Here is a 57,306-nt window from a genome sequence, read left to right on the forward strand (position 1 = left end):
TATAAATCAGTATACTTTTCGAATGACTTCCCTAAAGTAACTTGTAGCTCGTCGCCTGTGTCGCCTTGTCTAATTTTCAAAGGTAACTCATAAATAGGCACTGTTTTGTCTGTATCTAGAATAATTTTTGGTAAACTCATTTAATCACCATCCAATATATTTTCAATTATTCTTCTATCAAAATTGTAAGGTCTATGTAATTGACCATCAAAATATGTGTAGTAACTATGAAGCTGTTCAAATAGGGGATATTCAGTTTCAATCAAATGAACATAAATATAGCCTTGGTCAATCAATAATTGGTCGGGCTTAAAATCGTCGAATTGCTTAACCACTCCATCATCTGTTTTTAAGTAATCTGTGACTGCTCCCAAATCATTTGTTTTTATGTAAATCATCGCCATTCAACTTCGCCTCTAATTCTTCATTTTCAATAGTCAGTATTGAATTTTTAACTTCTAAATCTGCAATTTTTGAAGATAAATCTTTAATTACTTTTCCAGCTTCTGCCATTTGGTCCTCCTAAATTGCTTTGGTTACTACCCTTACCGAATTACTAAAATTGTTATATGGTCCAATATAAAGCTTTCCTGAACCATCACCCCATAAATTAGCACCACCAATGTCTGCGTATTGTGAGACATCCATACGCTTTAAACCGTCAATTTGATTTACAGTCATATTTGGAGTTGAAATACCATATCTAGTAACTGATGTTCTGGTTGATCCAGAACCAAGTGATATATCTGTATCACCACTGATAGTTACACCGCTAATTTCTCCACCACGGATGTGAACCCCTGTAATTGATTGACCAACAAATTTATCGGCATATACGTTTCCACGATTGTCAATTGCTACCGTACCTTTTCCATCATAATAGATACCTTTAGAGTTCCAACGCATTCCATAGTTACCACCGTTTTTACTAGCAACAATATCTGTTGGGTTTTCTCTATCGGGAAGGAATCTTATTACATCACGACCACTTCCATTGATATAACTTAACATGTCATCTCTAGTATTACTGACCTTTTTCTTTAACTCATCCATTAACTGCTGTTTATCTTTATCGCTGGCTTTCAAATCAGAAACATCTTTAGATACTTCAGTGACATTCTTATCAACAGTATCAATATGTTCATTTTGATTGCTTTGATAATCAGATGTCGTTGTTGGCTTATCTCCAATCGATACGGTCTTGTATCTGTGAAGTAATCCATCCCATACCGTTTTGATTACCCTAGCAGTGGTATCAATGTTTAAATTAGCGAAGTAAACAGTGACTTCATCACCCATTTTTAGTTCATCAACGAAACCTAAATCATCTTTGATATCAGCAATTTCAAACGTCAAATAAACTTTAGGAATGCCAACCCTATTATCAGATATATATCGATTAGTTCTGGAACGTAACTGATCAATAGTTTCAATCTTGTCCTGGGAAAAATCCTTGGTTAAAACTCTTAATTTCTCAAAAGTGCTGTTAGCTTTGATAATTCGTTCAGGTAGATAGACTATTTTTTCATCACTATCAGAACCCGTTTTAGAAAATGGTTTAATTGCTGAATAGGTTTCTGAAATGTTTTCTTCCTGACGAGCCTGAATTAAATCTTTACCATATTGAATAACTTTCCCGGTTTTAGTCCCAATAGTTCGCTCGTAGTGAATCGTATAGTTATCAAATAAATACTCACCTTTAAATATCTGTAATAATGAGCCTTTGGCACCACCAAGGGCTTTTTTTGCGTTAGTGATAGCTGTCATCGACCAATCAATATTAGTGGATGTCGTAATATTAGATTTCATTACTAATGATGGCTCGGGCTGTTCCAAGTTTCTTTTGAGCAAATTAAAAGCAGTAACCGGAGTTACTGCCGAGGCATTAATATTCTGCTTTAATGTATTGTAGCTTAAATCATTCAAGATATGCGTAGCTGTCACTTCAATCTTGTTATCAAGTGACTTTTTCACATCATCAATTCTAAAACGTTGCTTTAAATAATTTTCACCAACATCTGCAACAATAATCCGACCCTTTTTTAACTCATTAGCTATATCACCAGTTGCCAAATAATCTAACTTTAGTTCTGGCAACTCGTTAAATTCATTAGTAACTTCCACATTCAAACAATCGGTTAAAACGCCAATTCCTTGCGTTGTAAAGTCTGATTCAGAACTTTCAAATAATACTGGATATTTAAGATAACTCATATTAGTGCCCTCCAATTCATCAGTATCGAAACTTCAGCTGATTCATTATCCCAACTAATCGTATTCTTCCCATAATTCAAAACCGGATAAGAATAGTTAGGAAAAACAGCTACATTGTTTTTTAGTTTTGAATCGTCATAAACTCGGTGCTTTGTTGAATCAATATACGTCAACCCACCAAGTTCGGTAATCTTATAAGTTACACCGTTCAAAGTTAAATCAAACGATCCAGTTCCTTCTACTTTGATTATTGGATAGCTAGAAAGTGGTTCAGGATTCAAAATCATATCTCCAGATACAATTGTTTGATAATTTTGGGAATCAACTCTAAATTTTGTCGGTCCAATATCAAATTCAATTGTTAATGTGGCACGTTCCGGGCTTTGATAAGAAAGCATAGGTGTTTTGGATAAACGCGCAAGATAGTAATAATTTTCATCTAAATTATCAATTAATTTTGAATAACCACTATAATTCTCACTGACTTCAAGCCAGTAAACTAAATCACGCTTTAATTCGGATAAATCCTTATAAAACGACTGATTAAACCATCTAATATCAACGAAACATTCATATTTTAAAGTTCCATTTTTATACCTATTATTAGGATTAACAATATCCAAATTTCTTCCGGGGATTGAAGTATAACTAACATCTGTTCCACCTGGTTCAACTTCAAAATTATTCTGGATCAATAAATTAAAATCTTTTGAAGTTCTACCGTTAAAAGTAAAATATCTATCAATCAAATTATCACCTACCAATCTTTCCATCATTTTTACGCCAAGTATCACTTAAATTTCTATCAATATTAGGTGTTAACTCACCAGCCAAAACATTGTTGTCCAAAACAACTTGATAATTTTGATTTTTATCATTCAAACCATTTAAAAGTGACATCATGTCATTCAATTGACTAACAATAGTAGATTCATTCTTAGCGTTAATATCATCAAACTTAACATTTGAAACCTTGCTGATTTGACCAGGATTAACACCAATATCATTAATGGAACTGTTCACTTCATCATTGATAAAGCCGGACATTGAATTAACGTTTGATTTAACATCTTTGAATGCTTCAGACAGTCCGTTATTCAAACCACCCATGATAGCCTGACCAGCTGGAATTAGTAACTTTTTATCATAACTAATTGGACCCTTATGTTTCTTAATCCACGTACCAATGCCAGAGACGAAATTTTTAACATTTCCCCAAACTGAACGTAGTCCACCAAGAAAGCTTTTCATTATTGCATGACCGTTAGAATGTAAATCTACTTTAGCTCCATCTTTAACAGCGTTAGCATTTTTCTTACCTGCTCCTTGCGATTTTCCTAATCCTTTAAGTAAACCATCAACGAACCAACCTATCAATTTATTACCTGAACGAAGAATTGTTCCCATCGCAGTACCAATCGAAGTAACAAATGCATGAATTATTTTAGTAGCGGCAGTTGCCATTTCTTTTTGATTATCAATTATTGCTTGTGCAAATTTTGTTATTAAATTCAATGCTGCTTTAACAATTTTCCCCAAATTATCAGCAATACCACCAATAAAAGCCACAATGACATTCACTGCTGCAGTTATAATTTTTCCTAAATTCTGGGCAATACCGTTAAATAAGTTAACGATAAATTCGACACCTTTAGCTAGAATCTTTGGTAAACCTTTGTTAAGCCCACCAATGAATTTAACCATAATATCAATCGACACAGCTATGATCTTAGAAATATTATCATTAATACCATTTAATAACGACATGATCATATTCATACCAGTGTCAATTAATTGTGGCATTAAAGTATTAATAGCGGTTAAAATTCCACTACCCAACGTTACAAACGCTTGAACAATTAAAGGGGCGTTAGTAATGACTGAAGTTAGAAAACTTGTCATCATAGCACTTAATCCCAAGCCCAAATTAGTAAACATCGGAAGTAACTGACTTGATACAGTCGTTAATTGAACAAACGATAAATTCAACAATGCAAAGCTCGATACCAATGCTGCAATTCCAGCAGAGGCTATACCGATACCAATACCAGCCGAAAGAACCGCATTACCGAACGCAGTCATCCCTGAAGCACCAGCAGTTAAAGCGGGTGCCGCTAAAGCAAACACTGCAACCAATCCGCCAAGAACAATTCCAAATGTAGCCATTGCAGTTATTCCTGCTGTACCAGTACTAGCTAAAGCAGTGATACCAAAAGCAAGTGCAGACATACCTAATGTAGCGGCACCAATACCAACACCAATTTTTAAAATAGCTGTGGCAAATGACGAAAAACTACTTGCAACAGTTTTAACGATTCCACCTAATCCACTGAAGATTCCAGTGATTGGTTTTAGTACTGAACCAAACCCTGAAAAAATCCCACCTAGTGGTTTAACCACAAAACTTAATTTACTAAAGACACCACCAAGTAATTTCAAGCCTGCAGGTACTGTAAAAGCTCCCAATACCGCTAAAGCAGGTTTTAAATAACTAGCAAAATCAATTGAGCCACTGAATGCACTTTTAAACATGTTACTGACTCCAGATTTGACTAATGGAATCGCAGCATCAATAAAAGTAACCAATGCTCCAGGCAATGCTTTAAGAATATTACCAACCATTGGAATAAAGTTATTGAATAAGAAGTTAGATGTAGTTTGAGCCAATGCTTTTAAGGATGGTTCAATATCACGTCCTAACGCAATATTCCCAAGAACATTTTGGGCTGCAGCTTTCATTGAATCAAATGATCCACTAAAAGTAGAAGCAGCTTCTTTAGCAGTTGTTCCAGTAATATCAAGATTTTCTTGGATAGCGTGAATAGCATTGTAAACATCAGACAAATTATTAATATCGTATTTAACACCGGTTAGCTTTGTGGCATCTTTTAACAGTCTTTGCATTTCTGATTTAGTACCACCGTAACCTAGCTTTAAATTATCTAACCATTTATACCCCCGTTTTCACGGTATTTAAAAAGGCTTACGATTTTTTTCGTAAACCTGAAGGGATTAGACTATATCTTCAACTTTTTCAAAAAGCCAACCTTTTTTATCATGTGCATTTGGATTCGTACTCTGTTTAGAGGAATGTCTTTGATAACGTTTGTTATAAACAACTTCACTATCAGAAGTTCCAAAATATTTAGCACAAGCTTGCCTTGATTCAAAAATGATTCTTCGACCATCGAGATGTGTAGCCTTGACTTTTCGTCGTTTATGAATGCTTCTTTGTTTGTGTCCAAACGCCAATCTGTTTTCAGAAGGTGTAACCCATCTCAAATTAGAAACATCATTATTAGAGCGATTGCCATCAATATGATCTACCCATGATTGTTCTTCATTTTTAGGCTTATCAAGAAAGGCTTTAGCCACAAGTCTATGAACATGCTTGGCAACAACAATCCGTACATATCCATTGTTTTTCCCTAATACCATAATCTGACCTGTATCGTCTTTCATGACTCTACCTTTATCACTTATAGAATATCCTGGTAAATCATCTATTTCTTTCCACATCTCCATAGCTTTTATCATTCCTCTCAAAAGTTGGTGTGCGCTTCCCATATCGTACTAATAGATATGGTACTGAGTAACAAACTCATAGTCGTTTGACTTTCTTTATATTATCAGTATAACAAATTATTATCTATCAGTCTATTAAATTTGGATAATATAAAACTTAGCACAGGATTATCATGACGAAAAGCTATAATCGTTTTAGACTTCCCCTGTTAGCAGAATTATTTCAATAGCCATTTACTACTATATTTTAATTCCACACCCATAGTTAGGTTCACACACGTTCATCTACATAGTCACCTATGCAGCGGACACTTTTTCTATCGTGTAATTTTGCTTGGCAAAACCTTGATAAGCATTTTGGATATCTCCCATATTGCTACCAAACTTATTAGCATTATCAGACATGTCAATCATTGCCATGTTGGCAACCTTAGCTGCTTTACCAGTATTACCACCTAGTGACTGCAACAAACTAGCTGAGAAACTAGTTACGTTTTCCATATAGTCATTAGCAGACATACCGGCCGTTCTATACGCCTGACTAGCATACTGCTTAACCTTGCCGGCAGACTTTTTAAAAATTGTCTCAACACCACCTAAGGACTGTTGAAGCTTAGCTCCTTCAGTGATTGATGCCCCAATGGCTTTACCGATTCCAGCAGTTACAATTGCCGCTTTAACGACTGAAATTAATTTACTACTCAATGATTCACCAGCACTTGAACCCGCCGAAGCAGCTTCAGGATCTAATTGGCCTTTGATTGAGCCTCCAATCCCTTTAGCAGATGGAATAATTTGAACATACGCTTTACCTAATTCTGTTGCCATTAATTATGTCCTCCTTTCTTCAAAAGCCGGTTTCTTTCCTTTTCAAAATCCTCACCTGAATTAAATACGATTTCTTTCTTTTCTTTAGGTTCTTCAAATAGTGATGACCAAAGAACTGGCTTATTTCGACCTTTTTGGGCATCCTTGGTTTTAGACCAAAGAAGTAACTTCAAATTGTCTGCAACAGACATCAAAAGTATCTGATTTAAATCAAATTTCTGATTTCTCATCTTCATTTTGATTCTCGAATCATCTTTCAAACCTAAAGAAAAAGCAGCTACCTTGGTTAAAGGTAACTGTTTTAAGTCGTATATTTGATATGTTTCTGCTAAGTCACACATAAGTGCATCCTTATCAATTTTTATCATGTAGGCAAGGATTAAGATTTTTTTGCTTGGCTTTGAGATTCAAAAATTTCTTGAATTTCAGCAGTCATTTTTTCCATTGAAATCAAGCCTTCTTTATCGGCAAGATGTTTCTTTAATTTTTCAGTTTGTTCTTTACCAAACAATAATTTCAAAACTTTTGGCATTACCAAAGGGTTATCTTCCACATCACTAATTGCTTCCAATAACTCATAATTATCCAAACGCTTTTCAGGAATAATATAGTTAAATCCTGATTTAGTTTTACCCTTGATCATATTGATTATTCTCCTTTGGCTTCACCTGATGCAGTAGGTTTATTAATATATTCGTAATGATTTGCACCTGTTTTATCTGGTGAAGCAGTAAAAGTTGTTTCAAATCCAACAGCATCCTCATCTGTATAACTGATATCACCAATCTCTGAAATAGTACCGTTAGGAATAACAATACGCTTGAAAATTCCACCTTTAAGAACCATATCAAATACTAAGATATGTGGTTCATATTCATCGGAATTGGCTACAATTTTAATTCCTGATTCCATATCTCCAGTGACATTCTTTTCACCATAAACTTCTTTAAGAACATCAATATTCATAGACTCGATTAACGTGTATTGGAATGTATCTTCCTTACCTTTTTGAACAACGGATACTGTATCACCGCCCCAAGCCTTGATTGAATCTGAATCAGGGCTATTTGTATTAGTTAAACCATCTTCTGAAATATATCCAAGTGCTTTATAAGAAGCATCCAACTTAGTAATTGAATCGGTAGGCAAAACAGTTCCAAGTGGTGCTGAATAAGCGGCACCACCGATTTTTGGTTTAGCAACTGAAACATTTTGAGTATCTGACATTTTTTATCCTCCTAATATTTAAAATCGTAAACTGCTTGATAGCGATATTCTTTCGTTTCTGGATCAGTAAAGTTATAGTCTGAATTCAATTTAGCTTTACTGATATCTGTAAAATAAATCATTTCATTTAAACAGGCTTTTACTTTTACATTTAGTTTTGCAGCTTCGAATAATGAAGGTGCATAACTTTGAAACGCAAACGTCCCACTATTAATATGATTACTTTCAGCCCCACCAGTTTTTTCAAATAGAACATATGTCTCTGGTGGATTTTCTGGACGCTCTAAAAAAGACGGCACATTTAAGTGACTGTCTAAGTAATCTTTAATCGTTTTCTCAATCATTAATGCACCGCCTTTAATAATGTATTGTTTTTTAAGTTGTCACGTCTAGCTTTATAACTATCCGCGTAAACACTAGCATTTACACGACTTTTACCAACATAAGTATCTTGAGCATACCCATCACCTGCTGATTTTCTAATCTCACTAGCATGCTCTTCTACAATACTTTGCATTGATGCAGATTTAAGTAATTCACCAACACCACCATGATTAAGTACAAATTTATTTTTAGCCATAATATTCCACTGTCACTTTCTTGTTCCAGTCAAGCGGAATCATATCTTCAATTCCTTCAAGTGGAACTCCAACTGTCCGCCATTTCTTTCCAAAGAATTGAACTTCTTTATTGGTCCAATCATGATCATCGCCTTTAGGAATTGCCAAATCATAAACAATCTTTTTACCAGTCAAGTTTAATTGATTAGCAACATCATCAGTTGACGTTGGCGCAACTAAAACATTTTCAACCTCAATTGATTCAGTTTTATAAATTGGTTCACCAAATGGATCAGCGCCACTCTTTACTTTATCAATCAAAGTTACCGTTATTCCGTGGATTCGTGTCATAAGGTTCCATCACCCGTATCTTTGCCGTCTCAAACCTAATTTAGTTAGTTCTGAATTTTTAATGAATAAACCACCTCCAGGAACTAAGTACGATCCAGACCATGAATAGCCCATAGCTGCTTCACTCGCTTGTGTCATTGGTTCCTGATCAGTTGATGTCATTAGAGTTCTTGCAACAACATCCACGGTTACAGATTGAACTACTGTGGCATAAGATAACCGCTCTACAACCATCTTATCAAGGTCCTTACCAACTTTGAGAGCTTGCTCTCTTAATGAGTCAGAGACTACTTTAAGTAGTTTGGTGGCACGTGGAATTTCATCAGGTTTAAGCTTTCGCCACATTACTTGTAAATCATCAATCGTAGCAAAATCATCCATGACTATTTCTTACCTTTCATCATCAAATCATAAAGAATTTCTTTCTTAGCATTGGAATCGTATTTGATTCCAAATGCATCCAATTCTTGCATAATTTGTGCTTTAGTAATTCCTTCGCTGTCATCATCGTTTGATGTTGTGTCAGGAACTGGCTTAGGCTTAACCGTCGTTTTTTTAACTTTATCTTGAACATTGTTTTCATCAGCAGGAACCCAGTCCCCGCCTCTGATTCGTGAAGCTACATCAATGATCACTTTCGTTTTAGAATTTTGATATTTCATTTATTTATGCCTCCTCTGGTTTAATTACACGTGCAAAACTATTAGTATCCATAATTCCCCAGCCTAGATATGTTTCAGAACGCAAGTAAACTTGGTTATAACCCTTTAAATCTTGGCCTGAATTGTCTGGATCACCATATTGAATTACTTCCATCGGAATTTGTTTAGCAAATCCCCATTGGAACATATTAGTAAAGTCACCCAAAATTGCGTAATCTTTTGAACCACTTGCAACGGTATTATTTACATCTGTTTGCAATCCATTGATTGAACCAGGATTGGCACCCCAAGCTAATGTTGGGAATAAACGATTATTACTGTTATCACGCATTTTTGCTAAAGCAGATGAAAACTGTGTATCAATTGCCATACCAGAAACCACACCATCTGAACCTTGAATAGCTGAAACTGCATCTTCAATATTTGAATCTGGATCAGCTTGCTTAAAATCAACAGTTTGAGTGATGGAAGTATCAAAACTATTTTTACCAATGATTGCGGATACTTCTTTAGTTCTTGGATTTACACCATGGAAGGCCATCAAGTCTAAACCACGTGCTAATTTCTTAGCATATCCATCATTAAATGCTTTCAAAATATCGATTTTTTCTTCATCCGTGGCATAAATGAATTCATCAGAAACACGGGCGCCATATTCCACCTTAATGGGAACAATCGTTACTGGCGCAATAGTAACTCCACCTTCAGTTTTCTTTCCATTCTCAGCAACAATATCGATATCCTTGTCCATTGAAAATGTAAATTCTTTTTGTCCATTAAATGCTACTGGCTTTTGACCAGATAGGATTGCCAAAGAACTATTACCTTTAACTTTACTAATTAAATCTGTAATTAATGTTGGATCAAATAAATTTCCCTTTGATGTTGTCATAATTTTTTTATTCTCCTTCTAAGTTATCAATTAAATTTTTGTATGCACTATTCTCATCTGAACCAGTATTTGGTTCAGGGTCTTTTAGTGGTGGTACTGGGTCATCCTTCTTTACAAAACCAGCTAATCTTTCAGCATCAGCTTTCAAACTTTCTTCATCATCACCAACCAAACGATCTGCTAAGTCATAAGGAAGTCCATTTTCTAAGGCAATTTTGGTTTTTAGATTAGCTGTTTCATATCCTGAAATTTTGGAATTTAAATTTTCAATATTTTGGTCATAATCAGCATACTTTTCTTTGCTCTTACTGATTGTTGATTGAAGTGAAGTATTTTCATTAGTCAATGTTGATACTTGTTTCTTTAAATCGTCATAATCTGAATACTGTTTTACCAATGATTCCTTCTGTCGGTCCAAACGTCCTTGAATAATTTGGTCAAGTTCCTCTTGTGTTTCAATTGTTTTAAAAGTCATAATTTAAAATCCTTTCTCCCACTTACCCGGTGGTATCGGTAATTTTTGGCATAAAAAAAGACGTTCTAAACGTCTAATATCGTACCTGCTGTTTCTTCTTAGGCTTATCAATTGAGCAAGCCCAATGTGCTAATAAAGCACTATCCATTAAACTAATATCCGTATCATCAAACTGTGATTTGTAACCAAACCCACCACTGGAACCGATATTCCTTTTTTCAGAATTTGTCGCTACCACTTTCAGTGATGGTTGATCACTATGACAAATTGACTGCTGGTAAATTCCTTGCTCCCACAACGAATTAGCATTGATTACTTCTTTAACTGTCGGTAAAATTGGCGTCTTCAATCTGAAGTCTTTCATGTCAGCAGCTAAAATTGATTGACCACTTTGACCATCAATTACTACTTGCTGAATGTCAGCAGTTCGCAAAAATTTCAAAATCCATTGATTGCCGTTTCTTACTGATTGACAATCAATAGACTCTACAAATACTTTTCCTGATAAGGTATGAACCGCAATACTCATCGCAACATTGGCGCCATCATTTCCGTATTTAATTCCAACATACAATGGACCTTGTAAAATCGGTAAAGAATGAACTTTCAATTCATCCCATTCATTTTCTGAAATAACCGATTTTTGATTATATTTAATCCAAAGCCCTAAACGTTGAATATTAAAATCAACTTCATCCTGTCCAACTTCATCTTGAATTGAGCGTTCAGTGAAGATAGTTCCCAAAGATGGATTGGTTTTATACCACAAGTCTCGGTCTCTAATATTTGATTGCTCTTCAACAGACCATTCAGCCCATCCAGCGTTTTCAAGTTTGCCTTCCAAAACACCATTGCGGTAACTGACAAATACTGTACCTGAAGATAAAGGTGTTGGTGGTGTTCCACAGAAAATAGTTTGTGGATTATCTGAATCGGTAACAACATATTTCAATGCTGATTCTTGATCAGTCGTATATTCTTGAGCCTCATCAATCACAAGTAAATCAAAACCTTCACCAAGCCCACCGGTAGAAGTTCTAGTTCTAAATTCCACACGTCCACCAGTTTCAGGAATATCAATTCGTTCCCGTCCGACTGCTTTCAAAGACTTGTATTTAATACCAGCTTTGTCAAGTATCTTCAAAACTCGTTCCCAAGATGAATGTGAAGTAGTAGTTCGATGAGCAGTATGTAAAATCTGTTCGCCATCTAACAATCCTTGAATTTCACGAATAACAATTAATTCAGTCTTACCATTCCGTCGTGGTATAGAATACCCAAATTTAGTGTGAACCCAAAGACCATCATCATTAACGGCAAATAAATCTTTTGCAAGGTCAACTTGCCATTCTTGTGCAGTTCTGCCAGATCTCTCATAGTTTTTTATCGCAGGTTTGTATAAGGATTTAGTAAATGGAATAATCACCGATTGAGTAGGATGCTGATTACCAAGTTTTACATTAGTAGTCATAGAAATCCTCCTTCAATCATGTTATCCACCGCAGTTTAGTGACTTGCTTGGGTCAAATTTTATTTCCAGTTTTTAGTCCAAACATTCTGTTTTCTACCATCTCCCGGATTGTAATCAACGATGCAGTGACATCTTTCATGTCGTCGGTAAATATCATCAGGTGCATCATTATAGCTATATGATCCTGCTAAATTTTTGCACCAATCACATGGCTTACCGACCACGGTTCTAGTAATTCTTGGCTTTAATCCAACATTAGATTGAAACTCAACATTTTTTTGAATGGTGTCATCAACAATCGATTGAGTGAAAGTTACTAATGGCTCATCAAGAATCCATTTAATATCATCAAAACTTTCAGCAGCAGTCAATCGTTCAACTAACCCTTTAACCTTTTCTTGATTAAAGTCAGGTACTTGAGCCTTTAAATGTAAGTTGGCAGCCTGATTAAGTTGATTCTGAACGTCGCTCGCATAGCCAGTTACAATATCGTAGTTATTTTTTAATGTATGATTCATCAATCTATTCGAAATATTGAAATACATTTTTTCATTTGGTAAAGATTCAGCAGTTACAAATTCATTAATCGACTGTGATAAATTTTGGCCAACTTCAATGGCCAAATCATTAACTTCTTTATAAGTAGCTTTTTCATTCTTCAATAACTCAATGTCTTTTTTTAAAACCTTACTTTTACTGTTTTTATCTTTAAACGAGCCATCAATTGATTTTAAAAGGTCAATAACAATATCTTTATCCATTATCATCACCTGTTTCTATTGGTGGTTCTTGATCAGAACCCTTTACCCCAGTAATTTCACGAATAGTCTCTTTATCCATAAATCCTGGAATAGCTTGATTAAGCTTTATGGCACCATCACCAATAATTGATAACATATTGGCATCAGCTTCAAACAATGGTTCCCACTTTGGGATTGTATTCATAAATTGTGAACGTTCATATGCATAATTATCTCTTAAACAAGATGCCAAGTATGCAACGTTTAAGAATCCAGAACCAAACGATCGTTGTGCCTTTCTTCCAGATAATCTTAAATTCTCATGACTTGCCTTGATTGCTTCTACTGAAGATGGATTTTCAGATACAAATCCTAAATCATCCAACGTTAATCCCATCTCGCCAGCAAAACCAGCCGCAGCAGTTTTAAGCTGTTCAGTAAATGGTGTCATTGATGAAGTGGTAAATTGTCCTAACTTAGGACTGTCACCTTCGTCATCTTTAGTAAATTGCAACATGGATGAAATGGCTGCTTTCCAACTATCCATTGGTTCAGCATCGTTACTTAGACCAACCACATATTTTTGAGGGAATGAATAGAATTCTGCAGTGATATCCGCTCTTTCCAACGTACGCTTTGCATATTTCTGATAATACATTCCTGCTCTAGTAATTCTTGAACGTCCAAAGGGTCGAACTGCATCCGGTCGGTAAATGATTGGTACTAACAATGGATGATTAGTATGGTTAGGAATATTAGTTACATCTTTTCCAGTAATAAACGTTGTCAATTGAGCTGTGAAATAAGCTTCACTAATCGGATTTCCAAAGTCATCACGTTTTAAAACGGCATAGCCTTAAGTTAACAATCCAGTAATTGGATCAATGATTCCCGTTGCATTACTTGCTTCAATAACTTGCAAACGAATCTGGTCATCTGCCTTTGAAATATAAACAAATGAACATGATCCAATCAATGCAGACAAAACGGCTGAATCAAAAAATACATCAGGGTTATTATCATGGAAGATTTCGTTTACTTTAAAATCATCATTATCAAAATCACGAAATACTAATCTATCGGCCAAACTGTCCACACCTTTTGCACACCAGCCAAGAACGGCATGATATTGGTTCCTAATTTCGAGTGGAATAGTGATACCAGGGTCGTTTTCGTGGTATTTCATTGCGTATTGTTTATATCTCATATTTACCCGGAAACGGCGATGTGACAGCTTATTTCTAAGGTAATCAATTCCTTTATATTCCAATATATCAACTCCTTAATAAATTCATGAGAAAAAATGTACAGTGACGGCGTGAAGCTCGGCTGACGAGCCATAGGGGGTCTCATGCCCCCTTTAAAATATTGACTCAATCAAACTCATTAAATTGTTTAAAACGTCGCTATGAGCGGTATTTAGACCAATCTAACGATTGTGGAAGATTACGATTACCAATAGTCTTCACATCAACACTTTTATTTTCTTTATTTTTAAATAACTTGTCAGACTTCTGTCTATTGCAACTCCAATGAGCGAGCTGCAGGTTGTCCATGTCACTTGGATGACCTCCCTTGTTAATAGGGATGATGTGATCAATAACTGGTGACATTGGATCAGGATATTTTAATCGCTTGTCAACCGGTCGTCCACATATACCACAAACAGATTGAGTCTTGAGGATTATACGTTTGTTCTTATCAAATGCTACTCGATGTTGTCCGGTTCTGTCTGCTCGCAATACCATAAGATGGTGGTCCTTTCTATGTGGGGATAGTAATAAATGATGGTGGGTATCAATTAGTATGGGGGTATCTAAACAATGTGAGGGGTATAAAAATAAGACCACCGGAACCTTGAGTTTAAAGGCACGGGGGTCTTATTTAAATAGAGCCATCTTAATTAGTGCAGGGGGGGTAGCATAGGTTGGAATCGAACCAACACTAACCTGTCTATGCTATAAATGATAGGCTTTATCATCACCTATCAAAGTGTTATTCAAACGTGTTCTGGTTTGTATAGTATTCCTTCTATGTTTGTTATCGATAAGCTTTCGATAATACTAATATACATCTAATTTAGGGGGAATCTAATGACATGGGTATGCCATATGTATGACACAACTATGACATAGGTATGACATTTAGGATGCCTTCCTTATACAATCTGTTGGCTTGTCTAAATGAGTAATCAAGATTCTCACTGATTGTATAAAGGTCCATATCATTAATGAAGAATAACTCTAATACATTAGCCTGGTTAGGATTATCTAAGTGGTCAAGCGTACTTAATATCTCATGTTTAATAGTTCTACTTTCCATTAACAAGTTATTGATTCTTTGTTCTAATTCTTCACGTTGACCTAACTCATCATTCAAACCTCTGGGAATTCCACCGCCTGGCATGCCAGTTATCCTAGCACTGTGTGTAGATTCGATACGATCATCTAATTGATAAAGCCTTTCTTCAAGCCGTTTAAGTTGTCGTAAGAATGGCTTATATCTTTTTAGAAACTTTTTATTTTCTTGGAATTTATCTTCACTCACAAAATAGCTCCTTTCTGTCAAAGATAAAAAATCATCTTTGACACCTTCTAATGCTTGGTATCATTGGGTTTGTAGGACTTTCACAAGTGAAGTGTCAAAGATGAAACCCCTATATTTCTTTATATATTAATACTATTCAATAAACTTACTATTATATATAAAAGAAAGTGAAAACATCTTTGACATCTTTGACACCCTATTAAATCCATTGAGCCACAACGGTTACAGCTGTCAAAGATATCATTGACATGTCAAAGATGCATCATTGACAGACACCATTTTGACCCTAAAATACCCATTTTTGTTTACGAATAGTGGGGTTAAAAATACCCAAATACGTCCATTTAGGGTATTGATACGAAAATTTGATTTCTCTTTCCATCCATTCGTTGCGTTTTAGTTTTAAATTGTTTCATCCTACAAATTTCACGGCTAAAAGCTATTTGTGATACTGCTTTGTAACCATTGTCAGTACACCAAACTGAATACATGATATAAGCATCCTTAACAACTTCATTGATCAACTTAGGTTGTTCATCACGCAAATATAAAATAATCGGATTGTTAAGTTCTTCGTATTTCTTAGCTTCAGAATTAATTCTTTTGGAAGTGGCAAATTTATGATTTTTAAGAAGTCGTTTAAGTCCGTTCAAACCTAAAAGTAAAACATATTGCATTGATTCCGTTGATAGTAACTTATCGGTAATGAATGGATCATAGTCAGCATCTTTGGAAGTGAAATGTGCATTAAAAGGAATGAACATTAAACGCCTTGTTAATCCATTAGAAGTATCATTGATTCTTGGCATTTTATTGGCACTGAAGATTAACTTTGAATAGTTATTAAAATCAAAAGGATCTCTACCCTTTCTTTCAGCATTAATAGTTTCACCAGTGGTTAACTTCTTGAATTCACTATTATCTTTGATGTATTCATTAGAAATATCATCACCAATATTGGCTAACTTGCCAAATAGTTCAGCAGTTTTGAATCGTTGCCCTAACTCCTTTAAATCCAGTGAAGATGTATTATCACTGCCAACTAATTTACGAACAATCTTTAAATAAGAACTTTTACCGTTTGATCCATCACCGGTTAGAATGAATGCTTTACCTAACTCATTACGTCTGAATAGAACATAACCAAAGATTTCTTCAAGGATTAATCTTAATTCTTTATCATTCACCGATATCTTATTTAAAGTTTTATCAGTTATCTCATAATAAGCATCTTCAACAAACTTGATTGGAACCTTATTTTTAATTACGATTTCAGGACTGAAATCTTGAAGTTTCCAAGTATCAAGATTGAATAATCCATTTTCTAAAGCAATATATCGAACATCAGCTAGTGGTTTTTCTTCAGCTTGCAATTGAAGATAACTAAGAACTTCAATTCGTCTGGATTTCGTTAGCCCTGGTAAATGTCTAATCATTGCTCTTTCAATATCTGCTTGATCATCGGAATACACACCATCTTTGTAAATATGTAAAACACCGGCTACTAGAATAATATGATGTTCAGCAATCAAGAATTTAGCAAACTTATCATGCAAAAATGAATTTTTACTAAAGAATGTTTCCTTTAAAAAAGCATCATTACGAAGGATAATATCAACTTCACGTTTTGGTAATGGATCATCAAGGATGTAATCATTAATTAGCCTAATCGTTTGCCGAATATCATCACGACTCATTCCAGCCTTTTGTAGAACTAAGATGTAATTGAACAATTTTTGATTTCGTTCACCAGATTTTAATTCTTCAATATGGTTTCTATGATTGCTTAATGGTAAAAGCCATTTTGGCATTGCATCAAAATGAGATGTTTTACGAACCCATTTTCTGGTTTTGCCTTCAATACGTAACGGATCAGCAGTATTCTTAATTCCAAGTTTAAAATCTGCTTTGATTCCTAATGCTGTATACCAACCAATTTTGTTAGTTGTTAAATCATAACCTTGAAAGTAAAAATGCATTCCGTGATTAGTTTCAATGCTGAGAAATTAATATTCAAGTTATCCAATATCTTTAACAATTTGTGTGATTCTGGCCAATTATCAACGTCAACACATATGTAATCATCAGACAAGATACCAACATATGAATCTTCTTTACGAACGGTATCGAATTTTAATAATTTTTGACCACTTTTAAATTTACTAGAAGCGTGCTTTCCATCGCCTCTTAAATATCCACGATATAAAATAATTCTCACCTCCAATCTGAACTAACAATGATTACTTACCGAATAAAATATGTTTTGTATCATCGTCAACCATATATCCCTTACCCCACGGCATTACCAAGAAATATAAGCCTTCATAATCATCAACAGCTTCAACAGAACAAACAAACTTTGGATTGATGAGAGCTTGAGTAACTTGTAAATTTTCAAATTCATTCTCATAATAAATATCTATTTCGACCATCTTAAAACCTCTTGTAGCATCTGGTTGTTATCTATAGAAATATCAAAAAGATTGTTGTTCTGTTCTCTAAGAATTTCATTTTGATATTTCAATAACCTATTTTGTTCCAAAAGTCTTTTTGTATATTTGTAATCTTCAAAAAATAAAGCGAATAGTATAATACTAAAAATTATTCTTGTAATTATTTCAATCATCAGAATTGCCCTCAGCCTTACTTAAAAATGTAATTCCAATTCTAATGTTGCCATCTGATTGATCATTAATAGAAATATCTGAAATATTATTAATTTCAATATCATTGATATAAATCTTGCCAGCCTTAATTTTTATTTCATTCCTTTTTCAATTTCTCCATATTCAACGATTTTAAATTGTGCTTTCTCTGGAAAACGATAACTCATATTAAATATTGCTTTTTCAGCACCTTCATGTGTGTCATAAGTGCATAATCTTTGGTGAAAACTTGATCTTGCTCTAGTCATAATCTTCCAATGTTTATTATCTTCATTAACTAAAACTACAAATATATTCATTGCTCATGACCTTCAAAGTCTTTCACTCTTGATTGGGCTAATCTGATGTACCACTCTCTATCTAATGAGGGGGGGACTTTTTTATTTTTGACATTTCCGTTATCAATAAAACCGTGTTTTGGAACAAACCCAATCTTTTCTAATGAACCATTTTTTAATTTGAATAGTTGTAAATCATCCTGGTCAGTGCTTGCGAAAACACGCTGAACTTTACCAGGTATTTTTTTGACTAGTTTGTGTTGACCAGTAGATGTGTCATATCCAAGTGCCGCTCCATCATATTTGTAACTTAACTTCACAACCTTCTGAAATTGATGTAAATCATCACAATCTTCAATGGTTTGTTTAACTGGTATTCCATCAGTAAAATACTTGACTATTGCCTTATTGATTATTGGAAGGTCATAATCTAAGTTATTCAATCCTTTAACATAAGAACCTTTGGTTTTAACATAACCTGATTCATGATCAATCATGATGTAATTGTTGACGTCCTTTTGAATGACCTCATCAAAATATTTAAACTCTAATCCCATGCCAGTACGCTGTTCCCACTCGTAACAAATATCATCAACCTTATCGAAGTAACTATTATCCAATAATCGAACGTACAAACCATCAGTGTTTGATTGGATAAGTTCAACGTATGGTTCTAATTTTTCAATCAAATTAAGTAGCAACATCATTCCACAAACACATACATTGTTAGCTTGACGTGGATCAAATAGACCATTGTATTTATCTTTGGTCGCTCCATAAGTAGAATTAAGAACAATTTTATAAGGACCTTGCCGGGGGTCCTTTTTTGCCTTGTATTCCAATCTGGTTTTAAGAATTTCGGCGAACTTCTTTGGATTAGAAATATTTCTACTGACATAACCGTAATTAACCATGATTGTGGGGTAGTAACTACCAACATCAACATTGATAATTGTTCCTTTAGCGTGATAATTTTCTTTGGCTCCGTGTAACCCACCCCAGGCAAAAATATGTTTAACACCTGCAACCTCACGGATATAACTTTGTTCATAATCATCAGCAGTTTCATAGAATTCAACGACATCATTGTATTTATCAATCTGCATAGTTTCGGGAAAACTGAAATCCATTTCATCATCACGTTCTATTTTTGGTTGTTGTGCATCAAGAATAATTGCTGACAACTGAGCTTTAGTTTTTCCAATATATTTAATAGGAAGATTAAATGTTTTGATTAAACCTAAGGTGGTTTCAAACTCTTCAATTCTTTCAGTAAAAACATTGATAGTTTCTTCAACGTCATGAGTACAATATTTAATTACTTCATCAAGTTCGTCATTGGTTAATTTACGTTTAATAGTAAAATCAATCTTTGATTCCTCAACATCATCACCCATAAAACCTTCAAGCTGCTTTAATGATTGACCACGAATTGTATTGATATCAAAGGTTAAAAACTGAATTTTATATAGTTGTTTGCTAAATTGCCAACCCATTCTATCTTGGTTAATAATCCAATCATTCATTTCTTGCGGTGTAAAACCGGCAATGATGGCTTTAGCAATATATTGATCGTAGTGGCGACTATTAAAACCTACCCAAATATCATTTTTATGTTTGTGATAGTAATTAATGAATCGATCCGTATCATTAACGATTACCGTCTTTGAACGGTTATCAGAATCAAGGATGACTACCAACCAATCCTTTACAAAACATTCAAAATCATAAAATAAGATTTCGATCACCTCACTTTATTACTTGGGCATTGCACCCATTCGGCATTGTTTTAAGTGATACTGCACTGAATGATTAATCCAATAATTTAAGAATCTTCAAATCCTTGAAATCTTTGTTTTTCTTATTAGTTGTTTGTTCTAACTCATAATGATACTCATCGTTATCAGAAACTTCTTCGGCAATATCCATAATCAAATCTGCATAATCTTTGAATCCGTTAAATTCAACTTCATCATCTTCAAACACTCCCAAACTACGAAGCATTTCGTCATTATTATGAATTTGTAAACCAACATATTGACTGTTTGGTTGCATTACTCCGTTATAGAAAATCAGGCTTCCTTTATATTCTCCCGACTCAATCTTGTATCGAATTGAAAGCATTGGATCACCTTTCTTTGATTCTTTCAATTCCATTTGAGCGACACTTACCTCATAAGTATCATCAGGAATTTCAGGATAATCTCCAGAATTATCTTCGGCATCCTTGATGTCCTTTTTAATTTCGTCCACATCTACCGCTTTATCAAATTTATTCCAGTTATAATTTTCTTCAGACATTATTTAGCATCCTCGCTTTCAGTGTTTTCAATTGAATCTAAGTATTCATCTATTTCCATAATTAATCTTCCTTCTTTGCTGTTCTTCTACGTCTACGACGTGGTTTAGGTGCTTCTTCAGGTTCTGGTTCGGATTCTGATTCAGTTATTTCTTCATCGTCTTCACCAGGAGGTGTTTGGCTATCTTCGTCATCAGTTGATGGCTTTCGTGTACGGCGCTTACGTTTAGGTGCATCCTCTTCAGCAGGTTCTTCAGCCTTTTTAGTTCTACGCTTGCGCTTAGGTTTTTCGGGTTCTTCTTCGTTCGTGTTTTCGGTTGATTCAGGTTGTTCCTGGACTGGTTTTTGTTCGGATTTAGTCTTAGGACGTTCAGCATCCTTTGGTTGTGCATCTTTAAGTGCTTCAATGAATGCATCTTTTTCAAGTGGAACTTCTTTAACCTTGAAATTAAAGCGACCACCACCAAAAACATTTGGTTGTTTCTGGAGCATCAATAGATGTTCATCACTGTCGTTAACATAAGCTCTCATAGTGATATCAACGGTACCGGTTAGGAAGTTAGCAGTTTTGGCATCAATATTTGGTTGGAATGTAGTTCTAACTGATCCATTTTTTAAAGTAATATCGTTTCTTAATTCACGACTGATATAAACAATCTGAAGTCCAACCGCTTTTAAACGCTTGATAGCATTGTCAAATTCCTTAGTTACCATGCTCCAACCTTTACCATAAGTTCCATCACTTTCATGCTCCCAATTGAATTTATCCATAATGTAAGTACGACATGCTTCACGAAGGTCTTCCATCAAATCGATAACGATTGTTTGATAATGCTCCGTATTGCTAACTTCTAAGGTTTGAACAACTTCCAGGAATGTTTCCCAAGCTAACTTACGTTTAGTCATTCGTCCTTCCTTTTTAACCTCATCTTGGATTGGTAAAACGGGACTTGTAATATTGTCGGTATTACCATCAGTGTTCAGCATTAAGACATCATCAAACTGATCCATAAAAGTTGTTTTTCCAACATAAGAATCCGCATAAAGCCAGATGTCTGGTTTCAAATCCATTTGTTTCTTGCGACGTTCATTCTTTGGTAATTGCATTAAAATTTCTCCTTTTTCATTTTGAATAGCATTTAAATAATTTGGTGCAAATCTCGGCATACAACTAAAACAGTGATCAACATTCTTTGGATATTCAGTAGCTGCTTCAATTTCTTTGATTGTGTTTTGAAAATATAAAACGTTCATTTGGTCGTATTTAATAGGTACTAGTTCCGGTTCTGATTTAGACACTTCTTCAGTAAGTCGCTTTCTAAACTGATATAAACTTTCCGTTTGTTTCTGTTTAATACCAGTTTTGGGAATGAAGATATATCCAAGATGTTTGATATTGAATCCTAACTTTTCCAGGTAATACTTATACAAGTGAAGTTGTCCGGATTCCAAATAGTTTTCAACGTGATTGGAATATTTAAAATCAATAACAGTTGATGTTCCATCAGGTACAGTAATTATTAAATCAGCAAATCCAATGAAGTCTTTAGTGATGATTGGGTATTCATGTTGAAACTTACAATCTTTGAAGTTATCCAAAATATCATTCACTTTTGGCAACAAGATTTGTAATTTCATCATTTCATTTACCTGGTCATTAGTGATTAATGGGAATGAATCAAAATAATCTTTCTCCATTGCTTTCTCGCCCGATTCCAATCCTTTATGAAGTGCATGACCTAAAATTAAAGGGCTATTAGCATCTAATTTGGGTATCTCAATCAACTTATCTATGTACCGTGCTTTGTAGTGATATGGGCATTTGTGCCACAAGTCCACACGTGAATAACTGTATCTTGTCAATCATCATCACCCCATTTAAACGCTTCAGATAACTTACTAATGAAGTCATTCATGTCTTTAGAAAGTGCGTCAGCTTTCTTTTGAAGTTCCAAGATGGCCTTTTTACGTTGTTTCTTTTTTTGACGTTTATTCATTCAAACCACCGTTCCTTCCATTGCTTAAAATTTAAACAATAGTAATCAAATTCTGGATGCTTGGGATTAGGTGTTTTGGTAGGTCTTAGAACGTAACCTGAACCACCGTTAGCATTGATACCCGCTAAACTTCTAGCTTGAAGCACTGTTTCGTTGTAGCTAGTTCCATCCGATTTAAGTTCTATTCCATGAAATTCGCCATTAATGCACGCTAGGATATCCGGAACACCTTCTTTAGTAAATTTGGACCCACCCCAGTACTTAACAAACCAAACATCATTATCTTTAAGATATTTAATAACCTTCTTTTGAAACTCACCTTCAGATAATTTCATTTCTTCACCGTGATTCTTAATGATGGTTTACGTACCGTTTTCTTTGGATAATCAACCATTAATGCTAAATACTCATCTGGTTCATTCTTTTTAAATTTCTTTAGATCAACGCTTTTTGATTCTGAACCAGCTACTAATGTGGCTTTCAAAACACTGTTATCAATTGACTTAACATCATATTTTTCCATCTGTTCTTTAAGCTCATTTTCGAGCTTCTTTTTTTGTGCTGAATACTCATCAATAGTTTTCTTTAAAGCCACATAGCCAGTAATTAAAGGTAGGTTGGCTTGTTCAAACTCGGTTAATTCGTTCATAAGTTGTTCTCCTTTTCAAATAATTTATCCGTGTAATCTTTACGCATTTTAAGAACTTCAAGCATTCGCCATTCAACACTCCCATCAGTCAGTAAATAATAGTAAAAACATGGTTTGTCTTGACCGATTCTATGAATACGTTTCTTGGATTGCTCAAATAGTTCTGATTTGTCTGTAAGTGTGAAATAAATAATCTTGTTAGCTTTTTGAAGATTTAGACCCATGGCACCCGCCTGGTATTGAATCAATGAAACACTGTTGCTTTTGTTCTCATAGTTATCCATATCCTTTAAAGAACCGTTCATGGTTGATACTGGCTTATTTAATTTCTGACATATCTTTAACAGTTCTTCATATTCGGCTTTGAAGTTGTAGAAAATTATCAAACGATCGTTGGTACTAGAAATTAAATCTTCAACCTGGTCCAATTTATGTTTATTCCATACACCTGCAAACTGGCGTAAATATAATTTGGCGGTAGCTGCTGTATCACCAACAATTTCTTTATCGTTTTTAATTGCGTAGTGATCTCTCGCAAAAGTCTTGTAATCCGTGGTAGTTTTACACTTAATATAAATCTCGTTTTGTTTTGGTAAATCGAATACTTCGTTGGATTTCATGAAAACTGCACCATGTTGATGTAGTTTCTTAATAAGTCGGTCGGTATGCTGATATCCAACTATCTTGAAATGACCCATAATCTCATCCCACTCTTGGATAGTGTATTGATTTAGAAATACTTTCTTCTTGATGTTCCATCCTAACAAGTGAAGTTGGCTCCAAAGCTCCTCGTACTTTCCACCCGTTGGTGTACCGGAAAGTAAAATCACGTTATCAGGTTTTAATTTAAGAATGAATTTAGATTGATTAGAGCGTTCATTTTTAATCTTGGAAGATTCATCAAGCATTAAAGTAAAGTTTCTTAGCTTCAATAATTCTGGTCTTCTCCAAGCTGTTTCATAGTTCACAACCAAAATCGAATCTTCAGGAATCGTTTGAATTGGTTGTTTTGAATACCTAATAACTTGATAATCATCTGAATAATATTCATTGAAGTGATCTATCCAATCTTGAATCTTGGACTTTTGGCAAATTACTAAATTAAAAGGTGTATTTAATTCCCAAAGTTTTTCAGAACCAACAAATGTTTTCCCTAAACCCATTCACATATCCAAGTAATAAGCTACCCTGTTATATGGTTCGGTCTGATTTAATACATCTTCTTGATGTTTGAATAACTTAATCTTGGACAATTGCATCACCACACTTTATTGAATGTTTTCCTAAGTAAAATTCATTCCCTCGTTTTCTTCGTTCATATGCAATACGAAATGACTTAAAACCTATTGTTAAACTAGCTATTTTCATATTTGGATAGATAGTATTATCAATTTGAGTAGCTACAGATCTATGTTCTAAACCATGAATAAATGAGTGATTAATATTTTTCTTTTGAGTAGTCCATTCAAGATTTTCAATGGAATTGTTTTCTTTGTCACCGTCTAAATGGTTAACAATTTGTAATCGACTTGGATTATTCAAATATGTTTGTGCTACTAATCTATGAACAAACTTTTTAGAACATTTACCGTTTTTATCGTAAAGGTTGACTTTTAAATAACCGCCGTCTTTATACGTTTTTAATAAACCCTTTCTTCTACTTGATGTAGTTATCAGTGAGTAAACTCGTCCATCTTTAGTAACCGCATATAATTTTTCAAATCCTTTAATTTCTTTCATGAATACTGTTCACCAAAGGCTTTGAATAATCTGGCTTCGGCTTGAGCTTTTTGACTTTCCAAAACTGCACGATAGCTTTTCAATTCATACACTTGGTCTTCCAATTGTTTATTAGCAGAGTTCCAATAAAGTTCAGCTAAACCACTTTCAATCTGATAATCGTAACGACCAATTTTCTTACAAATTTTTGTGTAACGATCTAATGCTTTATCAAGCTTGGGACTGTCAGTATTTTGATATATCATCTGGATCAACTCCTTCACATATTTCACGAATTTCATAAAATATTCTTCTTGCTTTAGGAACTTGCCATGTTTCAATGTCATTAATGGTTTTAAGTCCTAAAGCCAATTTAATTGGTATATAAATTGCATTTTTTAAAGATTGATAATTAGAAGTCATACAAGGAATTTCATTGAATGGTGATTCATAATTTCTTGACCATTCTTCGATTTCTCGTCTTAACTGAACCCACTCCGGGGGATATTTAACATCTGAAGTCATTTTGTATAAGTCATATATTGCCAAATTCATTACCTCCGATTACTGTTAATAAATTTAATTGTTAACGCTGAAACAACCACAGCAATCAAAAGTAAAAATATTCCTTTTAGAATTTCCATCTGATCAAACCTTTCAACTTTTGGATATCTTCTTGAGTAAAGTCAGTTAGATTCAAAATGATATTTTCCAACGTTTTATATTTCATAAATAAGTAAGTTGTAACTGAACTTACAATTGAAACTAAAATTGTCCATCCTATCATCTTCATCACCCATTAATTTCAGCAAAATTATCTTCCATAAATTTTTTGAATCGTTTTGGTTCAAAGCTCCAATATCTTCCATCATCAGTATCGGAATAGTGAACAGACCCACCATTCTTGGAATCTAAAATCTTTTTAAACTTGGGAACATACAAGATTTTTTGTTTGAACCAATCCATTTTGTGGTTGTATCGTTGTTCAACATCTTTGGAAGTCCACCATTTACCATCATCTTTTAATTCTTGATACTCATTAAATTCTGTTTTAGTAATTATTACTTGATCAGATGGGACTTCCATAATTACTTCAGCCTTAATTGTCTGTGGCATAATTTAAACTCCTTTCTCAAATGTTATAATTTAGTTAAATCAGATATATTGGAGGTGATTTTTTTGGATAGAACAAATCCTAATGCTCCACATCCATCAAACGAACAAATCGCTCATGATTTGACAATTGCATGGCTCGAAAGAGATTGGAGTGTTAACCGCAAAGCGTATGAAGATGATGGTCCAAAACAAAGTGTTAAAAATTATATGGATATGTACAAAAATTTTTATCATGAAGTTAATAACTATCATTTTTAGGAATTCAACATCCTACTTTTAAGGTAGGGTGTTTTTTTTTAATCACCCACCTTAATTTGATTCATATCAATACCAACTAATAGAAGTGTGTATGGATCAACCTTCAAATAATTGGCAACTGCTTTCACTCTCTTAATAGAAATAGTTTGTGACGTGTCCCATTTTCTAATGGTTCCATTGCTAAATCCCAAATCAGTTTCGATTTTTCTAATTGGAATATTCTTCTTCTTAGCAATGTTTTGAATTGTTTCATAAATCAATACATTCACCACCTTATATAATTTAGTAAGTTGGTCGACATATCTCTTGCAAAAATAGACTGATAGTCTATAATGAAAGCATATTAAAGAACACCGTTATTCCTTTATTTGCCCGCCAAAGCTAATACATTAGGAATTACGATAGGTTTTTAATACTCTCAATCAACTTACAAGTGCAATTATATAGACCTGTAGTCTATAAGTCAATACTTTAATTTAGATTTATAGTCTATATTTAGATTGTGCTTAGAAATGGATGCAAGAAAATGACGGTATATCAACATATTCAGCGTGTAGCTAAACTGAAAAAAATTTCTATTCGTCAAATTGAAATGGATTTAGGATTTAGTAATGGTAGTTTACGTAAATGGAAAGATAGCGCACCTACAGATAAATTAGTTCGTGTGGCTAAATATCTCGGTACGACACCTGATTATTTAATTTTGGGACATGTAAACGATCATGATGAATCTAAAGTAAAAAAAGATAATAATGTAAAAACTATAGCAGCTCACTTAGATGACAATGTGACACCAGAACAATTAGAACAAATTACAAAATATATTGACTTTATTACTAAAGATAATAAGAAAGACTGATTGGATGAATAGACTTGAACGTACAATTAATAAATATGAATCAAATATTAATTTTGTTTATAAAACCGACATGCCACCAGGGTTAGATGCTTTAACCGTTGGTAACAATGTCTTTCTAACCACCAGGTGTGGATTCACTGACACACTACAGCATGTTGGTGAAGAAATAGGACATGTTCAAACTACAGTTGGTAATATTAGCAAATACAAAACTGCTGATGACCTAAATCAAGAACGTAAAGCACGTCAACGTGGTTACTGTTTGATTGTTGATTTGGATAGCATCATAGCTTGCTATCAAGCCGGAATTAGAACGCCTTGGGAAATGTCAGACTTCTTTGAAGTGTCTGAATCTTACATGTGGAAAGCCATTGACACTTATCGTATAAAACGTGGAATTGACTTCACATATAAAGGCTATAAATTCAATCTTAATAATGGTTTAACTATGTCCAAAATCTGACTGACTTAAAAAGCTGAATTTCTTGGAGGAATAGGTATGGTTAAGGGAAAGAAAGAAGATAGCAATAAGAAGAAACCCTTTTATAAAAGGATTTGGTTTTGGGGTGTTGTAGTTTTTGTATTATGGGCTTATGGAAGTTTAAATCCGTCAAAAGATAATAATTCAAGTAGTGATAAATCTACTACTAAGCAAGAAACTGTAAAACCTAAGGCTAAAGAAAAATCAAAGAAGAAAAAAGAAACACTACCATTAGAATTAACAAGTAATACTTATAAAAAAGCCATTACCAATAATTCGCAAAATATTAAATACGAAAGTATCTCAATATCACCCGATGATAGCGGGAAAAGTGTTGCAACTGTTAACTTCAAACTCAAATCTGCAATCACTGAGAAAATGGCTGTTCGTGGAATTCTTATGGAAATGACTGACATTTTAAAAACGACAAAACAAAAATTTGATTACAATCAATTATCAAATATTGAAATGTTTGCAAAGTTACCAATGACAGATTCGGGTGGCAATACAAAAGATGAAATTGTAGCTACTGCTAAAATTAATGGTTCAAAATTGAATGATCTAAACGTTAAAAACTTTGATTCTACTAAAATACCAGTATTTGTTGACGAATATTGGCAAAATGATTCATTACCTAAATTAAAATAAGACAAAATAAAAAAGCCACATCCCCCAACCGACCAAAGTTCAGGATGTGACTTAAACGAAATCTATACTAAACGGGCTAAAAATCCCACCATTTAGCTCCTTTAGTATACCATACTGGAGGAATACTCATGGAAGTATATAAACGTGGCAAAACTTGGACGTATAGAGTCAAATACTATGATTCTGAAGGTAAACGTAAATCAATATCTAAATCTGGATTTTCCACTTCAAAAGAAGCTAAAATAGCAGGTATTGATGTAGAGACGAAACACCTTCAGTCAGGCATTTCAAAAAAAGAAAATGTTTCATTTGTAGATTATTCAAAAGAATGGATAGAAACTTATAAAAAAGGAAATATTACTGAGCATAGCTATTATATATATTCTTTAATACCCGTTGAAATTGAAAATCATTTTAAAGATACAAAATTAAAAGATGTTACCAAAATGGAATATCAAAAGATGCTTAACACGTATGGTAAAACTCACGTCAAAGAGAGCATATCTAAATTAAATAGTCGAATTCGGGCAATTGTTCAAGATGCTATTCAAGAACGTATTATTTATACTGACTTTACTCACGGCGTTACTATAGCAAGTCAAAAAGCAAGTAAATCTGAGGAAGCCAAATACATCAATGAAAATGATGCTAAAGCCTTAAAATCAGATTGTTTAAAACATGCTTCAATGAATAAGATGGTTAATTATGAGATAATATTTTCATTAATGACTGGATGTCGTATTGGTGAAGTTTCTGGATTGACATGGGATAATGTTCATTTTAAAAAGAAAACTGTTTATATTAAACATGGATTTGATTATTCAAAAGTTCAGGATTTCAAAAAGGTAAAAACTGAAACTTCTGATCGTGAAATTGCTATTTCAAATTCACTCATAACAATACTTAAACAACTAAAAAAAGAACAACAAGAGCTATTTTTAAAAAAGGGATACAGAGACGAACAGAATCTAGTATTCAAAAATTCTAATTTTAATATCATTTCTGATAGTGCTGCCAATCAGGCTTTATCGGATAAATTAAAAAAACTGGAGATATTCCCTATTATCACTTTCCATGGATTACGACATACACACGCATCAATTCTAATTTCTCACGGCGTAGATATAGCTTATGTCTCTCAAAGATTAGGTCACAAGAATATAGCTATAACTTTAAGCACTTATGCTCACCTTCTTCAAAATGGTAAGAAAGAACAAGAAGAAAAAACTAACCAAATATTAGATAAAAACTTAGGATAATATTTTGGGGCACAAATAGGGCACAAACAAGTTAGAAAGTCAGTGATACCAGTCGTTTAGGTCGGCTATATATTCCCATACGGGTGATAGTTTGTGAATTATTGTAATACTAGTAAAGTCGTAGACCGTGTGTCTGCGGCTTTTTTAGTGTCTAATTTTATTGTGAAATCAAGAAATGCTATTAGCAAAATTGCTAATAGCATTTCTTTATAGACTCTTATTACTAATATCCTTAACAACGACAACTGTCTTACCATCTTTATAACCAGTAAAACTAACTTCGTCCCCACTTTGAACAAACATATTTCGAGGATAATCCTTGATTGAAGCATAGAAGACATTCTCATTATCATTCATCAAGAAAGCAACTTCACTATTATTAACCTTAACTACACGCTTAATAGTGCCGCTAAACTTCTGCTTCTTACCTGAATATGAAGAACTTGCTGTACCCAAGTCAGAATTAAACAAATTACGATACTTCTGCAAGGTAGACTTAGCATCCGTTCCCACAGCAACAGTATCTTGAGTACCATTCCCATTTGCTAGCAGATAGACATACGACATGAAGGCACCATTATCATCGATCATCGAAACAACCCAAGTTGGCTTACCGTCGATACGGTATAGCAATGGCATATTAGCTTTCCATTGTGTTTGTTTCATCCGATTTTCAGCCAAACTGTCAGCACGATTAGGTGTCATCGCGTCAGCCTCTTCACGATAGTAATAAGTCTTACCGGTCTTAGCATTAACGTACATGTATCCTAAGACTGAAGTCTGCTTCTTATTATTACTTGTCATTGAAGTGAAATAATAAATATCCTTCTTGTAGGCAATCGGTGTGAAGACGTCCTCTTTACCTTCAGTACCAACATTATCAACTGATTTCATAACTCCCAGACGTGAACCACCGAACCCATGAGCATTCCACCAACCATTACGTTCAGTCGCATAAGAATAAATCTTGTCACTCGCAATATTAGGATCAAAAGTAACATCGACCCATTTTGGTTGTTCACCTTGTTTATAAATATTTACTTTACCAGTGACTGAATCTAAAACGGCTACATAAATTTTTCGATAATTCTTTCGCTTCGACATCCCATACTGTTTGTATAAAGTTTGCACATAATAAGGATGACCCGATTCATTGATCTCAAGTTGTGGTGCACTGCCAGAAATCACTAAACCACGTCCAACGATTGAAGCGTAAATTTTACGTCCAGCATCATGTCCAAAGTATGCCGAAGGAGTATATCTCATACTCTTACTAATGAATTTTGGTTTTGCATTCTTAGAAGTCGCGTCAACAATAAAGTACCCGGGCACCTTTTTATAATGGTTATATCTAAAGAATGAACCATCAAAATCCAACGGTGAAACATAAACTAACTTGTTGTGATAAAACTGAACTCGTGCGTGATTCAACGAGTAAACATTTGAATCTGGAACATTCGACAACGAATTTTGCATTTGATTACGAACCGTCTTATACGAATTAACGACTGGAACTTCTTTACTTTTCGAGTTGATAAGTGGCATCGGTGCATTCTTAGTCGTTGAGTTCTCAGTCACATCAGTAATTTTAGCAACTGATTTAGTCGTTGCATAACCGGCTATAATAATCACAACTATTACAACACCTAATGCCAGAGCCGAGCCTACTGCAGTAAACAAAAGTTTTCCTTCGAATCTATGTGTCGAACGTTTGGAAATTGCTAAAACAACACCATGCAAAGCTGCGGATATCGCTAGCATCAATAGATTGTTCTCTAAAACCGATTTCCAAGTTTGATCAGGTCCCATAAAATAAACAACAAATAACGAAACCAAGAACAAACCTATCTGAATCACAATATGTAATTGCACGCCTAATTTGGAATTTTTATTCTTGACCAATGCATACACAAATGGAAAATACGATAATATTGTAAATTCAAGTGTCAGTAATATAAATAGTAAAAACATGCTTCATCCCCCATAACTAAATTTTATTCTGCTTCATAAACCATCCACTGATAATTATCTTTATCTTTCAAAAGCATGTATAGCATGCCTTCATATGGTTCTTTAGTAATCGGAATGACTAATTCAAATCCTGCATCGACTGCAGCATTCTTAGTTTTTTCAATGTCATCAACAATCACATTGACCCACATGGATTCCGGAGTACTAGTTGGAACTTTAAATCCAACTTCTTCATTTTTACTTAAAAAATGAATGTGCATCCCATCCATATCAACTAAGACCGTATCATTTTCTTTAGCGGTACTTTGAACTTCCAGAATCTCAACTTTAAATACTTTTCCAAAAGTTTCTAATGCTGTCATTGCATCAGAAACTACCATATCCAATTCGATTCCTTTTTTCATGGCTCTCCTCCAGATAATTTGTCGTGGTTTAAGTGTAACAAAAAAGTGGTGATTCTCAACTAAGAGAATCACCACTTTAATTTATTCATGTGCTTTTTTTAATTAATTTATTAACGGCCTCTTCGATCGATTTACCGCATGCAGAAACATTTTTATTATTTTTCTCTACGACGGTAAACAGATGTTTCTTTTTATCCATTGAAACAGCATATTTTTTCATACTTGTTTACCTCCACGTTCGAATTTTTAATTTCTAACTATACTAGCTTTATCGAGAATGTCAAGTTCACATCTTGATAACTGCAGTTTACGACCTTCCGAAACTTTTGATTAGTTATTTGCCCAGACAATACAAAAAAGCAACCTCGATTGAGATTGCTTTCGTTAAATACATTCAAATTATAGAAGCTTTGCTTCTTTCAACAATTCCTCGATGTATGTTCCATGGATCTTCTCGAGAACTTGTTTCTCAACAATACGTTCCTTGAATGGAAGTTTGACATCTTTCAAACCTTTTTGATCATTCAAGTAGTATACAGCCTTCATCAATACACGTGCATCAAAGGCTGAAGCAAATACTTCAGGAACTCCACGATCAACGTCTAACAATGTGTAGACAGCTTCCATAGCTGTACGTACTGAGTACTCAGTTGTGAAGACTGTGTCACGTTCAGTTTCAGAGAAGTTACCAATAAATGCCAAGTTCTTTGAACCTTCTGGCACTACCAATGGACGATCTCCAACTTTTCTAGGCATGAAGTATGAAGTGATATATGGCATATGTGCTGGAATTGTACTTGCGTGGTTTTCAGCGATGTCCTTGATCTTGTCAGTAGGAACACCAATGTGATATAGCCACTCTTCACATAATTCTTCACCAGAACACTCAGTAATCTTCTTGTTGACGAAGTTACCAGGTTTGTCTGAGAACAATCCATATACCCAAACAACTAATTCATTAGGCTTTTGGGCCTTGAAGTGTGGTTGACGACTGATTGAATAACCGTATAGCCAGTTTGAATCCTTAATACTTACTGGACCACTTGTTACGATCGAACCACTGTGTGGATCTTTCTTACTGATCTTCTCAATGTAAGGAACTGCTTCGTCGTCTGTCAAAGTAATCGTTCCGGAAATTACCCAGTTAGCATCAGGAATATTCTTACAGAACTTATCTGGGTGACCGAATGCTGGGTCTTGTTTTGCCAAGTTCTCCCATAGCTTCCAGCTATCACCCAACTCATGTTCTGTTGGTGCCGGATGTGTTTGATCACCGTATGTTGTACTTTCAGTAATTGAACCGTTAGTTACGAAGACCAAATCATTTTCAGTTAGATCAACTGAGGCGTCCTTGCCATCAGTCGTCATATCGATCTTCTTAGCAACCTTTTCATTATTTGAAGTATCAACTTCAATATTTTCAACATGAGTATTGTATACGAAGTGAACTCCTTTGCCTTCTAGGAACTTAACGATTGGCAAAATCAATGATTCATATTGATTGTATTTTGTAAATCTCAATGATGATAGGTTTGGCAATGAGTCGATATGGTGAACGAATCTCATCAAATAACGTCTCATTTCCATAGCACTTGCCCATGGTTCAAAGGCAAACATTGTTGACCAGTATAGCCAGAAGTTTGACTTGAAGAATTCTTCTGTGAATACTTCATCAATTCTCTTATCATCTAGATCTTTTTCAGGTGTTAAAACCAAATCTAATAATTCTTGAACTGCCTTAGGTGTCAAAGTCAATTTGTCAGGTGTATCGATTGCCTTGCCTTGGTTTTGAATAGCTCTACCACTTGAATAACTTGGATCTTTCTTATTCAACCAATAGAATTCATCCAAAATTGAAACACTAGGATCTTCAAGTGTTGGAATTGATCTGAACAAATCCCAAAGTGTTTCGAAGTGAGGTTCCATTTCTCTACCACCACGGATAATGTAGCCTTTTTGTTCGTTCCAAATTCCGTCCATACTTCCACCGGGAAGTCCTAGTTCTTCAAGGACATGAATCTTGTCGCCTTTCATTTGACCATCACGTACAAGGAACGTTGCAGCAGCCAAACCAGCTAATCCAGAGCCAACAATGTATGCTGACTTATTGTCGACACCTTCTGGCTTCATTGGATGTGCAAATGCTTCATAATTACCGTTACTTCTATACATAAGAACCACCTCTTGAATTATGATTAACACGTATTGTAAGTGTTTACACATACAATATAGTTCCAATACATTAAAACTACAATAAAAATATATGAAAATATTGATTCTATTTTTGATTAATTATTTATTACTTTTTGACCCCGACTTTTAATACACAAAAAGAGCAGAATTGAGTATTAACTCTGCTCTCCAAATAACTAATTATTAATAATTTTCATTATACTGAATATTTATAGGCTAGAATTCCTCATATTCAGCAGGATCTTGATTCTTGGTTCTGCCATCAATTTTGGTTAGACCATTGATCCTCTGCATGTCCTCATCAGAAATCTTGAAGTCAAAAATATCAATATTATCTAATTGTCTGCTTGGATGTGCTGACTTAGGAATTGGTAATGTATCAAGTTGATGTTCCCATCTCAAGATAAGTTGACCAACTGATTTGTCATACTTTTTGGCTAATTCAACCAAAGTTGGATCTTTCAAAACTGAACTGGCACGGCCCAGTGGACTCCAATCCATTGTCACAATGCCGTGCTCAGAATCATACTTACGCATATCTTTTTGATTGAAATATGGATGTAATTCTATTTGGTTAACTGCTGGAATTACGCCAGTTTCCTTTTCTAATCGATCCAAGTGTTCTGGTAAAAAGTTGCAGACACCAATTGACTTAACCAATCCAAACTTCTGTGCATCGATCAAAGCATTCCAAGCTTCGACATACATGTCACGCTTGGGATTAGGCCAATGTAGTAAATAGAGATCGAAGTAATCTAGATGTGCACGATAGAGTGATTCTTGAATTCGTTCAATTGCATCATCATAGTGATAATAACGACCAGGTAATTTTGATGTCACTGTTAATTCGGTCCGTTGAACGGGTGCACTAGCAATTGCACGACCAACAGCTCCTTCGTTTTCATAATTATACGCTGTATCAAGCATCCGATAACCATTGTTAATAGCTGACACAATACTTTGAGCACCCTTGTTACCATTTAACTTGTATGTCCCAAAACCAATTTCAGGAATAATTTGACCATCATTTAATTTATACATGAATACGATCCTCCTCATGAATAAGTTACACCAAACAAAAAAATTGCACAAAAAAAGACCTTCCATCAATCCGTGACAGAAAGTCTTGAAAGTCACCTTACAGTAAATCTTTGGAATGTGTAAGATGACCCTTATGCAGGTAGGCTACCTGCTCTATTAATAATACACGTTTCCCAACCAAATAGCTAATTATTATTTAACATACCAAAAATTTGTGAGGCAGTTGGCTTAATATCAGCGGCTAATCTTTGATAATTTTCCAATACTACGACTGAATCCTTACCATTGTCAGAAATATGAACGACCGTTTGGAAACCGTAACCCCAACCGTTAGCGAACTTATTATTGCGACCATTGTAGAAACCACCGCCATACAGACTACTGCTGCCTGCTTTGAACAATTCTCTTTTTGATTTCTTGGATAGAAGATTGCCAGCAACAATATAATGTTCAGCCTTATACAGATCTAATGCACTCATATAAACCTGACCAGTTCCCAATTCATCATATGTATAGTAACTGTTAGTTCTGAATGCTCGATGATAATCCGCCTTCGGTGAAAGTGGATCAACATTGCTATATCCAGCAGCTTTTTCAATTTCAGGCGACTTGTCATAAGCAAAAATAGTATGCTTCAAATCTAACTTATCAATATAAGTCTTAGTGAACATATAGCGATATGACTTACCCGTTGTCTTCTCTAGAATTCCACTTAATAGATTGAAATTAATTGGAGAATAATACCACCTATTATAGTGAAGTTCCGAAAAATGTAATTTCTTAATATCATTTTGTAGAATATGATCATCCGACATTACTGACGAGGGACCGATTTGATTAGCCATTATCAATCCTGACTTCATATCCAACATTTGACGTATCGTTATCTTCTTACTACCTGGTATCGAAGGATAGAACTTATGCAACTTATCGTTCAAACTCAACTTGCCCTTTTCAACCTGCTTCATGATCATAGCAGCTGTCAGAGATTTTTGAATTGAATCTATCTCATAAGTAGTATTATCAATATTCATTCGACCCTTGCCAAAGTTAGAATAACCACGGCTGGTTTCATAAATAACTTTGCCATCTTTGACTACCAAAATTGTTCCAGAAAAATCTTTTTGCGTTAATAAATTGTCGACTTTGCTAGCAAATGCATCTTGATCGATATTTTTACTCGTATCAGTTGATTGATTAGCGCCTGTCGTATCATCAGCACTGATGGGTATTAGAGGCAAGGTGGGCATCAATAAAATAAAGCATAGCAATGAAATCAACCCTACTTTAATTCTATTTCTCATAGTTACACCTCTCTGTAGATCATTTATAATTATATTTCTTTTATCAATCAAATTATAAATTATTTTAAATTATTCAAATAGTAATATTGCCTAAATATCCAATTTGTCCATAGTATTGAATTATAGGCTCCTATATGCAGATATGGTAGAATTAGGTTTAATAAAAGCTAAAAGGAGAAATTTATGACCACAATTATTATTGTTGTTATTATTGTTTTACTAGTGATTGCTTATGCAGCCATGTACAACGGCTTAGTTAAGTATCGCAATCGTGCCCGTGAGTTCAGTTCACAAATTGATGTTCAATTGAAACGTCGTACTGATTTGATTCCAAACTTGGTAGAAACAGTTAAGGGTTATGCTACTCATGAAAAAGAAACACTTTCTAAAGTAGTTGAACTTAGAAATAGTGTTGCCAACGCCGATTCATTACAAGAAAAAGTTGACGCTGATAACCAACTTACTGGCGTATTGAGACAAGTCTTTGCCTTAGCTGAAAATTATCCTGACTTAAAGGCCAACCAAGAATTCGGTAAGTTAATGGAAGAATTATCAAACACAGAAAACAAAGTTGCCTATGCTCGCCAAGCTTATAACAGCCAAGTTCAAGCTTACGATACAGCAATTCAAACTTTCCCAAGAAATATGGTTGCAAAAATTCATGGATTTAAAGAAATGGACTTCTTACAAATTCCTGAAGCAGAAAAAGAAGCCCCTAAAGTTAAATTCTAGGGAGTTAAATTATGATCTACCAGCAAATTGATCGAAATAAGCGTAAGACTTATTTTATTTTTACATTCTTCTTCATTATCCTTGCTGGTATTGGAAGCTTCATTGGTGATTTCTTCATGGACAACATCTGGGCCGGTATCATTATTGCTCTAGTTGTTGCCCTAGTTTATACGCTGATAACTTACTTCCAATCAACCAGTATTGTTATGCAGATGAATGGTGCCAAAAAACTAAATTCAGCTGAGGAGGCACCTGATCTGTGGCATATCGTTGAAGATCTGTCGATGGTCGCTGACATCCCTCTACCTGATATTTATATCATCAATGATGACAGTCCCAATGCCTTCGCAACTGGACGTGATCCACAACATGCAGCCGTTGCTGTCACGAGTGGCTTATACAAGATAATGAATCGTGAAGAATTAGAAGGTGTTTTGGCTCACGAAATATCTCATGTTAAAAACTACGATATTCGCGTATCGACTATTTCACTAGCCTTATCCTCCGTCATTATCTTCTTGAGCTATTTGATCGGTAACGCCTATCGTTTGGTATTGCCATTCAATAGAGACGACCGTGACTCAAACAATGGCGGCTGGTTAGCTGTCCGTGCTGCTCTATGGTTGATCGGTATCATCTTCATGATACTGGGACCATTCATCGCCAGTTTAGTTCAGTTAGCTGTCTCTCGTAATCGTGAGTATCTGGCTGATGTTTCTGGTGCTGAACTGACTCGTAACCCACAAGGATTGATCAACGCCTTAGAAAAGTTAAAATCCAGTACACAGCCGATGAAAAAAGTTGATGATGCCAGTTCCGCATTGTACATCGATGACCCAAATAAAAAGAAAAAACATTTTTCAGGTCTATTTGATACACATCCGCCATTGGATGATCGAATTGAGGCACTGAAGAAGACTTTCATGTAAGATTCAATCCTTTTTGATTGAATCTTTTTTATTTGCATATTGAATTACTAATTTACCAGTCTTCCGGCTAAGAAATACTAGTGTTGTATGATAAAATTACAGTTGAAGATTTTATTATAAATCTTTGGGTTGAGGGGAAATTTTATGTATATGTTATTACTGATCCTATTAGGGGTCATAGTTCTATTCACCACATTTATGACGAAACCAAAGAAACGTGTCCATCATCGTCTGGTTTCATTGGGATTATTGTTGATCATTGTTGGTGGATCGGGTGCTTACGAGAATTATCAAGGAAGTACTCCAAAAACTGGAGATAATCCAAGGCAAGAGGAAAAAGCAAAAACCGATGCATCAACTGATCTGGCCAATTTGAATTATCAAGATTACCAGAATCAGCAAGAAATTGAAGTGAACAACAATAAGCCTACTTTTACCAATTCAGATTTGAGCATCACGAATGGTGCTTGGCAGAGTTTCGCTAATTTAGACAATCTAAACCGTGCGATTCAGGCGGATGCCTTACTAAGCAAAAGCTTAACGCCAACTGCTAAACGTGAACCCTTATATGTCAATCCAACTGGATGGCATAATAAGAAGCTCAAAACCGGCTGGCTCTACAATCGTTCTCATCTGATCGGTTATCAACTAACTGGTCAAAATAACAATCCTAAGAACTTAATGACCGGTACAAGATCATTGAATTCTCCAGAAATGTTAAAACATGAAAACGACATTGCATATTACTTGAAACAGAATCCCAATAATTTCATTCGATATCGTGTCAAACCAATCTATCGTGGAAATGAATTAGTTGCTCGTGGGGTTCAGATGATGGCTGAATCACTCGATAGTCAAGGAAATGCAGATGGACAAGTTTCGTTCAATGTTTATATTTTTAACATTGAAAGTGGAGTAACAATTAATTACTCCACCGGTACTAGTGTGGTCAATAACAATTAAGGAGATGCTTTGAATGCAATATAGTTCAGGTGATAAAGAAATTTTTGATTTAATTGGTAAAGAAGAAGATCGTCAAAATCGTAATATCGAATTGATTGCTTCTGAAAATATCGTTTCTGACAATGTTAGAAAGGCTCAAGGTTCCGTCTTAACTAACAAGTATGCCGAAGGTTATCCTGGCAAACGTTACTACGGTGGTTGTGAATATATCGACCAAATCGAGACACTTGCTATCGAACGTGCCAAAAAACTATTTAACGCAGAATACGTTAATGTTCAACCACATTCTGGTTCACAAGCTAACGCTGCTGCCTATCAAGCTGTTCTAAAACCTGGTGACTCAGTTCTTGGTATGGATCTTAATGCTGGTGGACATTTGACTCACGGTTCAAAAGTCAACTTCTCAGGTAAGATGTATCAATTCCATTCATATGGTGTTAATGCTGATGGCTTCATTGATTACGATGATGTTCAAAAAATTGCCGAAGAAGTTAAGCCTAAGTTAATCGTCGCCGGTGCTTCAGCATACAGTCGCATTATCGACTTCAATCGATTCAAACAAATTGCTGAATCCGTTGATGCATTATTGATGGTCGACATGGCTCATATCGCTGGCCTAGTTGCTGTTGGTCTACACCCTACTCCAGTTGGTGTAGCTGACATCGTTACAACTACTACCCACAAAACACTTAGAGGTCCTCGTGGTGGTATGATCATCGCCAAAAAAGAGCTTGGCAAGAAAATCAATTCTGCCATCTTCCCTGGAACACAAGGTGGACCACTAGAACACGTTATTGCTGCTAAGGCCGTTGCTTTTGGTGAAGACTTGCAACCACAATTCAAAGACTATATGGAGCAAGTTGTTAAAAATGCTGCCACAATGGCAAAAGTAATCAACGACTCCGAAGACTTATCAGTCCTAACTGGTGGTACAGACAATCACCTGCTAAATGTTGTTCTTACTGGCACAGATATGAATGGTATGGAAGTCCAAGACTTACTTGATACAATTCACATCACATCTAACAAGGAAGCCATTCCTAATGATCCATTGCCACCTAAGTACACATCAGGTCTTCGTTTAGGAACACCTGCTATTACTTCACGTGGATTCAATGAAGAAGATTGTGCTGAAGTTGCACAGATCATCGTTGAAGCTATCAAGTATCATAATGATGCTGATAAGCTCAAGGAATTGGATGCACGCACTAAGGCACTTACTGACAAACATCCTATTAAATAAAAATTAAATTTTTCCACAAAAAAGGGGCAAAACTCAAAATGAGTTTTGTCCTTAATTTTTATCCTAATTTAGCATCCGAATCATTATCTTCTGCTTGTTTAGCTTTTTCTTTACGTTCATATCTACTAAACATCAATATTGCGATTACACCGAAGACAACTGGTCCAATAATAGTCCAGAAGGCATCCATGTATGCATGCTCAATGATTGGTTGTACCAACGTGAAGACGACTGCTAGAGCAAGAACAACGAAGACAACAATTGAAACTGTCCACATCGCTGTCTTGTTCTTAAAGAAGACATATGGTTTTTCGATTTTATCATTCCGGTTAAAGAATGGATATGCTCCAACTAAGAATAGATATGGAATAGTTGTAGAAACGTTAGCCATCAACGTCAAAACATTATATAGTTCCTTGGCATTTCTACCACCGAAAGCAATTAAAACAACCATAATACCAACAACTGCGGCTTGAATCCACATTGCGTTAGCTGGCATACCATGTTTGTTCAACTTAGTAACTTTTTCAGGCCAGAAGTCCTTAGGTGTACCTAAGATAAATGACTTCAATGGTGAATATGCTAGAACGAAGAATGCTCCCATGTACAAGACGAACATATCAAAACCAGTAAATCTAGCTAGCCATTGACCAGTCGTAATTGCGGCTGCATGGCTCCAACCGATGCTGTCAGCGAATTGGTAACCTAAGTTACTCATCATAACGTAGGTAATATTACCCAAGTAACATTTGACTTACCTAAAATTTGGTTCCAGTTAGTACTAATACCCCACATAAGAATTGTTAGTGAGTATGTAATAGCAATAACAACAGCTGAAATCAAAATACCACGCGGGAAGTCACGCTTAGGGTTCTTCATACTATCAGTAACGGCACCCATTGATTCCATACCACCATATGCGAAGATTGCATAAACGATGAATGAAACCATTCCGATTGGTGAAGCAAAGGCAGGGTTAGCTGAGTGAATAAATGTGTTCATACCTGTAATAGGTTCAGCTGTGTGGAATCCTGTCGTGAATAATAAGATCAAACTCAAAATGAAAAAAATACCATTTAGAGCAATTGTCATAATACCACCAAAGTTTGAAACTTTGGAAATCTTATCCATTCCCATACTTGAGAAGGCTGTGACAAAGATGATCCATAAAAGTCCTAAAATACCAATAACTTGTGTTCCACTTAGTCCCAACACGCCCCAAGATTGAGTTGTATCATGACCTGCGAAGGCTGTTGACAGTGGAATCCACACCTTTGTTGAAGTGGAGACCAACCATACTTCCCAAGAAGCTAGCCAGATAAATGTACCGGTAAAGGCAATCTTTGGTCCTACGGCTCCTTCGATCCAAGAATAGATACCACCTTTAGCTTCGTTAAAGGCAGAACCATATTCGGCCATCATAAATCCTGCTGGCAGGAAGAAGAATACAGCCGCAAATACGTACCAAATAATACTTGCTAATCCCATCTGTTCATAAGCAACAGTTGTGTTAGCGAATCCGAAAATCGCCGAGAAAATCATCATTATTAAACCAAATAACGTAATGGTTTTCTTGGTCGAATTACCATCATCCATTTTTATAATCCCCTTATTTTTATTTCAAAGTTCAAATATTATAAATTCATATCTGTCTTAAAGTTCAGAGGCGAAAAATTAGTCGAGTCCGTAATTAACTGTGCAATTAATTCTTTGTATGCATCCATTGATGTCTTAGCCATCTTAAATGATGCGTCAGTTAAAAATTCAGGTAATTCCTCAGAGTCTTTGCTCAAGGCTTTCATATCAAAGTCACGTAACATGTTACGAAGAGTGATATTAATATCTTTTTGTTTTGCTTGGTAATCCTTGCCAAGCTCTTTGTAATGACCATCTAACAAAACACCAGCCAACTTGTATGTCCAATAAGCTGACTTGCTATCGTATGGTAATTCACCGATCTTGTAGTCTTCTGGAGTATCTGTCATAACCATATAGAATGGAACATAGATACTTTGTGAAGCTACACCCATAGCGAGCCATTGAACACAAGCAACTTCAGGGTCCATATCTTGACGAATCTGCAATACATGTGATTCTTGCGTCTTTGCCAAACTGATTGGACGATAACGTTTGTTGTTTGCGCCATTGTTTAATGGATCAAACTCAGTCTTTTGATAATGTGATGCTAGATAATCTTGGGCATCGTCGACACTTAGTAATCGATTTGCCTTTTTAACGAATGATAGTTCTTCACTCTCAGGGCTTTCGTCAGTTGCACCTGAGAACTGTTGCTGACCCCACCAAACACGTGGAGTACTATAGATTTCATCCGAAAGATCGTGAGTTCCAAAAATATTTCTAAAATTAAATCCCTTTGGATCTGGATTCAAACTATTATCGTTCACAAATTCTTGTAGATCATTTCTAAATAAGAAATTATCTGCGTCGTTAAAGTCAACTTCTTGAATTGCTAATTGATTGGCAACAACTGCATAACTGTCGTCGGGAATTCGTTGTGCAACCCAATAGTGACCTGAACCACTTTCAAAATACCAGACTTCATCCTTATCGGAGAATAGTACACCGTTTGTTTCGCATGTTCCATGCTCTTCGATAATTTTACCAAGACGCAAAACACCTTCCCGAGCTGTTTTCACATATGGCAAAACGACAGTGATCATTGCTTCTTCACCAATACCATTTTCATCAAGCGGATCAACTCCTAAGACACGTTGGTTGGAATAAGCACTTTCTGTAGCGCTCATACCTACTCCATATTCGTTGAAACCATCTTCCTCAAATAAGCCTTCTTTGAAAGTCCATTCAGGAGTAGCTGAATATTTAAAGCGAGTTTTGGGTAGATCCATTGAAAAATCATTAGCTTGAGAAACAAACTTTTGGTCATCGTCGAACTCTTTGTGTTCATGAATCACAAAATGCTTAGGCCATGAGGCCTGTGAATCCTCGTTTCTTCCGATAATAGTTGAGCCATCGATCGTGGCCTTTTTACCTATTAATATACTTGTACAAGCTGAAAGAGAACTCTTGTTATATTCTAATGACATTTAATCTCACCTTACTTAAATTTTACTGCGGTCCCGTAAGCAGCAACTGTTTCCATATCGGCACTTATCGAATCTGAATCGAATCTCATCATCACTACGGCATCAGCTCCCATCTTTACAGCATTATCACGTAAACGCTCAATCGCTATATCACGAGCTTCAGAAAGTAGTTCAGTGTAAGCCTTGATCTCACCACCAACGATGTTCTTCAAGCCAGCACCAATGTTTCTGACTACATTCTTCGATTGAGTTGTTAATCCAAACACCTCACCGATGATCTCGTATTCTTTCCCTGGAATACGTTCAGTTGTAGTTACTAATATCTCGCTACTATCCATATATTCACCTCACAAATATTTTTTATCACTCCCATAATAAGGATAACACAAGAATCATTATTAAATACCATTATTAACCAAATTTTTCACATATTTTCACTTGACTTTGCTTCAGTTTTTTATTAATATTTTATTGTTAATCATTAAGCGTTAATGGGCAATCGCCAAACGGTAAGGCAGCGGACTCTGAATCCGCAATTTGTAGGTTCGAACCCTACTTGCCCAATGGATACAGCAATTTAAGGGACGTTATTAGTATTTCTACTAGTAACGTCCCTTTTTATTACGTTTATCAATATATCTTATTCTTCCATTGTAGAAATCAATTATATTTAAAAATTTATATGGTATAGTCCGTTAAAAATTTACTTAGATATTTTAATATCTTTCAATTGTCTAATTTCAATCATGATAATACAATATATATAATTACATTCATCAAACAAGGGAATGAACACCATGAAAAAAGTTTTTAAATGGTTAATCGGCATCGCCGTAACAATTATAGTTCTGATCAGTGCTGCGTTTTTAATTGCTAAGCAAGTGGAATATGAACCATCCAAAACAGCTGAAGAAGCGGCTGACAACAGCACCTTTGTCGATGATACTTACAAGTTTCAAGGTGATGTTAGTAAACCAGTTATAATTTTTTATCCAGGTGCCTTGGTCAATCCTAAGAGTTACAGCATTTGGGCCTCTACCCTAGCAAAAATGGCTACACTGTCTACATTGCTAAGTTCCCATTGAATCTAGCTGTCGTGGACGCTAACGCAGCCAAGAGAGTCCAGAGCAATCATTCCTACATAATTGGTGGTCATTCACTTGGAGGCACCATGGCAGCCCGTTATGCGGCAAAGAATACAAAGGAACTTCGTGGTGTCTTCTTCTTAGCAAGTTACCCTGAGAAAAAGGGAGACCTCAGAAATGTTAAGGAACCAGTTCTTTCAATTACTGGAAGTAATGATGGTGTTCTGAACAAAACCAATTATAAAAAGGCAAAAAAGTTACTACCAAAATCAACCGATTACGTAGAAATAAATGGTGGTAATCACGCAGGGTTCGGTAGTTATGGCAAGCAAAAAGGTGACAATAAGGCTGAAATCAGCAATGCTGATCAGCAAAGAGTTATCGCAGATATCCTTATACATTGGCTGAATGGTCAAGTAAACTAAAAAAAATCGTCGAAATTAAATTTCGGCGATTTTTTATATTCTACTTAATTAAAGCAACTTTACCAAAGACATGATTGTTCTCATAGTAATCTTGCGCATCCTTAACGCCTTTAGCATTAAGTGGAAAAATCTTTTGAACATGCAACTTGATTTTCTTTCCAGCAACCAATTCAACAACCTTACTCAATGGATTATCGAATTTACCACTAAGATACATAGCATGAACATTATATTCGTCAGCCAACTCTTCATTTGGTGATTCCACCAGCGAAACCAAACGTCCACCGGACTTCAATACTTCAAAACTATGCTTATAAGTATCGTGACCAACAGTGTCGATAACCAAATCAAGATTAGATAATTCTTCCTCAAATTTTTCAGTATGATAATCCAAAACTCGGTCAGCACCTAATTTCTTTAGATCATCTATATTGCGAGGGCTAGCGGTTGTATACACTGTTGCTCCAGCGTTCTTAGCTAATTGAATTGCCATTGAACCGACACCACCAGCACCACCATGATCAAAACTTTTTCACCAGGCACCAATTGACCTAGGTCAAACAATGAATTATAGGCCGGAATCGCCGTCATTGGTAAAACTGCAGCTATTTCCACAGCCATATTATCAGGAATCTTGGCGGCTTTACTCTGACCAAGTATTGCATAATCAGCGTATGCACCGAATCCTTTGACACCAACCATTCCACAGACTATATCACCTATGTCAAATTGATCTACAGCCGAACCTTTAGCAACTATTTCACCAACAACATCAGTTCCGGTGATAGCTGGCATATTCAATGAAAAGTCATCTTTAAATACACCTTTACGTACTGATATATCAAACGGTGCAACTGAACTTCCAGCAACTTTTAACAATAATTGCTTAGGCTTCAGTTCTGGCACCTCAACCAAAGCATCATGAAATTCATTACTATCCCCATAATTATCAATTACAACGGCATTAGCTTGCATGCGACAACATCCCTTCTAATTTTTTGCTTGTTCAGGAACAGCCTGCTTATGAAAACGAACCAACATACTTACCACAATTATCAATGAAATTATAATCAAAAACAGTCCCGTCAACATAATATTTCGATAACCGGTATACAGGATTTTACGCATAGCTGGCACTAAGTTCTGTGGCAACTGCTTAGCTTTACTAGCATCACCTAGATGATTGAGCATTCGCATCGTGATCGTATGGTGAGAGTTTGCAACTCCACGCATCAGAGCATGGTTGAGAATTACACCATATACTGATGACATCAAAGTTTGGCTAAGGATTCTCAACAAATACGCCAGCGAAGTAGCTGTTGGAATATCTCGTTGTTCCGCATCTGTCTGAACATTAACTTGTAAAATATTAAAAATCGTTCCGACTCCGAAACCTTCGAAGCCTCCTGCAGTTAACAATAACCAAAAAGGAGTTTGTTGTCCAAATATAAGAATAGTCATAAAAGAAATAAATATAGCAATGGTACCGACGGTCACAATTAAATACTTACTAAACTTAGTCTGCAAGAACGACACAGATTCAGAACCAATAATATTAGTGGCAGCACCAGGGATCTGTGTCATACCACCCATCAAGGCACTCAATCCTAAGATTCCTTGTGCCCACATTAGAATATAAGTTATGAACGCAACAAATGATCCCCAGATAATCACAAATAAAACAAAATCAATTACTAAATCTTTGTTAGTTAATAATCGACTGGGAACAATTGGATCTTCAGCTTTGCTATCAACCTTGATCATCCAAGCAATTAAGATGGCTCCGACTATCAATAATCCCACAACGACCCAAATAGACGAAACACCGACCATTTGAATACCCGTCAAAATAGCAACTAATCCTACGACTAATAAAGTGGCTCCTAAATAATCGACAGACTTACCTTTAGCACCAGGCTTAGAATCTTTATAAAAAATAATTAGAATCGTTACTGACAATAACGCTACCGGTACATTCAAATAAAAGACCCAGCGCCAAGTCAGTGCATCAACAATCCAACCACCGATCAGCGGTCCAATAATCGAAGCGGTGCTAAAAAACGCAGTTGCTAATCCAATCATCTGCGAGCGTTTACGCAAATTAGGATAAATTTGTGCAAAAACAATAAATGGAATGGTGTTCATACCACCGCCACCAATACCCATCACTGTTCTGGCAATAATAAACCACTGAATGTTAGGTGCTATTCCTTGAAAAATTGCACCAAGTGAAAATAATATTGTTGAATAAATATATGCCTTTTTATTCCCACGATGCTCACCAAACTTACTCCAAAGCGGTGTTGAGACTGCAACCCTAATAGAAATGTTGCAACGATCCAACCCATATAGGCCAATCCGTGTAAGTCGCCTGTTATCGCTGGCAAAGCTGTATTGACAATTGTTGCATCCATACCAGTCATAATATTCGATAACAACAAAGCGATAGTTACCATTGTCCGTTTTTGTGATTCGTTCACATCTTATTCCCCCAATAAATAAAAAAATACTTATACACTCAATTAAACAGCTAATTCTCTGAAAAAGTAAGCCTTAAGAATTTTGTTTTCAGAAAAAAATAAAAAGACTATCATTTTAGTTGATAATCTTTTCCATGTTATACCAAACTTCATTGCCGTGTTCAGAACCCGCTATTCCTTGATTGATATAGCCATTTTTCTCATAAAAGGGAATTCTATCTTTCAAACAGGTCAAAGCAATACTGGTTCTGTGTGCTTTACGAGCGTTGCTTTCGAACTTCGTAAGTAACTTACTTCCAATGCCTTGACCACGATAATCAGGATCAATGGCAATCGTGAAAATCAATTGATGCCCACCATCAAACAAATTATCGGGTGTAACATCAAACATTTCATCCTCAATAAATCTCTGTTTAACTGCAGGACCGACGACAAAACCAATAACCTTGCCGTCATCTTGAACAGTCAAAAATGTTTCGTGTAATTTATTGATTCGATCACGATATGCTTCTTCACTGCCGGCTTCAGCTTCATTGAAACCTAAATGTTCTAATTTCATAATCTCAGGTAAATCGTCAATTGTCGCAAGTGCAAACTTCATAGATGAATTCCTTTCAAAAAAAACAATTATATTCATATATAATAACGCAAAATAAAAACACTACCGAATTTATTCCAGTAGTGTCTGTGTTAAATGTACTTCTTCCATTTGATTCTTCTTAACCAAGTTTGTTGAGCAGAAAAATCAATAAACTTCTTACTCTTAAAATATTCCCCATCTTTGGTTAAGTAATAAGAATTGGCAGAATCTCTCAAATACATCTTAATAATTTTACTCATTTGCTTTTTAGGTTGTGACTCAACGATTGGCACTGCAATTTCTACACGACGATCAAGATTTCTCGTCATGAGGTCGGCTGAAGAAATCCAAGTTTCGGTACTTCCATTACCATATGTAAAACTATAGATTCGACTGTGCTCTAACAATTCGCCGACAATACTCTTCACGACGATATCTTCCTTTTCACCACAAATCCCCAATTTCAGTGAACAAGGTCCTCTGACAATAAGTCTAAAGGGCAATCCCAATCTAGCTGCACGATAAATACCATTGATAACATCCACATCAGTCAATCCATTGACTTTCATGAAAACTTCGGCTTTACCGTCACGCAAGTAATCTTGAGTGGATTTTTTGATTTTTCTCAAAATCATTCTCTTCAAGTCATTAGGAGACGTAACTAATAGTTCAAAGCCAGTATTACCTTTGCCCTCCAATTCCTCGAAGAATTTGACAGCATCATTAACATAACGTTGATTATGTGTATAAAAACTAATATCAGAAAATACCTTGGCAGTAACAGCATTATAATTACCAGTTCCGATTTGGACATATCCCTTGGACTTACCTTGACGCACCAAGCAAATCTTGGCATGAACCTTATTCAAACGGTCACCATAATAAACCTTGCATCCTGCTTGTTTCAATTCTTCAGCGACATCCAAATTATGATCTTCATCAAATCTGGCTCTTAATTCTACTACCGTCTTAACTTCAATTCCCTTTGCTGCAGCCTCTTTCAACAATTTTACGACCTGAGAGTTTTTTTCGGTCCGATAAATGGTCATCTGAATCGCCGTAGTCCGAGAATCATTAACCGCTGTCCTTAAGAAATTCAAAAAGACATCAAAAGAATCATAAGGATACTGAACCAGGAGTGATTTTCTATTCAAATATTCAAAAATATTCTGACTAGGTTTCCACTCTAATCCTTGGAACGAAGGAAAAATCAATTTACTCTGATTCTTATAACGTTTGAATAATTTGTCTAGGAATTTCAGATCCAACGGACCCGGAATCGCGTAGACACTCTTCTTACTCAAACCAAACAGCCCGGCAAAGAAACTTCTCCCCTTATGTTCAGGACTGTAGAACTCAACACGAGTAATCTTTCGAGGACCACGATTGTTGACATAATCAGTCATCTTCTCCAAATATTCTGAATCACCCATGTTTGGATCTAAGAAATCATACTTCTTGTTCTTGTCATAAGTCACACGATATACATAGACCTGTTCAATATCTAGCCCCGTTGTGATGTCAGCCATATTGGCATAGATCAAATCTCCAAGCATGACGAACGTGTTAGGAATCCCCGTTTCAATAATACGATTCATATCATTAGGCACTGGAATCGTATAATTCTTGTCCTTACCGCACAACAAAAAGTTCAAATTACTCATGGTTTTTTGTTCAGGTAAAAATTCATGTATCTTCAATTTGTCAGCAATCTCACGTTTGAAGAAGTCATTAACATGGTTTTTTTCAGAAAACTCCAAGTCTTCATATCTCCGAATTTCAAAGATACCTTTTTCTCTTAATTCTTCCAATACCAAAGCCAAAGCCTGATATTGTTTAGTAATATTGCGTGAATTGAATTCGTATATAATACTCAACAATTCCATCCCATTGAAACCAGTCCGTTTATCGACACGATTCTTATTGATCATCGTTTGCACATTATGCAATCTTACTCCAAAAAACTCGTCTAAGTTATTAGATGCAATTGACAGGAATCGCAACTTTTCTAACGAAGGTACTTTTTTGTTATAAGCTTGATCGATAACTCGATTGTCGAACAGCAACCAGCTCAAATCCCTATTATAATATTTATTTTCCATTTGCTAGTTCCTCTTTAAATGAATCGTAGTCGTACATCACTTGTTTTGTATAACTGTTGACAAAGTTCATCAATGAATTATCAAAGTCCTTAAATTCCTCACCAAATCCGATAATCAATGGATAATTTGGAGAATGCGAATGCGCTCTGGCTAATAATATCGTACAAACTCGTACGTAATCTTCAAACGATTCATAATCTAATTTATCCAAATTTATAGAAGTTTTCATATCCTTGAATTGACGCATATAGAAGCTGTATTTCTTTGTGTCAAAGGCCCCCAGGAACGGATCTGAAGCACTTTGCAAAATTAACTGACTATCAACGATATTTTGACCTTGACTGAGCTTTTTGTCAGTATACAATTCGTCATTATTATAAATTGGTAAAGCTTGCTTTGCTTGAAGAACCAAATAGTTTTTATCCAGATCTTGCAACAAGATCAGATAACACAAAGTTCCAACACTACCTACACCGACACTGTGTCGAACTACATCGATAATGTCGAAATCTTCGAGGAATAGTCTAACATCACTACGTTGGTGTTTCTTATACTTTTTGTATCCTTCGACTAATGTATCGAAGTCAACTTTACTAATATGTTGAGTGACCGGCTTGTTTTCGATAAATCTACGTTCTCCACGATCGTTGATTTCCGTATATTTCTCGATAACAAGTTTAGAATTACTTTTTTGAGCTTTTTTGATACTTTTGGTTATTAATTTCTCAAAAGATTGTTGAAAATATTCTTCATTATCCTTTAACTCACCAAAAATCTCAGTAATATTCTGCAAAGTGTTCGGCAAAATAAATCTCTTCATTTCAGAGATTTTTGTCATATGTTTCAAAGTATCAAAATATGTATGAATGACCGATAACAAAAACTCCTGGATATCTGATTCATCAAACCCATGATCCCTTGCCACCAACAGAGCGCTGACTAAGAATCGTTTCAAATCATATTCCCAATAACTCAAATGAGCTTCATCGAAGTCATTCATATCAAACAATAGTTGACCTTCAGATGAGCCATAAAAACCAAAGTTACCTAAGTGAGCATCCCCACCGATCAGAACTTTGATACCGCTACTAGGATGATTAGATAGATCATAGTGCATTACATCCGCAGTTCCTCGAAAATACGCAAACAGCGATTTCGACATTCGTTCACGTTTCACGTCTATTAATTCTGGAACCAATAATTTATTTTTTATATTTAAAATTTTATGAATATTTCGTTTAACTGGTTCAAATTTATCAAAATCATCAGGAACCATGGTTGCAAAGTATCGACCCTTAATAATTAATTGCTCGGTACTTTTGAACGCATCAGTATCCTGGAAAGTATAAGGTGTAGGATTTGTCATCGTTTCATCTCCTTAGAAGTAATTATACAATAGCTGGTCCAGATAATTATCAGTAATTGCACGCTTAATTCAAGGATCATATAAAAATTTACTTAAAACTGCCTTTAATTTTTCCATACTATAAATAAATTACGTGACAAACAAAAAAATCGACGAAATTTGTCGATTTTTTTGTTAAATATCAGATGTGCGAACGTACATTCGATTATGTTATAATTAACGATAAAGACATCTCAATAAAGGAGCAAGATATCATGAATATTTCGCTATTAAAAGAAGTCACAAAAACCACCAACAAGATGGCACTCAGTTTGTCGGTCGATAACATGGCAAATGTAAAAATCGTTAACTTTGTTTGGTTCGAAGATCAACCAAACACTCTATTCTTTTCATCTGTTAAAGGTACTGTCGGCACTGCAGAATACGACAAAGCTCAAAGTGTTGCTTTCATCAGTATTCCCAACAGTGATATGATCGGCAATCCTTACATTCGTTCACAAAATGTTTCAATTCAGCATTCAGATAAAACTATGAAAGAATTACTTACAAAATATCTTGAAACGGTCCCTAATTATCAAAAAGTCTGGGACTTGATCGGTTCTAAGCTTCAGGTATTCGAACTGCAACTCGATGATGTTTATATTGATCCCGGCTTAGACCGTGAAAAAATAACGTTAAAATTCTAGTATTATGAATTAAGGAGGAACTTATGAAACAAGAATCATTGTTTGCATCCGCAAACGAGCAAAACACTCCTCTCGCAAATCGTATTAGACCTAATAGCCTAGATGAATTTGTTGGCCAACAACAATTGATTAGCAAAGGAAAAATCCTTCGTGAAATAATTGACGAAGATAAATTATCATCAATTATCCTTTGGGGTCCGCCCGGTGTCGGTAAAACTACTTTAGCGCATATTATTGCTGAAAAAACAAAATCCAATTTTATTACCTTTAGCGCCGTTACCAGTGGTATCAAAGAAATTCGCAAAATTATGGAAGAAGCCGAAATGAACCGTGAAATTGGTCAACGGACAATTGTTTTCATTGATGAAATTCATCGTTTCAATAAGGCTCAACAAGATGCTTTTTTGCCATTCGTTGAAAAAGGCAGCATTATTTTGATTGGTGCTACAACTGAGAATCCATCATTTGAAATCAACTCTGCCCTACTTTCAAGATGCAAAGTTTTCATCCTTAAGTCATTGACTAAGGAAGACATTGTACAGTTACTGCATAATTCTTTGAACAATAAGAATGCCTTCCCCAAATTAACAGTAAAAATTGATGACGAAAGTCTTGAGATCATTGCTGAATTTGCTAATGGCGACGCCAGAGCAGCGCTCAATACTTTGGAAATGGCTGTCTTAAATGGTGAAAAAGAAGCTGATACTGTCACCATCAACACCAAAACTTTAAGTGAGACTATTAATACCAAGTCACTTCGCTACGACAAAAAGGGTGAAGAACACTACAATATTATTTCAGCACTCCACAAATCAATGCGTAATAGTGATGTTGATTCAGCCATCTATTGGTTGCATCGTATGATGGACGGTGGCGAAGATCCGCTATACATAGCCAGACGATTAGTTCGCTTTGCCAGCGAAGATATCGGACTAGCTGACACCCGTGCTCTTTCACTTGCAGTCGATGTCTTTCAGGCATGTCAATTCATTGGAATGCCTGAATGCAATGTCCACTTAACGGAAGCAGTGATCTACTTGTCATTAGCTCCTAAGTCGAACGCCGTCTACGAAGCTCATCTAAACGTCGAAAAAGACATTAAAGAATTCGGCAACTTGCCGGTCCCATTACAAATACGCAATGCTCCTACTAGTTTGATGAAAGACTTGGATTATGGGAAAAATTATCAATACGCACACGATTCTGCTGATAAGATTACAACCATGAAAACCAATCCACCCGAAATTGCTGGACATGAGTATTACGAACCAACAGAACAAGGTAATGAAAAACGTTTTAAGCAACGTTTTGAATACATTAAAGAATGGCATCAAAACCACGATAAATAAAAACAGCCTGATCTGTAAGGATCAAGCTGTTTTTGTTTATCTCTAAAATATATCAAATATTCCTAGTATCTTAATAAAGATCATCGCCAACACCATACTGAATATGGCATGAACCATAAATAAAACCGAGAAACTAGTAAATTGTAATAAGTAATTATCTAATGTATCCATCTTGCCCAAAATAATAAAAATATTTCCAATGACAAACTGCACAACTACCCAAGGCAAAATACCCTTGTTGACGGTTTGGAAATCAGCATCACTCAAATCATATCCTGTACTGGCGATCATAATGGTCAATATCAAATAAAGAAGAATCATTGACCAAGTTCCATTCACAAATGATGTCTTCAAATTATTCAAAACTAATTCAGTAATTCCACTAATAGTTATCGTTGAATCTGAACCGATACTAGTAAAGTTTATTTGTGCATTTAATAAGTATTTCTGTAAAAAGTATAAAACTAATGAACACATATAATATGGAGCAATTCCAATAAAAAAATTACCCAAGCGTTGATAAATATTACGTTCATTCCAAGAATGACTAACCGAACCTAATTCACCGGAATTCTTATAATGAAAATTAAGTAATTGTACCTTCGTGACTCGATGTCCAAAGACAAAGGCAAAGATAGCGTGACCCAATTCATGAATCACGACGCCCAACCCACCAACGACTAATTGACTATTGTTTCCCAGATTATTGACCAACATGCCTTTGGCAGCATGACCGATCCAAGATACGACTCTAGCCGTAACATATGGTACAACCGTAAAAGTTATCACTATTTCTAAAATCCACTTCAAGTAGCTATCCAAAAAAATTCTCCTTTACGATGCAGATTTTAATTAATTATATCATTACTTATATTCAAAGCATGTTCACATAATAAATCAATTTGTTTCAGAATAAATTCTGACTTTTCACGTAATTTAAGTTATAGTACAAAAAGCAACTTATAAAAAAGGATTAAACCACGAAAAAAATCATAGTACTATTCACAACCCTCCTTCTGACAACTACTTGTCTTCCTGTTCAGACTGTCTCTGCCAAAACCAATCAAGTGAACACTCACAAAATCAGTAAACATTGGAAAAAATCTGACACTCCAATTAAATTTCCAATCCTAATGTATCATTCAATTGCGGCCACTGGCAATTCACTGAATGTTCCAATCGAACAATTCGAAGAAGAAATTTCTTACTTGAAGTCACATCATTATTATTTTCTTAGTCCGCATGAGGCTTATGCCGTTTTGAAAACTAACAAAAAGCCACGTAAAAATATTGTTTGGATAACCTTAGATGATGGATATAAAAATAATTTTGATGCATTAAAGAATCTTTATAAGAACTACCACGCTAAAGCAACTGTCTTCGATATTATCAATGGACAAAATGGAGCAAGCTTCTTAAGTACCTATCAGCTCAAACATCTCAAGAATAGTCACATTGCCATTCAAAATCACACCTTCCACCATATGGATCTAGATAAAATGACGGAGCAAAAACAATCTTCAGAAATGATAACCGGTAAGGATAACTTAGATACACTCTTACACCAAAACACCATCGCTGTGGCGTATCCTGCTGGACACTACAACCAATTCACACCACGACTCGCTGCAAAGTCTGGCCACAAACTAGCTGTCACTACCAACGAAGGTTTAGCACATAAAGATACTGGATTGCTCAGTCTTAACCGTGTTCGTGTTAACAAAGGTATCAGTCTTGAAGAATTTGGACAAATCATTATTAATGGTTAATATCATAAGCATATAACTAGAGTAATAATTCATATCATGGCATAGTATAGATAGATACAAAGAGGCATTTGTATCTACCCCCGTACCAACCTATTACTCAACTAGAAAGAGTCCCTATCCCAATACTGGTAGGAACTTTTTCAACTTAGTAGAGGTGATGCCATGCGTGCACCGAGGAGAAGATATCAGTTACCAATGTTTTTCTTAATTATTGCTTTGATTCTCCCTTTTGTAGGATTTGAACACACAACTAAACAAGCTATCAGGAAAAAATCCTGATAGCTTGTTTTATTATTTACGCCAAAATGTCTCACAATCTTTTTTATCCTCAATATTAAATTCAATTATCTCTCTTAACAAATCATAATTAATATCCTGATCGAATTTAATTCGAAACATCTTAGTTCCATGAGTGTAATCAGCTTTTTCAATCTTAGTTACGAACAGATCCATGCTCTTACCCTCAGGAGCGACCGAAATATGTTTAGTTGCTACACTGAAACCAATAATAAATGTTCCATGATCGGTAAACATAGGTTGTTTCCATGCAAAACGTTTTTGTAACTCAGGAAAAGTTTGCTGAACCCAATCAATTATTTCAATCATTCGTGCACGATGTGATTCATCCTCAATATTAGTTAAAAAATCCTCAAATACATCCATAGTGATTTCTCCATATACTAAAATTTTCTTTAGTATAGCAGATTCTTAATTTGCATCATACGCTTCTTGATATAATTGGATAAGTTCCTCTTTGGTTGCCTTACGAGGGTTGGAGAATGCATTTCCATCCTTCAGAGCATTCTCCGCCATCATTGGAAAGTCTTCGATTTTTGCACCAATTTCTTTGATACTCTTAGGAATACCAACATCAATTGCCATTTGCTTCATAGCTTTGATCGATAATTCTGCTGCATCACGTGTTGATAAACCATCAGTATTTTCACCCATGATTTTTGCCAATTTAGCAAATCTTTCAGGGCAAGCAATCAAATTAAACTTCTCAACATATGGTAGTAATAACGCACAACAAACACCGTGTGGTGCATCGTACTGTCCGCCAAGCTGATGAGCCATAGCATGAACATAGCCTAAATCTGCATTATTGAACGCCATTCCGGCAAGCATCTCTGCTTCTACCATCTTAGTTCTGGCTTCAATATTATGACCATTAGCTACAACTTCACGTAGACTCTCTTCAATCAATTGAATTGCCTTCTCACATTGACTATCAGTAATATCGTTGCGATTGATCGATACGTAAGGTTCAATTGCTTGGACAAAGGCATCCATCCCTGTAGCAGCGGTCATACCACGAGGGACGTCCAGCATCAGCATTGGATCATTGAATGACACTAACGGAATATTACGCCATGAAACAACTACAAACTTCAAATGTGTTTCAGTGTTAGTGATAACACAATGACGAGTTAATTCTGAACCAGTTCCGGCGGTTGTGTTCACTGCCATTAGTGGTGGCAACGGATTATCAAGTGTCTCGATCCCGGCCAACTCAGTGATATCATCACCGTTTGTTAAAATAATACCCGTACCCTTACCAGTATCATGTGCTGAACCACCGCCGACAGTGATAATACTATCGCAACCTTTTTCGATATAAAGCTTCTTAGCTGCTTGAATATTTCTTACTTTGGGATTCGGTTCAACTCCATCATATAAAACGAAATCTATACCGGCTGTTCGTAGCGACTTGGCTGTTTGTTCATAAGGTCCATTTGGTAACTTTTCTAAAAATGTATCAGTAACAACCAATGGACGTTTCATATTTAATATTTTTGCACGTTCACCAATCTTTTCAATGACACCTGGTCCAAAGAAGTTAACACTTGGCATTAAAAAATCAAAGTTTCTCATAATTTCATAACCTTTCAATGAAT

The 57,306-nt window shown here is 35.3% G+C and carries 67 protein-coding genes, 1 tRNA gene and 4 pseudogenes; 15 read left to right on the forward strand and 57 right to left on the reverse strand.

Going from position 1 to position 57,306, the window contains the following annotated elements:
- Window positions 1–140: 140 nt before the first annotated feature.
- From JCM14932_RS08675 to JCM14932_RS08860, 38 genes and pseudogenes are all read right to left on the reverse strand, one after another.
- Entirely contained in the window at window positions 141–404 is a 264-nt protein-coding gene (locus JCM14932_RS08675; protein ID WP_025024534.1) for a hypothetical protein, read from the reverse strand.
- Window positions 376–513: a hypothetical protein gene (locus JCM14932_RS16575; protein ID WP_155832105.1), complete on the reverse strand. Its 138-nt coding sequence runs from the start codon at window positions 511–513 to the stop codon at window positions 376–378. The genes JCM14932_RS08675 and JCM14932_RS16575 overlap by 29 nt, the downstream gene beginning before the upstream one ends.
- A gap of 9 nt (window positions 514–522) precedes the next feature.
- Complete coding sequence (locus tag JCM14932_RS08685) at window positions 523–2,214, reverse strand: phage tail spike protein (protein ID WP_025024535.1); 1,692 nt, start codon at window positions 2,212–2,214, stop codon at window positions 523–525.
- Entirely contained in the window at window positions 2,211–2,963 is a 753-nt protein-coding gene (locus JCM14932_RS15990) for a hypothetical protein (RefSeq protein ID WP_235700572.1), read from the reverse strand. The genes JCM14932_RS08685 and JCM14932_RS15990 overlap by 4 nt, the downstream gene beginning before the upstream one ends.
- 4 nt (window positions 2,964–2,967) lie before the next feature.
- Window positions 2,968–5,118 (reverse strand): phage tail protein, encoded by a 2,151-nt coding sequence (locus tag JCM14932_RS15995; RefSeq protein ID WP_025024537.1) that lies wholly within the window; start codon window positions 5,116–5,118, stop codon window positions 2,968–2,970.
- Between the two features lie 108 nt (window positions 5,119–5,226).
- Complete coding sequence (locus tag JCM14932_RS08700) at window positions 5,227–5,751, reverse strand: HNH endonuclease (protein WP_235700573.1); 525 nt, start codon at window positions 5,749–5,751, stop codon at window positions 5,227–5,229.
- 306 nt (window positions 5,752–6,057) lie between these two features.
- A pseudogene (locus JCM14932_RS08705) lies at window positions 6,058–6,567 on the reverse strand (hypothetical protein); the annotation flags it as partial.
- The gene (locus JCM14932_RS08710; protein WP_420834782.1) at window positions 6,567–6,908 is read right to left on the reverse strand and encodes a DUF5361 domain-containing protein; all 342 of its coding nucleotides are present in this window, start codon (window positions 6,906–6,908) and stop codon (window positions 6,567–6,569) included. The gene JCM14932_RS08710 and the pseudogene JCM14932_RS08705, both read right to left, overlap by 1 nt.
- A 38-nt stretch (window positions 6,909–6,946) precedes the next feature.
- Entirely contained in the window at window positions 6,947–7,210 is a 264-nt protein-coding gene (locus JCM14932_RS08715; RefSeq protein WP_025024541.1) for a hypothetical protein, read from the reverse strand.
- 5 nt (window positions 7,211–7,215) lie between these two features.
- Complete coding sequence (locus JCM14932_RS08720; protein WP_025024542.1) at window positions 7,216–7,794, reverse strand: phage tail tube protein; 579 nt, start codon at window positions 7,792–7,794, stop codon at window positions 7,216–7,218.
- Window positions 7,795–7,805: 11 nt separating this feature from the next.
- Complete coding sequence (locus tag JCM14932_RS08725) at window positions 7,806–8,138, reverse strand: hypothetical protein (protein ID WP_025024543.1); 333 nt, start codon at window positions 8,136–8,138, stop codon at window positions 7,806–7,808.
- On the reverse strand, window positions 8,138–8,374 hold the full coding sequence (locus JCM14932_RS08730) for a hypothetical protein (RefSeq protein WP_025024544.1): 237 nt from the start codon (window positions 8,372–8,374) through the stop codon (window positions 8,138–8,140). Before JCM14932_RS08730 ends, JCM14932_RS08725 begins: the two co-directional genes overlap by 1 nt.
- A complete protein-coding gene (locus tag JCM14932_RS15085) occupies window positions 8,367–8,705 on the reverse strand; it encodes a hypothetical protein (RefSeq protein WP_034543030.1) in 339 nt (112 codons plus the stop codon). Before JCM14932_RS15085 ends, JCM14932_RS08730 begins: the two co-directional genes overlap by 8 nt.
- Window positions 8,706–8,714: 9 nt before the next feature.
- A complete protein-coding gene (locus JCM14932_RS15090) occupies window positions 8,715–9,086 on the reverse strand; it encodes a phage Gp19/Gp15/Gp42 family protein (RefSeq protein WP_034543032.1) in 372 nt (123 codons plus the stop codon).
- A 2-nt stretch (window positions 9,087–9,088) separates the two neighbouring features.
- Window positions 9,089–9,367 (reverse strand): hypothetical protein, encoded by a 279-nt coding sequence (locus JCM14932_RS08745; protein WP_025024545.1) that lies wholly within the window; start codon window positions 9,365–9,367, stop codon window positions 9,089–9,091.
- Window positions 9,368–9,371: 4 nt separating this feature from the next.
- The gene (locus JCM14932_RS08750) at window positions 9,372–10,259 is read right to left on the reverse strand and encodes a phage major capsid family protein (protein WP_034543035.1); all 888 of its coding nucleotides are present in this window, start codon (window positions 10,257–10,259) and stop codon (window positions 9,372–9,374) included.
- A 7-nt stretch (window positions 10,260–10,266) separates the two neighbouring features.
- Entirely contained in the window at window positions 10,267–10,737 is a 471-nt protein-coding gene (locus JCM14932_RS08755) for a capsid assembly scaffolding protein Gp46 family protein (protein WP_304515679.1), read from the reverse strand.
- Window positions 10,738–10,807: 70 nt separating this feature from the next.
- The gene (locus JCM14932_RS08760; RefSeq protein WP_025024548.1) at window positions 10,808–12,205 is read right to left on the reverse strand and encodes a terminase large subunit domain-containing protein; all 1,398 of its coding nucleotides are present in this window, start codon (window positions 12,203–12,205) and stop codon (window positions 10,808–10,810) included.
- 59 nt (window positions 12,206–12,264) lie between these two features.
- Entirely contained in the window at window positions 12,265–12,966 is a 702-nt protein-coding gene (locus tag JCM14932_RS08765) for a hypothetical protein (protein ID WP_025024549.1), read from the reverse strand.
- Window positions 12,959–14,215, reverse strand: a pseudogene (locus JCM14932_RS15095) (hypothetical protein). Before JCM14932_RS15095 ends, JCM14932_RS08765 begins: the two are co-directional and overlap by 8 nt.
- A 136-nt stretch (window positions 14,216–14,351) precedes the next feature.
- Window positions 14,352–14,693: an HNH endonuclease gene (locus JCM14932_RS08775; protein ID WP_025024550.1), complete on the reverse strand. Its 342-nt coding sequence runs from the start codon at window positions 14,691–14,693 to the stop codon at window positions 14,352–14,354.
- A 376-nt stretch (window positions 14,694–15,069) separates the two neighbouring features.
- Window positions 15,070–15,492, reverse strand: a complete 423-nt coding sequence (locus JCM14932_RS08780; protein WP_025024551.1) for a hypothetical protein — start codon at window positions 15,490–15,492, stop codon at window positions 15,070–15,072.
- Window positions 15,493–15,836: 344 nt separating this feature from the next.
- The gene (locus JCM14932_RS15100; protein ID WP_202898506.1) at window positions 15,837–17,471 is read right to left on the reverse strand and encodes a phage/plasmid primase, P4 family; all 1,635 of its coding nucleotides are present in this window, start codon (window positions 17,469–17,471) and stop codon (window positions 15,837–15,839) included.
- Window positions 17,441–17,710, reverse strand: coding sequence for a hypothetical protein (locus tag JCM14932_RS16780; protein ID WP_202898507.1), 270 nt, complete (start codon window positions 17,708–17,710; stop codon window positions 17,441–17,443). The genes JCM14932_RS15100 and JCM14932_RS16780 overlap by 31 nt, the downstream gene beginning before the upstream one ends.
- 22 nt (window positions 17,711–17,732) lie before the next feature.
- Window positions 17,733–17,924 carry a hypothetical protein gene (locus JCM14932_RS08790; protein WP_025024552.1) on the reverse strand — a complete coding sequence of 64 codons (192 nt, stop codon included), beginning with the start codon at window positions 17,922–17,924 and terminating at the stop codon, window positions 17,733–17,735.
- Between the two features lie 326 nt (window positions 17,925–18,250).
- On the reverse strand, window positions 18,251–18,457 hold the full coding sequence (locus JCM14932_RS08800) for a hypothetical protein (RefSeq protein WP_025024554.1): 207 nt from the start codon (window positions 18,455–18,457) through the stop codon (window positions 18,251–18,253).
- Entirely contained in the window at window positions 18,454–20,184 is a 1,731-nt protein-coding gene (locus tag JCM14932_RS08805) for a DNA polymerase (RefSeq protein ID WP_025024555.1), read from the reverse strand. The genes JCM14932_RS08800 and JCM14932_RS08805 overlap by 4 nt, the downstream gene beginning before the upstream one ends.
- Before the next feature lie 64 nt (window positions 20,185–20,248).
- Complete coding sequence (locus JCM14932_RS08810) at window positions 20,249–20,737, reverse strand: DUF669 domain-containing protein (protein ID WP_025024556.1); 489 nt, start codon at window positions 20,735–20,737, stop codon at window positions 20,249–20,251.
- A gap of 61 nt (window positions 20,738–20,798) precedes the next feature.
- Entirely contained in the window at window positions 20,799–22,598 is a 1,800-nt protein-coding gene (locus JCM14932_RS08815; protein ID WP_025024557.1) for an AAA family ATPase, read from the reverse strand.
- Window positions 22,595–22,732: a hypothetical protein gene (locus tag JCM14932_RS16580; RefSeq protein ID WP_155832106.1), complete on the reverse strand. Its 138-nt coding sequence runs from the start codon at window positions 22,730–22,732 to the stop codon at window positions 22,595–22,597. Before JCM14932_RS16580 ends, JCM14932_RS08815 begins: the two co-directional genes overlap by 4 nt.
- Entirely contained in the window at window positions 22,729–23,067 is a 339-nt protein-coding gene (locus JCM14932_RS15105) for a hypothetical protein (protein ID WP_025024558.1), read from the reverse strand. The genes JCM14932_RS16580 and JCM14932_RS15105 overlap by 4 nt, the downstream gene beginning before the upstream one ends.
- Window positions 23,064–23,381, reverse strand: a complete 318-nt coding sequence (locus JCM14932_RS08830) for a hypothetical protein (protein WP_025024559.1) — start codon at window positions 23,379–23,381, stop codon at window positions 23,064–23,066. Before JCM14932_RS08830 ends, JCM14932_RS15105 begins: the two co-directional genes overlap by 4 nt.
- On the reverse strand, window positions 23,378–24,544 hold the full coding sequence (locus JCM14932_RS15110) for an SNF2-related protein (protein WP_235700574.1): 1,167 nt from the start codon (window positions 24,542–24,544) through the stop codon (window positions 23,378–23,380). Before JCM14932_RS15110 ends, JCM14932_RS08830 begins: the two co-directional genes overlap by 4 nt.
- 76 nt (window positions 24,545–24,620) lie before the next feature.
- Window positions 24,621–25,121: an HNH endonuclease gene (locus JCM14932_RS16000; RefSeq protein WP_025024560.1), complete on the reverse strand. Its 501-nt coding sequence runs from the start codon at window positions 25,119–25,121 to the stop codon at window positions 24,621–24,623.
- Window positions 25,118–25,366, reverse strand: a complete 249-nt coding sequence (locus JCM14932_RS08845; RefSeq protein ID WP_025024561.1) for a hypothetical protein — start codon at window positions 25,364–25,366, stop codon at window positions 25,118–25,120. Before JCM14932_RS08845 ends, JCM14932_RS16000 begins: the two co-directional genes overlap by 4 nt.
- Window positions 25,347–25,649 carry a hypothetical protein gene (locus JCM14932_RS08850; protein WP_025024562.1) on the reverse strand — a complete coding sequence of 101 codons (303 nt, stop codon included), beginning with the start codon at window positions 25,647–25,649 and terminating at the stop codon, window positions 25,347–25,349. The genes JCM14932_RS08845 and JCM14932_RS08850 overlap by 20 nt, the downstream gene beginning before the upstream one ends.
- 82 nt (window positions 25,650–25,731) lie before the next feature.
- Window positions 25,732–25,887: a hypothetical protein gene (locus tag JCM14932_RS16585; RefSeq protein ID WP_155832107.1), complete on the reverse strand. Its 156-nt coding sequence runs from the start codon at window positions 25,885–25,887 to the stop codon at window positions 25,732–25,734.
- Between the two features lie 5 nt (window positions 25,888–25,892).
- A complete protein-coding gene (locus tag JCM14932_RS08860; RefSeq protein WP_025024563.1) occupies window positions 25,893–26,216 on the reverse strand; it encodes a DUF771 domain-containing protein in 324 nt (107 codons plus the stop codon).
- Between the two features lie 63 nt (window positions 26,217–26,279).
- Between JCM14932_RS08860 and JCM14932_RS08865 the strand changes: the two genes are divergently transcribed.
- Entirely contained in the window at window positions 26,280–26,474 is a 195-nt protein-coding gene (locus tag JCM14932_RS08865; RefSeq protein ID WP_025024564.1) for a hypothetical protein, read from the forward strand.
- 38 nt (window positions 26,475–26,512) lie between these two features.
- Here JCM14932_RS08865 and JCM14932_RS08870 read toward each other — a convergent pair whose 3' ends face one another.
- On the reverse strand, window positions 26,513–26,734 hold the full coding sequence (locus JCM14932_RS08870) for a hypothetical protein (RefSeq protein ID WP_025024565.1): 222 nt from the start codon (window positions 26,732–26,734) through the stop codon (window positions 26,513–26,515).
- 266 nt (window positions 26,735–27,000) lie between these two features.
- On the opposite strand from JCM14932_RS08870, the gene JCM14932_RS16785 reads away from it, so the two are divergent.
- From JCM14932_RS16785 to JCM14932_RS08890, 4 genes are all read left to right on the forward strand, one after another.
- Window positions 27,001–27,333, forward strand: a complete 333-nt coding sequence (locus tag JCM14932_RS16785; protein WP_025024566.1) for a helix-turn-helix domain-containing protein — start codon at window positions 27,001–27,003, stop codon at window positions 27,331–27,333.
- Window positions 27,334–27,337: 4 nt separating this feature from the next.
- A complete protein-coding gene (locus tag JCM14932_RS08880) occupies window positions 27,338–27,796 on the forward strand; it encodes a hypothetical protein (protein WP_025024567.1) in 459 nt (152 codons plus the stop codon).
- Between the two features lie 36 nt (window positions 27,797–27,832).
- The gene (locus tag JCM14932_RS16790) at window positions 27,833–28,462 is read left to right on the forward strand and encodes a hypothetical protein (protein WP_025024568.1); all 630 of its coding nucleotides are present in this window, start codon (window positions 27,833–27,835) and stop codon (window positions 28,460–28,462) included.
- A gap of 128 nt (window positions 28,463–28,590) precedes the next feature.
- Complete coding sequence (locus JCM14932_RS08890; protein WP_025024569.1) at window positions 28,591–29,721, forward strand: site-specific integrase; 1,131 nt, start codon at window positions 28,591–28,593, stop codon at window positions 29,719–29,721.
- A gap of 207 nt (window positions 29,722–29,928) precedes the next feature.
- Here JCM14932_RS08890 and JCM14932_RS08895 read toward each other — a convergent pair whose 3' ends face one another.
- From JCM14932_RS08895 to JCM14932_RS08920, 6 genes are all read right to left on the reverse strand, one after another.
- Window positions 29,929–31,692: a hypothetical protein gene (locus JCM14932_RS08895; protein WP_025024570.1), complete on the reverse strand. Its 1,764-nt coding sequence runs from the start codon at window positions 31,690–31,692 to the stop codon at window positions 29,929–29,931.
- 23 nt (window positions 31,693–31,715) lie between these two features.
- Window positions 31,716–32,096 (reverse strand): VOC family protein, encoded by a 381-nt coding sequence (locus JCM14932_RS08900; protein ID WP_025024571.1) that lies wholly within the window; start codon window positions 32,094–32,096, stop codon window positions 31,716–31,718.
- An 85-nt stretch (window positions 32,097–32,181) separates the two neighbouring features.
- Window positions 32,182–32,316, reverse strand: coding sequence for a DUF5945 family protein (locus JCM14932_RS17195; protein WP_235700575.1), 135 nt, complete (start codon window positions 32,314–32,316; stop codon window positions 32,182–32,184).
- Window positions 32,317–32,495: 179 nt separating this feature from the next.
- Entirely contained in the window at window positions 32,496–34,268 is a 1,773-nt protein-coding gene (locus JCM14932_RS08910; RefSeq protein ID WP_025024572.1) for an oleate hydratase, read from the reverse strand.
- 237 nt (window positions 34,269–34,505) lie between these two features.
- Window positions 34,506–35,330: an aldo/keto reductase gene (locus tag JCM14932_RS08915; RefSeq protein ID WP_025024573.1), complete on the reverse strand. Its 825-nt coding sequence runs from the start codon at window positions 35,328–35,330 to the stop codon at window positions 34,506–34,508.
- Between the two features lie 185 nt (window positions 35,331–35,515).
- A complete protein-coding gene (locus JCM14932_RS08920) occupies window positions 35,516–36,634 on the reverse strand; it encodes a serine hydrolase domain-containing protein (protein ID WP_025024574.1) in 1,119 nt (372 codons plus the stop codon).
- 183 nt (window positions 36,635–36,817) lie between these two features.
- On the opposite strand from JCM14932_RS08920, the gene JCM14932_RS08925 reads away from it, so the two are divergent.
- From JCM14932_RS08925 to glyA, 4 genes are all read left to right on the forward strand, one after another.
- Window positions 36,818–37,366 carry a LemA family protein gene (locus tag JCM14932_RS08925; protein ID WP_025024575.1) on the forward strand — a complete coding sequence of 183 codons (549 nt, stop codon included), beginning with the start codon at window positions 36,818–36,820 and terminating at the stop codon, window positions 37,364–37,366.
- A gap of 11 nt (window positions 37,367–37,377) precedes the next feature.
- Window positions 37,378–38,295, forward strand: a complete 918-nt coding sequence (htpX, locus tag JCM14932_RS08930; RefSeq protein WP_025024576.1) for a zinc metalloprotease HtpX — start codon at window positions 37,378–37,380, stop codon at window positions 38,293–38,295.
- Window positions 38,296–38,439: 144 nt separating this feature from the next.
- Window positions 38,440–39,258 (forward strand): DNA/RNA non-specific endonuclease, encoded by an 819-nt coding sequence (locus JCM14932_RS08935; RefSeq protein ID WP_025024577.1) that lies wholly within the window; start codon window positions 38,440–38,442, stop codon window positions 39,256–39,258.
- A 13-nt stretch (window positions 39,259–39,271) separates the two neighbouring features.
- Complete coding sequence (gene glyA, locus JCM14932_RS08940) at window positions 39,272–40,501, forward strand: serine hydroxymethyltransferase (protein WP_025024578.1); 1,230 nt, start codon at window positions 39,272–39,274, stop codon at window positions 40,499–40,501.
- A gap of 58 nt (window positions 40,502–40,559) precedes the next feature.
- Here glyA and yjeM read toward each other — a convergent pair.
- The 3 genes and pseudogenes from yjeM to JCM14932_RS08955 all read right to left on the reverse strand — a co-directional run bounded on the left by yjeM (window position 40,560) and on the right by JCM14932_RS08955 (window position 43,904).
- Window positions 40,560–42,097, reverse strand: a pseudogene (yjeM, locus tag JCM14932_RS15120) (glutamate/gamma-aminobutyrate family transporter YjeM).
- Between the two features lie 38 nt (window positions 42,098–42,135).
- Window positions 42,136–43,566: a C69 family dipeptidase gene (locus JCM14932_RS08950; RefSeq protein ID WP_025024579.1), complete on the reverse strand. Its 1,431-nt coding sequence runs from the start codon at window positions 43,564–43,566 to the stop codon at window positions 42,136–42,138.
- Window positions 43,567–43,577: 11 nt separating this feature from the next.
- Window positions 43,578–43,904, reverse strand: coding sequence for a heavy metal-binding domain-containing protein (locus JCM14932_RS08955; RefSeq protein WP_025024580.1), 327 nt, complete (start codon window positions 43,902–43,904; stop codon window positions 43,578–43,580).
- 154 nt (window positions 43,905–44,058) lie between these two features.
- Between JCM14932_RS08955 and JCM14932_RS08960 the strand changes: the two genes are divergently transcribed.
- From JCM14932_RS08960 to JCM14932_RS17655, 3 genes are all read left to right on the forward strand, one after another.
- Window positions 44,059–44,130: transfer RNA gene (locus tag JCM14932_RS08960), tRNA-Gln, on the forward strand.
- Window positions 44,131–44,363: 233 nt separating this feature from the next.
- Window positions 44,364–44,651 (forward strand): hypothetical protein, encoded by a 288-nt coding sequence (locus tag JCM14932_RS17650; RefSeq protein WP_338043321.1) that lies wholly within the window; start codon window positions 44,364–44,366, stop codon window positions 44,649–44,651.
- An 11-nt stretch (window positions 44,652–44,662) separates the two neighbouring features.
- Window positions 44,663–45,076 carry an alpha/beta family hydrolase gene (locus JCM14932_RS17655; RefSeq protein ID WP_338043323.1) on the forward strand — a complete coding sequence of 138 codons (414 nt, stop codon included), beginning with the start codon at window positions 44,663–44,665 and terminating at the stop codon, window positions 45,074–45,076.
- 40 nt (window positions 45,077–45,116) lie between these two features.
- Here the strand turns inward: JCM14932_RS17655 and JCM14932_RS16350 are convergent, their stop codons facing one another.
- The 6 genes and pseudogenes from JCM14932_RS16350 to JCM14932_RS08990 form a co-directional block, all read right to left on the reverse strand.
- On the reverse strand, window positions 45,117–45,569 hold the full coding sequence (locus JCM14932_RS16350) for a zinc-binding dehydrogenase (protein WP_081776138.1): 453 nt from the start codon (window positions 45,567–45,569) through the stop codon (window positions 45,117–45,119).
- Window positions 45,554–46,051, reverse strand: a complete 498-nt coding sequence (locus JCM14932_RS16355) for an alcohol dehydrogenase catalytic domain-containing protein (RefSeq protein WP_081776139.1) — start codon at window positions 46,049–46,051, stop codon at window positions 45,554–45,556. The genes JCM14932_RS16350 and JCM14932_RS16355 overlap by 16 nt, the downstream gene beginning before the upstream one ends.
- 15 nt (window positions 46,052–46,066) lie before the next feature.
- Window positions 46,067–47,556, reverse strand: a pseudogene (locus JCM14932_RS15135) (MFS transporter).
- 115 nt (window positions 47,557–47,671) lie between these two features.
- Window positions 47,672–48,157, reverse strand: coding sequence for a GNAT family N-acetyltransferase (locus JCM14932_RS08980; protein ID WP_025024581.1), 486 nt, complete (start codon window positions 48,155–48,157; stop codon window positions 47,672–47,674).
- Between the two features lie 89 nt (window positions 48,158–48,246).
- Window positions 48,247–50,238, reverse strand: a complete 1,992-nt coding sequence (gene ppk1 / locus JCM14932_RS08985; protein WP_025024582.1) for a polyphosphate kinase 1 — start codon at window positions 50,236–50,238, stop codon at window positions 48,247–48,249.
- Window positions 50,228–51,604, reverse strand: a complete 1,377-nt coding sequence (locus tag JCM14932_RS08990; RefSeq protein WP_025024583.1) for a DUF2252 domain-containing protein — start codon at window positions 51,602–51,604, stop codon at window positions 50,228–50,230. Before JCM14932_RS08990 ends, ppk1 begins: the two co-directional genes overlap by 11 nt.
- Before the next feature lie 254 nt (window positions 51,605–51,858).
- Between JCM14932_RS08990 and JCM14932_RS08995 the strand changes: the two genes are divergently transcribed.
- Window positions 51,859–52,290, forward strand: coding sequence for a hypothetical protein (locus JCM14932_RS08995; protein WP_025024584.1), 432 nt, complete (start codon window positions 51,859–51,861; stop codon window positions 52,288–52,290).
- A 23-nt stretch (window positions 52,291–52,313) separates the two neighbouring features.
- Window positions 52,314–53,639, forward strand: coding sequence for a replication-associated recombination protein A (locus JCM14932_RS09000; protein WP_025024585.1), 1,326 nt, complete (start codon window positions 52,314–52,316; stop codon window positions 53,637–53,639).
- Between the two features lie 42 nt (window positions 53,640–53,681).
- Here JCM14932_RS09000 and JCM14932_RS09005 read toward each other — a convergent pair whose 3' ends face one another.
- On the reverse strand, window positions 53,682–54,461 hold the full coding sequence (locus JCM14932_RS09005; RefSeq protein ID WP_025024586.1) for a membrane protein: 780 nt from the start codon (window positions 54,459–54,461) through the stop codon (window positions 53,682–53,684).
- A 245-nt stretch (window positions 54,462–54,706) separates the two neighbouring features.
- Here JCM14932_RS09005 and JCM14932_RS09010 point away from each other — a divergent pair, with 245 nt between their 5' ends.
- A complete protein-coding gene (locus JCM14932_RS09010) occupies window positions 54,707–55,408 on the forward strand; it encodes a polysaccharide deacetylase family protein (protein WP_025024587.1) in 702 nt (233 codons plus the stop codon).
- 291 nt (window positions 55,409–55,699) lie between these two features.
- Here the strand turns inward: JCM14932_RS09010 and JCM14932_RS09015 are convergent, their stop codons facing one another.
- Window positions 55,700–56,071 (reverse strand): iron chaperone, encoded by a 372-nt coding sequence (locus JCM14932_RS09015; RefSeq protein WP_025024588.1) that lies wholly within the window; start codon window positions 56,069–56,071, stop codon window positions 55,700–55,702.
- Between the two features lie 45 nt (window positions 56,072–56,116).
- Window positions 56,117–57,283: an iron-containing alcohol dehydrogenase gene (locus JCM14932_RS09020; protein WP_034543044.1), complete on the reverse strand. Its 1,167-nt coding sequence runs from the start codon at window positions 57,281–57,283 to the stop codon at window positions 56,117–56,119.
- Window positions 57,284–57,306 lie beyond the last annotated feature (23 nt).

Origin of the sequence: Companilactobacillus nodensis DSM 19682 = JCM 14932 = NBRC 107160 (genome assembly GCF_000615905.1) — a bacterium.
Classification (GTDB): domain Bacteria; phylum Bacillota; class Bacilli; order Lactobacillales; family Lactobacillaceae; genus Companilactobacillus; species Companilactobacillus nodensis.

What these genes read in the sequence shown, in the direction of transcription:
- JCM14932_RS08915 (WP_025024573.1), bottom strand. Translation starts at nt 35,330, where the DNA reads ATGTATAAATTAAATGATGGTCAAATTATTCCTGAAATTGGTTTTGGG.
- glyA (WP_025024578.1), top strand. Translation starts at nt 39,272, where the DNA reads ATGCAATATAGTTCAGGTGATAAAGAAATTTTTGATTTAATTGGTAAA.
- htpX (WP_025024576.1), top strand. Translation starts at nt 37,378, where the DNA reads ATGATCTACCAGCAAATTGATCGAAATAAGCGTAAGACTTATTTTATT.
- JCM14932_RS08710 (WP_420834782.1), bottom strand. Translation starts at nt 6,908, where the DNA reads ATGTGTGACTTAGCAGAAACATATCAAATATACGACTTAAAACAGTTA.
- JCM14932_RS08955 (WP_025024580.1), bottom strand. Translation starts at nt 43,904, where the DNA reads ATGGATAGTAGCGAGATATTAGTAACTACAACTGAACGTATTCCAGGG.
- JCM14932_RS08950 (WP_025024579.1), bottom strand. Translation starts at nt 43,566, where the DNA reads ATGTCATTAGAATATAACAAGAGTTCTCTTTCAGCTTGTACAAGTATA.
- JCM14932_RS08725 (WP_025024543.1), bottom strand. Translation starts at nt 8,138, where the DNA reads ATGATTGAGAAAACGATTAAAGATTACTTAGACAGTCACTTAAATGTG.
- JCM14932_RS08890 (WP_025024569.1), top strand. Translation starts at nt 28,591, where the DNA reads ATGGAAGTATATAAACGTGGCAAAACTTGGACGTATAGAGTCAAATAC.
- JCM14932_RS16580 (WP_155832106.1), bottom strand. Translation starts at nt 22,732, where the DNA reads ATGAATAAACGTCAAAAAAAGAAACAACGTAAAAAGGCCATCTTGGAA.
- JCM14932_RS17195 (WP_235700575.1), bottom strand. Translation starts at nt 32,316, where the DNA reads ATGAAAAAATATGCTGTTTCAATGGATAAAAAGAAACATCTGTTTACC.
- ppk1 (WP_025024582.1), bottom strand. Translation starts at nt 50,238, where the DNA reads ATGGAAAATAAATATTATAATAGGGATTTGAGCTGGTTGCTGTTCGAC.
- JCM14932_RS09000 (WP_025024585.1), top strand. Translation starts at nt 52,314, where the DNA reads ATGAAACAAGAATCATTGTTTGCATCCGCAAACGAGCAAAACACTCCT.
- JCM14932_RS08910 (WP_025024572.1), bottom strand. Translation starts at nt 34,268, where the DNA reads ATGTATAGAAGTAACGGTAATTATGAAGCATTTGCACATCCAATGAAG.
- JCM14932_RS08760 (WP_025024548.1), bottom strand. Translation starts at nt 12,205, where the DNA reads ATGACTACTAATGTAAAACTTGGTAATCAGCATCCTACTCAATCGGTG.
- JCM14932_RS08750 (WP_034543035.1), bottom strand. Translation starts at nt 10,259, where the DNA reads ATGACAACATCAAAGGGAAATTTATTTGATCCAACATTAATTACAGAT.
- JCM14932_RS16350 (WP_081776138.1), bottom strand. Translation starts at nt 45,569, where the DNA reads ATGGCAATTCAATTAGCTAAGAACGCTGGAGCAACAGTGTATACAACC.
- JCM14932_RS15090 (WP_034543032.1), bottom strand. Translation starts at nt 9,086, where the DNA reads ATGGATGATTTTGCTACGATTGATGATTTACAAGTAATGTGGCGAAAG.
- JCM14932_RS08860 (WP_025024563.1), bottom strand. Translation starts at nt 26,216, where the DNA reads ATGCCACAGACAATTAAGGCTGAAGTAATTATGGAAGTCCCATCTGAT.
- JCM14932_RS08700 (WP_235700573.1), bottom strand. Translation starts at nt 5,751, where the DNA reads ATGATAAAAGCTATGGAGATGTGGAAAGAAATAGATGATTTACCAGGA.
- JCM14932_RS08895 (WP_025024570.1), bottom strand. Translation starts at nt 31,692, where the DNA reads ATGTTTTTACTATTTATATTACTGACACTTGAATTTACAATATTATCG.
- JCM14932_RS08880 (WP_025024567.1), top strand. Translation starts at nt 27,338, where the DNA reads ATGAATAGACTTGAACGTACAATTAATAAATATGAATCAAATATTAAT.
- JCM14932_RS16355 (WP_081776139.1), bottom strand. Translation starts at nt 46,051, where the DNA reads ATGCAAGCTAATGCCGTTGTAATTGATAATTATGGGGATAGTAATGAA.
- JCM14932_RS08685 (WP_025024535.1), bottom strand. Translation starts at nt 2,214, where the DNA reads ATGAGTTATCTTAAATATCCAGTATTATTTGAAAGTTCTGAATCAGAC.
- JCM14932_RS08775 (WP_025024550.1), bottom strand. Translation starts at nt 14,693, where the DNA reads ATGGTATTGCGAGCAGACAGAACCGGACAACATCGAGTAGCATTTGAT.
- JCM14932_RS17650 (WP_338043321.1), top strand. Translation starts at nt 44,364, where the DNA reads ATGAAAAAAGTTTTTAAATGGTTAATCGGCATCGCCGTAACAATTATA.
- JCM14932_RS08845 (WP_025024561.1), bottom strand. Translation starts at nt 25,366, where the DNA reads ATGATATATCAAAATACTGACAGTCCCAAGCTTGATAAAGCATTAGAT.
- JCM14932_RS08900 (WP_025024571.1), bottom strand. Translation starts at nt 32,096, where the DNA reads ATGAAAAAAGGAATCGAATTGGATATGGTAGTTTCTGATGCAATGACA.
- JCM14932_RS16785 (WP_025024566.1), top strand. Translation starts at nt 27,001, where the DNA reads ATGACGGTATATCAACATATTCAGCGTGTAGCTAAACTGAAAAAAATT.
- JCM14932_RS08995 (WP_025024584.1), top strand. Translation starts at nt 51,859, where the DNA reads ATGAATATTTCGCTATTAAAAGAAGTCACAAAAACCACCAACAAGATG.
- JCM14932_RS15100 (WP_202898506.1), bottom strand. Translation starts at nt 17,471, where the DNA reads ATGCATTTTTACTTTCAAGGTTATGATTTAACAACTAACAAAATTGGT.
- JCM14932_RS16790 (WP_025024568.1), top strand. Translation starts at nt 27,833, where the DNA reads ATGGTTAAGGGAAAGAAAGAAGATAGCAATAAGAAGAAACCCTTTTAT.
- JCM14932_RS09020 (WP_034543044.1), bottom strand. Translation starts at nt 57,283, where the DNA reads ATGAGAAACTTTGATTTTTTAATGCCAAGTGTTAACTTCTTTGGACCA.
- JCM14932_RS08745 (WP_025024545.1), bottom strand. Translation starts at nt 9,367, where the DNA reads ATGAAATATCAAAATTCTAAAACGAAAGTGATCATTGATGTAGCTTCA.
- JCM14932_RS08790 (WP_025024552.1), bottom strand. Translation starts at nt 17,924, where the DNA reads ATGGTCGAAATAGATATTTATTATGAGAATGAATTTGAAAATTTACAA.
- JCM14932_RS08730 (WP_025024544.1), bottom strand. Translation starts at nt 8,374, where the DNA reads ATGGCTAAAAATAAATTTGTACTTAATCATGGTGGTGTTGGTGAATTA.
- JCM14932_RS08935 (WP_025024577.1), top strand. Translation starts at nt 38,440, where the DNA reads ATGTATATGTTATTACTGATCCTATTAGGGGTCATAGTTCTATTCACC.
- JCM14932_RS08800 (WP_025024554.1), bottom strand. Translation starts at nt 18,457, where the DNA reads ATGAATATATTTGTAGTTTTAGTTAATGAAGATAATAAACATTGGAAG.
- JCM14932_RS08990 (WP_025024583.1), bottom strand. Translation starts at nt 51,604, where the DNA reads ATGACAAATCCTACACCTTATACTTTCCAGGATACTGATGCGTTCAAA.
- JCM14932_RS08920 (WP_025024574.1), bottom strand. Translation starts at nt 36,634, where the DNA reads ATGAGAAATAGAATTAAAGTAGGGTTGATTTCATTGCTATGCTTTATT.
- JCM14932_RS15085 (WP_034543030.1), bottom strand. Translation starts at nt 8,705, where the DNA reads ATGACACGAATCCACGGAATAACGGTAACTTTGATTGATAAAGTAAAG.
- JCM14932_RS08810 (WP_025024556.1), bottom strand. Translation starts at nt 20,737, where the DNA reads ATGTCTGAAGAAAATTATAACTGGAATAAATTTGATAAAGCGGTAGAT.
- JCM14932_RS08715 (WP_025024541.1), bottom strand. Translation starts at nt 7,210, where the DNA reads ATGATCAAGGGTAAAACTAAATCAGGATTTAACTATATTATTCCTGAA.
- JCM14932_RS08980 (WP_025024581.1), bottom strand. Translation starts at nt 48,157, where the DNA reads ATGAAGTTTGCACTTGCGACAATTGACGATTTACCTGAGATTATGAAA.
- JCM14932_RS16000 (WP_025024560.1), bottom strand. Translation starts at nt 25,121, where the DNA reads ATGAAAGAAATTAAAGGATTTGAAAAATTATATGCGGTTACTAAAGAT.
- JCM14932_RS16585 (WP_155832107.1), bottom strand. Translation starts at nt 25,887, where the DNA reads ATGATAGGATGGACAATTTTAGTTTCAATTGTAAGTTCAGTTACAACT.
- JCM14932_RS08765 (WP_025024549.1), bottom strand. Translation starts at nt 12,966, where the DNA reads ATGGATAAAGATATTGTTATTGACCTTTTAAAATCAATTGATGGCTCG.
- JCM14932_RS08830 (WP_025024559.1), bottom strand. Translation starts at nt 23,381, where the DNA reads ATGAACGAATTAACCGAGTTTGAACAAGCCAACCTACCTTTAATTACT.
- JCM14932_RS15110 (WP_235700574.1), bottom strand. Translation starts at nt 24,544, where the DNA reads ATGGGTTTAGGGAAAACATTTGTTGGTTCTGAAAAACTTTGGGAATTA.
- JCM14932_RS15105 (WP_025024558.1), bottom strand. Translation starts at nt 23,067, where the DNA reads ATGAAATTATCTGAAGGTGAGTTTCAAAAGAAGGTTATTAAATATCTT.
- JCM14932_RS08675 (WP_025024534.1), bottom strand. Translation starts at nt 404, where the DNA reads ATGGCGATGATTTACATAAAAACAAATGATTTGGGAGCAGTCACAGAT.
- JCM14932_RS08925 (WP_025024575.1), top strand. Translation starts at nt 36,818, where the DNA reads ATGACCACAATTATTATTGTTGTTATTATTGTTTTACTAGTGATTGCT.
- JCM14932_RS16575 (WP_155832105.1), bottom strand. Translation starts at nt 513, where the DNA reads ATGGCAGAAGCTGGAAAAGTAATTAAAGATTTATCTTCAAAAATTGCA.
- JCM14932_RS08720 (WP_025024542.1), bottom strand. Translation starts at nt 7,794, where the DNA reads ATGTCAGATACTCAAAATGTTTCAGTTGCTAAACCAAAAATCGGTGGT.
- JCM14932_RS15995 (WP_025024537.1), bottom strand. Translation starts at nt 5,118, where the DNA reads ATGCAAAGACTGTTAAAAGATGCCACAAAGCTAACCGGTGTTAAATAC.
- JCM14932_RS09015 (WP_025024588.1), bottom strand. Translation starts at nt 56,071, where the DNA reads ATGGATGTATTTGAGGATTTTTTAACTAATATTGAGGATGAATCACAT.